This window comes from Niveispirillum fermenti, from assembly GCF_052474395.1.
The window spans coordinates 568554-624263 of sequence record NZ_CP156681.1 but is presented as its reverse complement, the minus strand read 5'-3'; the positions used below and the strand labels follow the sequence as shown (position 1 = coordinate 624263).

Annotated in this window: 54 protein-coding genes and 1 tRNA gene (2 of these 55 running past the window's edge); 24 read left to right on the top strand and 31 right to left on the bottom strand. The window is 66.9% G+C overall.

The window, feature by feature from the left end; translation table 11 throughout:
• A protein-coding gene (locus tag ABC728_RS14360) for an FAD-dependent oxidoreductase (RefSeq protein ID WP_416619023.1) crosses the window boundary here: on the top strand, positions 1 to 1331 show its 3' portion. Its footprint begins 481 nt before the window's first position; only the last 1331 of its 1812 coding nucleotides appear in the window; its start codon lies beyond the left edge, outside the window; it ends in the stop codon at positions 1329 to 1331.
• A gap of 103 nt (positions 1332 to 1434) precedes the next feature.
• Here ABC728_RS14360 and ABC728_RS14355 read toward each other — a convergent pair whose 3' ends face one another.
• From ABC728_RS14355 to ABC728_RS14340, 4 genes are all read right to left on the bottom strand, one after another.
• Positions 1435 to 2487 carry a serine hydrolase domain-containing protein gene (locus ABC728_RS14355; protein WP_416619022.1) on the bottom strand — a complete coding sequence of 351 codons (1053 nt, stop codon included), beginning with the start codon at positions 2485 to 2487 and terminating at the stop codon, positions 1435 to 1437.
• A 164-nt stretch (positions 2488 to 2651) separates the two neighbouring features.
• Positions 2652 to 4775, bottom strand: a complete 2124-nt coding sequence (pnp, locus tag ABC728_RS14350) for a polyribonucleotide nucleotidyltransferase (protein WP_416619021.1) — start codon at positions 4773 to 4775, stop codon at positions 2652 to 2654.
• Between the two features lie 375 nt (positions 4776 to 5150).
• Complete coding sequence (rpsO, locus tag ABC728_RS14345) at positions 5151 to 5420, bottom strand: 30S ribosomal protein S15 (protein WP_102112206.1); 270 nt, start codon at positions 5418 to 5420, stop codon at positions 5151 to 5153.
• 367 nt (positions 5421 to 5787) lie between these two features.
• Positions 5788 to 6279 (bottom strand): DUF1178 family protein, encoded by a 492-nt coding sequence (locus tag ABC728_RS14340; protein ID WP_416619020.1) that lies wholly within the window; start codon positions 6277 to 6279, stop codon positions 5788 to 5790.
• A gap of 254 nt (positions 6280 to 6533) precedes the next feature.
• Here ABC728_RS14340 and ABC728_RS14335 point away from each other — a divergent pair, with 254 nt between their 5' ends.
• A complete protein-coding gene (locus ABC728_RS14335) occupies positions 6534 to 7661 on the top strand; it encodes a hypothetical protein (RefSeq protein WP_416619019.1) in 1128 nt (375 codons plus the stop codon).
• Between the two features lie 63 nt (positions 7662 to 7724).
• Positions 7725 to 8312, top strand: a complete 588-nt coding sequence (locus tag ABC728_RS14330; RefSeq protein WP_416619018.1) for a class I SAM-dependent methyltransferase — start codon at positions 7725 to 7727, stop codon at positions 8310 to 8312.
• A 17-nt stretch (positions 8313 to 8329) separates the two neighbouring features.
• Here ABC728_RS14330 and ABC728_RS14325 read toward each other — a convergent pair whose 3' ends face one another.
• From ABC728_RS14325 to apaG, 4 genes are all read right to left on the bottom strand, one after another.
• Positions 8330 to 9298, bottom strand: a complete 969-nt coding sequence (locus ABC728_RS14325) for an alpha/beta hydrolase (RefSeq protein ID WP_416619017.1) — start codon at positions 9296 to 9298, stop codon at positions 8330 to 8332.
• Positions 9299 to 9438: 140 nt separating this feature from the next.
• Positions 9439 to 10422 carry a glycoside hydrolase family 43 protein gene (locus ABC728_RS14320; protein WP_416619016.1) on the bottom strand — a complete coding sequence of 328 codons (984 nt, stop codon included), beginning with the start codon at positions 10420 to 10422 and terminating at the stop codon, positions 9439 to 9441.
• 474 nt (positions 10423 to 10896) lie between these two features.
• Positions 10897 to 11487: a GTP cyclohydrolase I FolE gene (gene folE / locus ABC728_RS14315; RefSeq protein ID WP_416619061.1), complete on the bottom strand. Its 591-nt coding sequence runs from the start codon at positions 11485 to 11487 to the stop codon at positions 10897 to 10899.
• Between the two features lie 255 nt (positions 11488 to 11742).
• Positions 11743 to 12135, bottom strand: a complete 393-nt coding sequence (apaG, locus tag ABC728_RS14310; RefSeq protein WP_416619015.1) for a Co2+/Mg2+ efflux protein ApaG — start codon at positions 12133 to 12135, stop codon at positions 11743 to 11745.
• A 401-nt stretch (positions 12136 to 12536) separates the two neighbouring features.
• On the opposite strand from apaG, the gene ABC728_RS14305 reads away from it, so the two are divergent.
• A complete protein-coding gene (locus ABC728_RS14305) occupies positions 12537 to 13202 on the top strand; it encodes a GNAT family N-acetyltransferase (RefSeq protein WP_416619014.1) in 666 nt (221 codons plus the stop codon).
• 73 nt (positions 13203 to 13275) lie between these two features.
• Positions 13276 to 13349 (top strand) — tRNA-Gly (locus ABC728_RS14300).
• 210 nt (positions 13350 to 13559) lie between these two features.
• On the opposite strand, the gene maoP is transcribed toward ABC728_RS14300, so the two are convergent.
• The 4 genes from maoP to ABC728_RS14280 form a co-directional block, all read right to left on the bottom strand.
• Complete coding sequence (maoP, locus tag ABC728_RS14295; RefSeq protein WP_416619013.1) at positions 13560 to 13910, bottom strand: DUF413 domain-containing protein; 351 nt, start codon at positions 13908 to 13910, stop codon at positions 13560 to 13562.
• A 186-nt stretch (positions 13911 to 14096) separates the two neighbouring features.
• The gene (gene hslU / locus ABC728_RS14290) at positions 14097 to 15425 is read right to left on the bottom strand and encodes an ATP-dependent protease ATPase subunit HslU (RefSeq protein ID WP_416619012.1); all 1329 of its coding nucleotides are present in this window, start codon (positions 15423 to 15425) and stop codon (positions 14097 to 14099) included.
• Entirely contained in the window at positions 15425 to 15985 is a 561-nt protein-coding gene (gene hslV / locus ABC728_RS14285) for an ATP-dependent protease subunit HslV (protein ID WP_416619011.1), read from the bottom strand. The genes hslU and hslV overlap by 1 nt, the downstream gene beginning before the upstream one ends.
• Positions 15986 to 16061: 76 nt before the next feature.
• Positions 16062 to 17462 carry a hypothetical protein gene (locus ABC728_RS14280; RefSeq protein ID WP_416619010.1) on the bottom strand — a complete coding sequence of 467 codons (1401 nt, stop codon included), beginning with the start codon at positions 17460 to 17462 and terminating at the stop codon, positions 16062 to 16064.
• A gap of 142 nt (positions 17463 to 17604) precedes the next feature.
• Between ABC728_RS14280 and hisB the strand changes: the two genes are divergently transcribed.
• From hisB to ABC728_RS14245, 7 genes are all read left to right on the top strand, one after another.
• Entirely contained in the window at positions 17605 to 18237 is a 633-nt protein-coding gene (hisB, locus tag ABC728_RS14275; RefSeq protein WP_416619009.1) for an imidazoleglycerol-phosphate dehydratase HisB, read from the top strand.
• Between the two features lie 56 nt (positions 18238 to 18293).
• Positions 18294 to 18944, top strand: a complete 651-nt coding sequence (gene hisH, locus ABC728_RS14270; protein WP_416619008.1) for an imidazole glycerol phosphate synthase subunit HisH — start codon at positions 18294 to 18296, stop codon at positions 18942 to 18944.
• Positions 18941 to 19543, top strand: coding sequence for a GNAT family N-acetyltransferase (locus tag ABC728_RS14265; protein ID WP_416619007.1), 603 nt, complete (start codon positions 18941 to 18943; stop codon positions 19541 to 19543). Before hisH ends, ABC728_RS14265 begins: the two co-directional genes overlap by 4 nt.
• Positions 19540 to 20274, top strand: coding sequence for a 1-(5-phosphoribosyl)-5-[(5-phosphoribosylamino)methylideneamino]imidazole-4-carboxamide isomerase (hisA, locus tag ABC728_RS14260; protein WP_416619006.1), 735 nt, complete (start codon positions 19540 to 19542; stop codon positions 20272 to 20274). The genes ABC728_RS14265 and hisA overlap by 4 nt, the downstream gene beginning before the upstream one ends.
• Positions 20274 to 21047, top strand: a complete 774-nt coding sequence (gene hisF / locus ABC728_RS14255; protein WP_416619005.1) for an imidazole glycerol phosphate synthase subunit HisF — start codon at positions 20274 to 20276, stop codon at positions 21045 to 21047. The genes hisA and hisF overlap by 1 nt, the downstream gene beginning before the upstream one ends.
• A 68-nt stretch (positions 21048 to 21115) precedes the next feature.
• Complete coding sequence (locus ABC728_RS14250; RefSeq protein WP_416619004.1) at positions 21116 to 21442, top strand: phosphoribosyl-ATP diphosphatase; 327 nt, start codon at positions 21116 to 21118, stop codon at positions 21440 to 21442.
• A 38-nt stretch (positions 21443 to 21480) separates the two neighbouring features.
• On the top strand, positions 21481 to 21837 hold the full coding sequence (locus tag ABC728_RS14245; RefSeq protein WP_416619003.1) for a histidine triad nucleotide-binding protein: 357 nt from the start codon (positions 21481 to 21483) through the stop codon (positions 21835 to 21837).
• A 94-nt stretch (positions 21838 to 21931) separates the two neighbouring features.
• Here the strand turns inward: ABC728_RS14245 and ABC728_RS14240 are convergent, their stop codons facing one another.
• From ABC728_RS14240 to ABC728_RS14185, 12 genes are all read right to left on the bottom strand, one after another.
• Entirely contained in the window at positions 21932 to 22504 is a 573-nt protein-coding gene (locus tag ABC728_RS14240) for a GNAT family N-acetyltransferase (protein ID WP_416619002.1), read from the bottom strand.
• A complete protein-coding gene (locus tag ABC728_RS14235) occupies positions 22497 to 22919 on the bottom strand; it encodes a c-type cytochrome (protein WP_416619001.1) in 423 nt (140 codons plus the stop codon). The genes ABC728_RS14240 and ABC728_RS14235 overlap by 8 nt, the downstream gene beginning before the upstream one ends.
• Before the next feature lie 20 nt (positions 22920 to 22939).
• A complete protein-coding gene (locus tag ABC728_RS14230; protein WP_416619000.1) occupies positions 22940 to 24535 on the bottom strand; it encodes a flavin monoamine oxidase family protein in 1596 nt (531 codons plus the stop codon).
• Positions 24536 to 24628: 93 nt separating this feature from the next.
• Positions 24629 to 27079: a TonB-dependent receptor plug domain-containing protein gene (locus ABC728_RS14225; protein ID WP_416618999.1), complete on the bottom strand. Its 2451-nt coding sequence runs from the start codon at positions 27077 to 27079 to the stop codon at positions 24629 to 24631.
• Between the two features lie 351 nt (positions 27080 to 27430).
• Positions 27431 to 27928, bottom strand: a complete 498-nt coding sequence (locus tag ABC728_RS14220) for a RidA family protein (protein WP_416618998.1) — start codon at positions 27926 to 27928, stop codon at positions 27431 to 27433.
• Between the two features lie 592 nt (positions 27929 to 28520).
• Positions 28521 to 29216 (bottom strand): transglutaminase-like cysteine peptidase, encoded by a 696-nt coding sequence (locus ABC728_RS14215; protein WP_416618997.1) that lies wholly within the window; start codon positions 29214 to 29216, stop codon positions 28521 to 28523.
• 381 nt (positions 29217 to 29597) lie between these two features.
• Positions 29598 to 29819, bottom strand: coding sequence for an envelope stress response membrane protein PspB (locus ABC728_RS14210; RefSeq protein WP_416618996.1), 222 nt, complete (start codon positions 29817 to 29819; stop codon positions 29598 to 29600).
• A 33-nt stretch (positions 29820 to 29852) separates the two neighbouring features.
• Entirely contained in the window at positions 29853 to 30095 is a 243-nt protein-coding gene (locus ABC728_RS14205) for a hypothetical protein (protein ID WP_416618995.1), read from the bottom strand.
• A 54-nt stretch (positions 30096 to 30149) separates the two neighbouring features.
• Positions 30150 to 30785, bottom strand: a complete 636-nt coding sequence (gene pspC, locus ABC728_RS14200) for an envelope stress response membrane protein PspC (RefSeq protein ID WP_445376578.1) — start codon at positions 30783 to 30785, stop codon at positions 30150 to 30152.
• Complete coding sequence (gene pspB, locus ABC728_RS14195; RefSeq protein WP_416618993.1) at positions 30782 to 31009, bottom strand: envelope stress response membrane protein PspB; 228 nt, start codon at positions 31007 to 31009, stop codon at positions 30782 to 30784. The genes pspC and pspB overlap by 4 nt, the downstream gene beginning before the upstream one ends.
• An 81-nt stretch (positions 31010 to 31090) precedes the next feature.
• Positions 31091 to 31768: a phage shock protein PspA gene (pspA, locus tag ABC728_RS14190; protein ID WP_416618992.1), complete on the bottom strand. Its 678-nt coding sequence runs from the start codon at positions 31766 to 31768 to the stop codon at positions 31091 to 31093.
• 13 nt (positions 31769 to 31781) lie between these two features.
• Entirely contained in the window at positions 31782 to 31982 is a 201-nt protein-coding gene (locus ABC728_RS14185) for a hypothetical protein (protein WP_416618991.1), read from the bottom strand.
• Positions 31983 to 32232: 250 nt separating this feature from the next.
• Between ABC728_RS14185 and pspF the strand changes: the two genes are divergently transcribed.
• The 3 genes from pspF to ABC728_RS14170 all read left to right on the top strand — a co-directional run bounded on the left by pspF (position 32233) and on the right by ABC728_RS14170 (position 34733).
• The gene (pspF, locus tag ABC728_RS14180) at positions 32233 to 33384 is read left to right on the top strand and encodes a phage shock protein operon transcriptional activator (RefSeq protein ID WP_416618990.1); all 1152 of its coding nucleotides are present in this window, start codon (positions 32233 to 32235) and stop codon (positions 33382 to 33384) included.
• Positions 33384 to 33776, top strand: a complete 393-nt coding sequence (locus tag ABC728_RS14175; RefSeq protein WP_416618989.1) for a DUF1801 domain-containing protein — start codon at positions 33384 to 33386, stop codon at positions 33774 to 33776. The genes pspF and ABC728_RS14175 overlap by 1 nt, the downstream gene beginning before the upstream one ends.
• Before the next feature lie 120 nt (positions 33777 to 33896).
• Positions 33897 to 34733 carry a DUF2306 domain-containing protein gene (locus tag ABC728_RS14170; protein WP_416618988.1) on the top strand — a complete coding sequence of 279 codons (837 nt, stop codon included), beginning with the start codon at positions 33897 to 33899 and terminating at the stop codon, positions 34731 to 34733.
• A 16-nt stretch (positions 34734 to 34749) separates the two neighbouring features.
• On the opposite strand, the gene addA is transcribed toward ABC728_RS14170, so the two are convergent.
• On the bottom strand, positions 34750 to 38301 hold the full coding sequence (gene addA / locus ABC728_RS14165) for a double-strand break repair helicase AddA (RefSeq protein ID WP_416618987.1): 3552 nt from the start codon (positions 38299 to 38301) through the stop codon (positions 34750 to 34752).
• Between the two features lie 152 nt (positions 38302 to 38453).
• Here addA and ABC728_RS14160 point away from each other — a divergent pair, with 152 nt between their 5' ends.
• Positions 38454 to 39455, top strand: coding sequence for a sensor histidine kinase (locus ABC728_RS14160; protein WP_416618986.1), 1002 nt, complete (start codon positions 38454 to 38456; stop codon positions 39453 to 39455).
• Between the two features lie 17 nt (positions 39456 to 39472).
• Here ABC728_RS14160 and ABC728_RS14155 read toward each other — a convergent pair whose 3' ends face one another.
• The 4 genes from ABC728_RS14155 to ABC728_RS14140 all read right to left on the bottom strand — a co-directional run bounded on the left by ABC728_RS14155 (position 39473) and on the right by ABC728_RS14140 (position 42153).
• Positions 39473 to 40729, bottom strand: a complete 1257-nt coding sequence (locus tag ABC728_RS14155) for an MFS transporter (RefSeq protein WP_416618985.1) — start codon at positions 40727 to 40729, stop codon at positions 39473 to 39475.
• Positions 40730 to 40909: 180 nt separating this feature from the next.
• Positions 40910 to 41071: a hypothetical protein gene (locus tag ABC728_RS14150; protein WP_416618984.1), complete on the bottom strand. Its 162-nt coding sequence runs from the start codon at positions 41069 to 41071 to the stop codon at positions 40910 to 40912.
• A 105-nt stretch (positions 41072 to 41176) separates the two neighbouring features.
• Positions 41177 to 41635: a hypothetical protein gene (locus ABC728_RS14145; RefSeq protein WP_416618983.1), complete on the bottom strand. Its 459-nt coding sequence runs from the start codon at positions 41633 to 41635 to the stop codon at positions 41177 to 41179.
• A gap of 98 nt (positions 41636 to 41733) precedes the next feature.
• Positions 41734 to 42153, bottom strand: coding sequence for a group III truncated hemoglobin (locus ABC728_RS14140; protein WP_416618982.1), 420 nt, complete (start codon positions 42151 to 42153; stop codon positions 41734 to 41736).
• Between the two features lie 99 nt (positions 42154 to 42252).
• Here ABC728_RS14140 and pip point away from each other — a divergent pair, with 99 nt between their 5' ends.
• The 4 genes from pip (at position 42253) to ABC728_RS14120 (ending at position 49338) form a co-directional block, all read left to right on the top strand.
• Entirely contained in the window at positions 42253 to 43203 is a 951-nt protein-coding gene (gene pip, locus ABC728_RS14135; RefSeq protein ID WP_416618981.1) for a prolyl aminopeptidase, read from the top strand.
• A gap of 458 nt (positions 43204 to 43661) precedes the next feature.
• Positions 43662 to 45350: a methyl-accepting chemotaxis protein gene (locus ABC728_RS14130; protein ID WP_416618980.1), complete on the top strand. Its 1689-nt coding sequence runs from the start codon at positions 43662 to 43664 to the stop codon at positions 45348 to 45350.
• A 142-nt stretch (positions 45351 to 45492) separates the two neighbouring features.
• Complete coding sequence (locus tag ABC728_RS14125; protein WP_416618979.1) at positions 45493 to 46365, top strand: SGNH/GDSL hydrolase family protein; 873 nt, start codon at positions 45493 to 45495, stop codon at positions 46363 to 46365.
• A gap of 102 nt (positions 46366 to 46467) precedes the next feature.
• Positions 46468 to 49338: an ATP-dependent DNA helicase gene (locus ABC728_RS14120; RefSeq protein ID WP_416618978.1), complete on the top strand. Its 2871-nt coding sequence runs from the start codon at positions 46468 to 46470 to the stop codon at positions 49336 to 49338.
• 23 nt (positions 49339 to 49361) lie between these two features.
• Here the strand turns inward: ABC728_RS14120 and ABC728_RS14115 are convergent, their stop codons facing one another.
• Positions 49362 to 49523, bottom strand: coding sequence for a hypothetical protein (locus ABC728_RS14115; RefSeq protein ID WP_416618977.1), 162 nt, complete (start codon positions 49521 to 49523; stop codon positions 49362 to 49364).
• A 290-nt stretch (positions 49524 to 49813) separates the two neighbouring features.
• Here ABC728_RS14115 and ahcY point away from each other — a divergent pair, with 290 nt between their 5' ends.
• Positions 49814 to 51109 (top strand): adenosylhomocysteinase, encoded by a 1296-nt coding sequence (gene ahcY, locus ABC728_RS14110; protein ID WP_416618976.1) that lies wholly within the window; start codon positions 49814 to 49816, stop codon positions 51107 to 51109.
• 120 nt (positions 51110 to 51229) lie between these two features.
• Positions 51230 to 53668 carry a PAS domain-containing sensor histidine kinase gene (locus ABC728_RS14105; RefSeq protein ID WP_416618975.1) on the top strand — a complete coding sequence of 813 codons (2439 nt, stop codon included), beginning with the start codon at positions 51230 to 51232 and terminating at the stop codon, positions 53666 to 53668.
• Here the strand turns inward: ABC728_RS14105 and ABC728_RS14100 are convergent, their stop codons facing one another.
• Positions 53669 to 54565, bottom strand: a complete 897-nt coding sequence (locus tag ABC728_RS14100; RefSeq protein ID WP_416618974.1) for an NAD(P)/FAD-dependent oxidoreductase — start codon at positions 54563 to 54565, stop codon at positions 53669 to 53671.
• Between the two features lie 103 nt (positions 54566 to 54668).
• On the opposite strand from ABC728_RS14100, the gene ABC728_RS14095 reads away from it, so the two are divergent.
• Both ABC728_RS14095 and ABC728_RS14090 read left to right on the top strand, forming a co-directional pair.
• Positions 54669 to 55127: an Rrf2 family transcriptional regulator gene (locus ABC728_RS14095; RefSeq protein ID WP_416618973.1), complete on the top strand. Its 459-nt coding sequence runs from the start codon at positions 54669 to 54671 to the stop codon at positions 55125 to 55127.
• A gap of 199 nt (positions 55128 to 55326) precedes the next feature.
• On the top strand, positions 55327 to 55710 hold the 5' portion of the coding sequence (locus ABC728_RS14090; RefSeq protein WP_416618972.1) for a Smr/MutS family protein. The gene runs 240 nt beyond the window's last position; only the first 384 of its 624 coding nucleotides appear in the window; its start codon is at positions 55327 to 55329; its stop codon lies off the right edge, out of view.

Sequence of the window (55710 nt, the reverse complement as noted above, 5' to 3'; positions counted from 1 at the left end):
TGAAATCCATGACGGCCTATGGCATGCAGATCGGCAACGAGGACCTGTCGACCTTCATCACGGCGGGCCGGAAATTCTCCTCGATGCTGCGGGTCATCCGGCTGCTGGCCGGCAATACCCTGGACAGGCTGCGGGCGGGACAGCCCACGCGGCTGACCAGCGGACGGGCGCTGATCGGCGGTCTGGCCGTCGCGGCGCTTGCCAAGGGCGTCCATCTGTGGACCGAAACGCCGGTCAGGCGCCTGATCATGGAGCAGGGGCGCGTCACCGGCGCGCTGGTGGAACGCGGTGGCCGCGATGTCGAAATCTGGGCCCGGCGCGGCGTCGTGCTGGCCACCGGGGGGTTCCCCCATGACACAGCACTGCGCAACCGCCTGTTGGGTGCCGACATGGGTGACGTGGCGACGAACAGTATCGCCTGGGGCTTGCTGCCCTACGGCAACACGGGCGATGGCATCCGCATGGGCGAGGCTGCGGGCGGGCGGTTCGACGACCGGGTGCTGGCGCCGATCGCCTATTCCCCGGTCACCAGGGCGGCCCATGACGAGGGCGACCTGTCGCCATTCCCCGTGTTCATCCAGCGCGCGGTGCCGGGGCAGATCTGCGTCACCCGCCGCGGCCGCCGCTTCATCAGTGAGGGCGCCTCCTACCACGACTGGGGTGCGGCCCTCCTGCGCGCGACCCGCGACGAGCCCGAGACGGCGGCCTGGTTCATTTGCGACAGGCGCTCGCTGCAGCGCTACGGGCTGTGCGAGGTGCCGCCGTCGCCAATGTCCCACCGCAGCTTTATCAGCTCGGGCTATCTGAAAACGGCCGGCACGATAGAAGAACTGGCCGCCGCCGCCGGCATCGACCCGGACGGACTGAAGGACACGGTCGATCGTTTCAACATCCATGCGCGCGAAGGGTGCGACCCCGAATTCGGCAGGGGTGAGAGCGTCTACGACATCGTGAACGGCGACCCGGACCACAAGCCGCACCCCTGTCTCGGGCCACTGGACCAGGGACCCTTCTTCGCGGTGAAGGCCACGGCGGGTTGCGGCGGCACGCATGCCGGTCTGGCGACCAACCACCATGCCCAGGTGCTCTCCATGGACGGTTCCGTGGTGCCGGGCCTGTACGCGGTCGGCAACGACGCGGCGGCCGTGACGGGCGGCAATATCGTCGCCGGCGGCATCACCATCGGGCCGGCCATGACCTTCGGCTATCTGGCCGCCCACCATGCGCATCATTTGGGTGGGGAGCGGCCGGGTTCACCAGGCTCGGCTGCGGGATCCCCCATGCCGAAATCATGCGCGACGTCACTGCGGCCCGGTTCCGGCAGGCCGTAATCTCGAAGGTCGTGTCATGACCGGCATCGGCAGGCGGGTCCTTGTCACGGCGGTGGCATCGGGCATTGGTGCCGTCATCGCGCGCCGCTCGTGCAAAATAGTATCAGCCCCCGTCGGCCGCGCGCACCAGGGCGGCCGTGACGGCCCGCCAGTCCGATGCCACACGTGGCAGGCGCGACCGGACCATCAGCAGGATGGCCAGGTCGCGTGACCTGTCCAGCCGGGGATAGGTGCCGAAGGCGCCGGGGCTGGAAATGACAGGGCACGACCCGTCGGCTGCCTGTGCCTCGCACCACAGGCCGATGCCATAGCCTTTCATGGCCGCCGCCGTTTCGGGTTGTCCGCGCCGGTCGGCGGTGCCGATCCGGTCGCGTTCCATCATGGGGAAGATGTCGGCCGGCAGGATACGCCGTCCGTCGCCGGCCAGCCCCTGGCGGGCGATCAGCAGAAGCAGGCGCTCATAATCGTCCGGGCTGGCGACCAGCCCACCCGCAACCCCCCATTTGTCGCCCCACCGGCAGGCGGGCGACAGACCCAGCGGGTCGGCGATCAGGCGCCGGAACAGACTGTTCCAATCGGCTCCGCCCGCCTGTTCGGCCATGAAGGCGGCCACCTGCATCGACACACCGGCATAGGCGAAGACCGTGCCCGGCTGCCCGATCATATCCATATCGGCCAGCTTCCGTGCCGCCGCACGCGGCGTGGGATAGCGGCGCTGCTGCATGACGGGTCCCGTGGCGGGCAGGGCGGAGGTATGGCTCATCAATTGCGCCAGTGTGATTCCGGCCTTAGGCCCTTCCCCGGCCAATCCGGCCTCGGCCAAACTGGTGTCCAGCCGCAACCGGCCCTGGGCCACCAGCGCCATGATGACGAGCCCCGCGATCCATTTGCTGGCCGATGCGACCTCCAGGGGCGTGGCGGGACCGATATCGCCGAAATAGCCGCGATACAGGACCCTGTTCCCGTGATGGGCGATGGCGGCCACCCCATTCAGCCCGTGCCGGCGGATGGCGGCCTGAATCTGTTCGGTGACCTGCGGCAGGTCGGGTGACAGCGGATCGGCCGGCATGGCCTGCGCCGGTGCGGCAGATACCGGGATGATCAGGGGCAGCAGACCGGCGGCAAGGCCGGTCAGGAACAGGCGGCGGCTGGGCATGGCTCTGGCTCCGGTGGTGGCACGGGATCGCGCTCCCGCCAACCTTCTACGCGGCCACCCCTATCCGCCCTGCACCGCGTCTGTGCATGAGAAAAGGCCGCCGGGTTGCCCCGACGGCCTTTCCACAGCTCAAATCCCTGAAAAGGGAAGCGGTCCGTAGGGCCTCAGCCCTCGGCCTCTTCCTTCTTCTTGGACATGTCCTCGCCGGTCGCCTGATCGACGACCTTCATGGACAGCTTGACCTTGCCGCGATCATCGAAGCCCAGGACCTTGACCTTGACGGCGTCGCCCTGCTTCACGACATCGGTGACCTTCGCCACGCGCTCGTTCTTCAGCTCGGAGATGTGGACCAGACCGTCGCGCGAACCCAGGAAGTTCACGAACGCACCGAAATCCATCACCTTGACGACCTTGCCGTCATAGACCTCGCCGACTTCCGGCTCGGCCACGATGCCCTTGATCCACTTGATGGCGGCGTCGGAGCACTTGCTGTCGACGGCCGACACCTTGACGGTGCCGTCATCCTCGATATCGATCTTGGCGCCGGTCTGCTCCACGATCTCGCGGATGACCTTGCCGCCCGAACCGATCACGTCCCGGATCTTGTCCTTGGGGATATTGATGACGGTGATGCGCGGGGCGTTGCCCGACACTTCCCCGCGCGCGGTGTTCAGCGCCTTGTTCATCTCGCCCAGGATATGGATGCGGCCTTTCTGGGCCTGCGCCAGGGCGACCTTCATGATCTCTTCCGTGATGGAAGTGATCTTGATGTCCATCTGCAGCGCGGTGACACCCTTCTCCGTGCCGGCGACCTTGAAGTCCATGTCGCCCAGGTGATCTTCGTCACCCAGGATGTCGGACAGGACGGCGTACTTCTCGCCTTCCTTGATCAGGCCCATGGCGATGCCGGCGATGGGGCGGGCCAGCGGGGCGCCGGCATCCATCAGCGACAGGGACGTGCCGCACACCGTGGCCATGGAGGAGGAGCCGTTGCTCTCCGTGATCTCCGACACGACGCGCAGCGTGTAGGGGAATTCCTCCTTGGTCGGCAGCAGCGGGTGGATGGCGCGCCAGGCCAGCTTGCCATGCCCGATCTCACGACGGCCCGGAGACCCCATGCGGCCGGCTTCACCCACGCTGTACGGGGGGAAGTTGTAATGCAGCATGAAGTTTTCGCGGTATTCGCCTTCCAGCGCGTCGATGATCTGCTCATCCTGGTTGGTGCCCAGGGTGGCGACCACGAGGGCCTGCGTCTCGCCGCGGGTGAACAGGGCCGAACCATGGGCCCGGGGCAGGATGCCCACTTCGGCCACGATGGGGCGGATATCGACTGTGGTGCGGCCGTCGATACGCTTGCCGGTGTCCAGCACCGCGCCGCGCAGCACGTCGGCTTCCACTTCCTTGAACATCTCGGAAATGGCTTCCGGCGCGAACTCTTCCTTCAGTTCGGTCTTCGCCTTGTCCTTGGCGGCGCCCACGGCGGCATACCGGTCCTGCTTCACCAGGATCGAATAGGCGGCCTTCACGTCGGCGCCGGCCACTTCCAGGATGCGGGCCTTGACGGCTTCCTTGTCGAAGGCCGGCGGGGCGATGTCGCGCGGTTCCTTGGCGCAGTCTTCGGCCAGGCTGATGATCAGGTCGATCACCGGCTGGAACTGGGCATGGCCGAACATGACGGCGCCCAGCATGATCTCTTCCGACAGCTCCTTGGCCTCGGACTCGACCATCAGCACGCCTTCCTGCGTACCGGCGACCACCAGATCCAGGGTGGCGTTTTCCACCTGATCGGCCGTCGGGTTCAGGATGAACTGGCCGTTTTCATAGCCGACGCGGGCCGCACCGATGGGGCCCAGGAAGGGCAGGCCGGAGATGGTCAGCGCGGCGGACGCGCCGATCATGGCGACGATGTCGGGATCGTTCTCCAGATCATGGCTCAGCACGGTGCAGACGACCTGCGTCTCGCAGCGATAGCCATCGACGAACAGCGGACGGATCGGACGGTCGATCAGGCGGCTGACCAGCACTTCCTTTTCCGTCGGCCGGCCTTCACGCTTGAAGAAGCCGCCGGGGATCTTGCCCGCGGCAAAGGCCTTCTCCTGGTAATTCACCGTCAGCGGGAAGAAATCCACGCCCGGCTTCGGCGACTTGGCGCCGACGGCGGTGCAGAGAACCACCGTGTCGCCATAGCTGACCATGACGGCGCCGTCGGCCTGGCGGGCGATCTTGCCCGTCTCGATGACCAGCTTGCGCCCACCCCAATCCAATTCCTTGCGGAACACCTTGAACATTGTATCGATCCTTCCATCCGAAACCCGTGACACCCCGGATTGGGCGCCGGGCCGGGGCCCGTTCGGACGGCCCCGCCTGTTTCTTGCCCCTTCGGCACTTCATGGGAGCGCTCCCCGGCGTGGGGTGCGCATGGGAAAACGGCCAGCCGGAAGGGGTCCCGGCTGGCCGTCCTCACCTTAATACTCTTCGCGGACCCTGACGGGTCATCCCCCTTACCCTGCCACCATCGGCGCCGCCATCGCCGCCAACACGCCGCCCCGGGCCGCGGTGACGGCCCTGTTCGCAGGTGGTTGCGGCGGTTGCGCGGACGCTCACGTAAATCATCACCTTCGTGCAAGCGGGTCGGGGAACGAACCGGTCCGGCCGGCCCTGCCTCAGCGGCGCAGGCCCAGGCGCTGGATCAGGCTGTCATAGCGAGCCTTTTCCTTGCCCTTCACGTAATCCAGCAGACGGCGGCGCTGACCGACCATCACCAGCAGGCCACGGCGGGAATGGAAATCCTTCGCGTGGGTCTTCAGGTGTTCGGTCAGGTTGTTGATGCGCTCGGTCAGGATGGCAACCTGCACTTCCGGCGAACCGGTATCGCCTTCCTTGGTCTTGTACTCTTCGATCAGCGCGGTCTTGCGCTCAGCCGTGATCGACATCGCATGTCTCCACTTGGATGATGTTGAGGATGAACGTACCCGGCACCGCAGGGGCGCCCTATCGACCGGGTTCCGGGCATCCGGAACGGGTACGCGCCCACGATCGTCGCGGGGCCGGGCCGGGATGTCGTCCAGCACGGTCCCGCACGGGCGGGCGTCGATATGTCGGGCAGGAATGCGCCATCCGTGCCGCGCGGTCAAGCCTTTCGGGCGGTATTTGCCCGCCGGCGCGGCATGGCTGACCTTAATTGCCGCTCAAATGGCGCGGGGCCACCCCTTTTGCGCTGCTTTCGGCTGACCGCAAGCAGCGCCGGCGCGTGATGAGGTGACAAGCCAGAGCCGCGTTCCCGGTCAACGGCAACATGTTCTAATTGCTGGTCGGCACCCAGGGGATACTGGCGAAGGCGACCCCCTCCTCCCGCAGGGCGTCCGCCTGCTCCTTGGAGGTCTCACCATAGATGGCCCGGCCTTCCACCTCGCCATAATGGATCTTGCGCGCCTCCTCGGCGAATTGCGTGCCGACATAATCGGCGTTCTTCTCCACCTGGGCGCGCAGTTCACGCAGGTGGCGCAGGATTTCCCCCTGCGCTTCCCTGACGGCATCGGGTACGGCAGGGGGCACGACACGGGGCATGGGCTGGTCCGGAACGGGCGTATCGGCCAGCGGTGCCGGATCGCGGTCGCGCGACCGCCCGCCCCTGGCGATGGCCGGGGCCATGGGGGCCTTGATCACCTTGTCGTCCCCGCAGACCGGGCAGGTGATGGCGTGTGCCGCCGCCTGGGCGTCATAAGCGGCACCGTTGCGGAACCAGCCTTCGAACCGGTGGTCCTGGCTGCATTTCAGGTCGAACAGGATCATGGGGCGATTGATGGTCCGTGTGATGACAGATACATGGCCCGTCCCGGCCCCGCGGGCAAGCCCATTGCCGCGCGGGGTGCCATGTCTGCTTGGTCTGGCGTGTGAAAACAGGTAGAAATGCACGATAGGCGCGCACAATCGCTACATGCCCCCTTTTATTAAGGGTTTGTCTTATTAAGGGTTTGTCCGTTTCCGGTCTGCCATCATCTGATGACGCGCGCGGCTACCATCCCCCTTCTGCCGTTGGAGGTACCATGATCCGCCCTGTCCCCATGCTGCTGGCCCTGCCATTGCTGCTGGCCGCCTGCCAGTCCACCAAACCTGTCGGGATGGCCGACCCCGTCCAGCCGGCCAAGCCCACCAAAACGGTTGCGCTGTCCCGGGATGGTGGCGCGTCGTCACGCACCGGGCCTGAAACGGCACTCGGTTGGGTCGACCGGGCGGATGCGGCGGGCCTGCGCTATGGTGATGCGCCGTTCCTGGTCCCGCGTCAGGTGGCGGGCCTGGACGTGTCGGGACGGCGGCAAAGCCCGGGGCGCGATATTGATGGTCTGGTGCAGTATGGCATCCCCAGCCAGGGAACCTGGGCGACCTTCTTCGTGTACAAGGCCAGCGCCTTCGATGCCGATCTGACGGTGATGACCAGCACCCAGGCGGCGGCCATCATGTCCGCCCCCGGCCGGCGACTGGTCGCGGACACCGCTATGCCCTTGCCGGGAGGGGATGGCACACCCGTGGTGAGACAGCTTCTATGGCAGGAGGAGGTGGGGCGGGCCAGTACGCTGGTGGCGCTCAGCGGTGGCGGCTGGGTCGTGAAGCTGCGCGTCAGCGGCCCCGACCGTGCCGCTGTGGAACAGGTGACCCAGGCGGCGCTGGCCGGCCTTCGTGTCGATCCTGGCACCAAACCCTCCCCTGTCCTGGCGGACGCAGCGCGGCCCAAGGCCTGCACCAGCGCCCAACAGGGGCCGGAAGCGTCCAATGTTGCTCTCGATATAGGGTCCACCATCATCGAGGGGACCATGCTGGGTTCTGGCGAACTTATCTCGACATGGCCGCCCGACCAGGAGGGCGACACCTGTATCGAGGTGGAGGGCAGGGAGGAGCGCCGGCCGTTCATTCTCCTGCGCCGACAGGATGCAGCGGGCAAGGCAACGGGGTGGCTGGCCCCGCTGGGTGATGCCGGCATAGCGCTTGAATGCGCGCCCGGCCTGGCCGGTGGCCTGGGGCTGGAGAATGTGCAGGCCCGGTATGTGATGCGCCTGCACGCGCCCGGTCGCGGCGAGATCGTGGCCGGTTTCGACGCCTTGCCCAACCGGGAGCAGATATTGAAGATAATCCGTCAGATGCTGGGCCCCCCCATTCCGCCCTCACCGGAGGCGTGAACCGCCAGGCGCGCGATGACAGGGCGGTTCAGATCGGGCCCGGTTTGCAGTAGCATCCGCCGCATGAGCCATGCCCTTCCCTTCGCCCCGCCTTCACCCTGGATCGTCCGTTTCGCGCCGCTGCTGCGGCCGGGGGGGCGCATGCTGGACGTGGCCTGCGGCGGCGGGCGGCACATGCGCCATTTCCTGGACAGGGGCCTGTCGGTCACGGGCGTCGATATCGACCTGCGCGGTGTCGCCGACCTGAAGGGGCCGGAAAGGGTGACCCTTGTGCAGGCCGATCTGGAGGGGCCGGATGGCTGGCCCCCCGCCCTGTCGGGCTTTGACGTGATCGTTGTGACCCATTATCTACACCGCCCCTTGCTGCCTGCCCTTGTCGCGGCTCTGGAACCCGGCGGCCTGCTGCTGTACGAGACTTTTGCCAATGGCAACCAGCGCCACGGTCGACCCTCCAGCCCCGCCTTCCTGCTGCGCGAGGGGGAATTGCTGCGCTTCGCCCTGGATCACGGCCTCCAGGTCGTGGCATTCGAACAGGGGGAGGTATCCAGCCCCAAGGCCGCCATCGTGCAGAGAATGGCTGCGATGAAGCCATCGGGGCCGGCCCCGGACCTGGACGGTGATCCGGAGCCGGTGGCATTGCCGGCGGGGTGACGGCACCACCAGCAGGATCATCCCCGCGGCTTCAGAAAGCCGCGCATGCCGATCCAGCGTGTGAAGGCCTCGAACCAGCCGGTGCTGGTCGTTTCCTTGCTGTACATGCCGAAGCCGTGCCCGCCCTGTTCATAGAGATGGAATTCGACCGGGCGCCCGGCCGCGCGCCAGCCTTCGACCAGCCCGAAGCCGGTATCGCCGAACAGCGGATCGTCGGCCGCCAGCGCCACAAACAGGGGCGGTGCGTCGGCCGGCACCGCGACGGGGGACAGGGGACCATAGATGTTCGCGATGAAGGCGGGCTTCGCCTCCGGTCCCGCCAGCATGGTCGCCATGGTCAGCATGGCGCCCGCGGAAAAGCCGATCATGCCGATACGGTCGGCATCGACACGCCATTCCGTCGCCCGCCGGCGGACCAGGGCGAAGGCGGCATTGGCGTCGGCGATCTGCGGCGCGATGCCGGCCGCCATCTCTGCCGGTGCCGGCCGGGTCGGCCGGGCCGCGCCCGCGAACATCTCCCGCATCGATTGTTCGAACGCCGCCATGTCGCGCGGTGTCTGGACCAGCCGGTATTTCAGCACGAAGGCGGCCACACCCTTGTCGGCAAGGGCCTGTGCGACGTCCCAGCCCTCGTTGCTCATCGACAGGCTGCGGAAGCCGCCGCCGGGCGCCACGATGACCGCAGCGCCGGTGGCCTCTGCGGGGTCCGGCAGAAAGGGGGTGAGGGTGGCGACCGTGACATTGCGGGCGAAGACGCTGCCATACTGGCTGTGCCAGCTTTCCGGTACCGTGGATCCCGGCAGGGGGCCGGTTCCCAGCGTGATCGCGTTCGGTTGGGCCGGGACCGCAATGGGTGTCGTCCTGTCGTCCTGCGCCTGTGCAGGGGCCGTCAGGACCCAGGCTGCGGCTGCCGCGACAGCGGCCATGTGCCGGATGATCCGCCCCGCCGGGGGCATGGTGTTTGTGATGAAGGCGCTTCGCCCCATGGTGTTTCCTCCGGTTGATGTTTCGTGGGTCCAGGCTTTACGGGAACTGGCAGGGCGGCGACCGTCGTCATGCGCGCTTGGCGCATGGCCCGAGCCACGGATGCGGGCTCTGCCGTCATGTCCGGCGGCTTCCATCCATGTCAATCTTGTGTCCGGGTGGTGTCCTGGCGGGCCGGTGGTGCCGTCACGCCGGCTTCGGTCTGGATCACCGGCTTCATCGTGCCGTCGGCGTTGTATTGCAGATGCTCCACGGTGACGGCGCGCCGGCCCAGGGCGCCGCCCAGATCGCCGATGGTCAGCGTGGCATTGTGCAGGAACAGGTACCAGTCGCCCTTGAACTGCACGATGCCCGGATGGATCGTGAAACTGTTCCGGGCCGATCCCGTCAGTTCCCCGCGATAGGTCCAGGGGCCGCTGATCGACGGTGCCGTGGCATAGGACACTTTCTCATCCGTATGCGTCGCCCGGTCCAGGGAGGCATAGGTCAGATAATAAAGGTCCCCGCGCTTGTGCAGCCAGGGCCCCTCCTCGAAATGCGGCGGCGTGATCTCGGTGATCGGGCCGTCGATCCCGATCATGTCGGGTTTCAGGCGCGCGATGTAGCAATGGCGGTTGCCCCAGGCGATCCAGGTCGTGCCGTCATCATCGGTGAAGACCGTGGGGTCGATATCCTCCCAACTATGCGTGCCCTTCGGCGTCATGCCGCTGGTGACCAGTGCCGATCCCCTGGCATCGACAAAGGGACCCGTCGGGCTGTCGGCCACGGCGACCGCGATGGCCTTGCCCGGATGCGTGTCGTCATGTTCGACCGCGGCGTAGAACCAGAATTTCCCGTTCTTCTCGATCGTCTGTGACGCCCAGGCGTCCTGCTTGGCCCATTTGAAGTCGGCGACATTCATGATGGGGCCATGGCCGGTCCAGCGCCGCATGTCGGTGGTGGAATAGACCAGCCATTCGCGCATGTTGAACATCTCATCCGGTTGCGCCTCGTCATGCCCGACATAAAGATAAAGCCGGTCGCCTACCACCAGCGGCGCCGGGTCCGCTGTGAACTTCTCCCGAATGATGGGGTTGGCGCCAGGCACCGCATCCGCCGCCGCCCCGCCCGACGCAGTCAAAGGCATTGTTAGCGCTAACAAAAACGCACGTAAAGGGCCCAAGCTGATTGTCATGGTTCTGATCCTCCCCGGGAATTTTCCTTGAAATTACAGAATGCGAAAACAACCGTCAATTGACAGGGCCGGCAGGAAGGCGGGCTTGTGCCGGGGGCGGCCCATGCCTCTCGTTCTCACCGCTTCTTCCGGCTCATTTGCGTCATTGCCCGGAGTGAGGGGATGCTATCTGGTACCAGCGTCAAGCAAATGGGCGTCAAGGCAATGAAAAAAGGGCGGCCCGGTCGGGACCGCCCCTTTCCTTCACATATACTATTTTGCGGTGATCAGAACCTATTGGTTCTGATCACCGCCCTCGATCGCCGGCGCCAACATTCATTGGCTTGGCGACGCCGGACGAGCGGTGCTGTGGCGGTCGCCGCCGGACCAACGTGCGATGAGTTCTACATCATCGCACGTTGGTACTAGGTGGGCTCCAGGCCGCGATCAGCCTTCCGCCCCGCTGACGGGGTTGCCGATCATGGCCAGGAATTCCCGCCGGGTCTTCTCATCCTCCCGGAAGGCGCCCAGCATGCGGCTGGTCACCATGGTGACACCGGGTTTGTGGATGCCGCGCGTCGTCATGCACTGGTGCGTCGCCTCGATCACCACGGCCACGCCCAGGGGTTCCAGCACCTCCTCGATCGTGTTGGCGATCTGCGCGGTCATCTTTTCCTGGATCTGCAGGCGCTTGGCATAGACCTCCGCCACCCGGGCCAGCTTGGAAATGCCGACCACGCGGTTGCGCGGCAGATAGGCGATATGGACCTTGCCGATGATGGGCACCATATGGTGTTCGCAATAACTTTCCAGCCGGATGTTGCGCAGCACCACCATCTCGTCATAGCCGTCCGTCTCCTCGAACGTCCGGGCCAGCAGATCGACGGGATCGACCTCATACCCCGCGAAGAATTCCTGATAGGAACGGACGACGCGGTCGGGCGTGCCCACCAGACCTTCACGATCGGGATCGTCACCGGCCCAGCGGATCAGCGTGCGGACGGCGGCTTCCGCCTCCGCCTTGCTGGGGCGGGCCAGGGCGGGGTTGGTGGCGGCCGGACCGGCGCGGCGACCATGGCGGGGGCCGGGAACGACCTTGTCGGCATTGCTCTTGGATACGGGCACGGGGACGCACTCCTCTCGTCAGTTCTTGGTCTTGGCAGGCCATCCGGGCGTTGGCCGGCTCCTCCCCCGATCCGGCCGGCCGGGTTACCCCCTTCGGAGGGTCGGATATCCCGGTCCCTGAAGCAGATGGCTTGCCCGGCCGATCTTTCAAGCATGGGGATGAGGATATCAGTTCAGCATCCGTTCCTGTTGGGGAATATCCAGCGAAAAAGCCGGGATGGCGATATCGAACATCTCGCCATCCGTCGTTTCCATGCCATAGCTGCCCACCATGAAGCCCGATTGCGTGGTCAGCGGGCAGCCGCTGGTATAGGCGAAATGCTCGCCTGGGCGCAGCAGCGGCTGCTCGCCGACCACGCCGGGGCCGCGCACCTCCTGCTGACGGCCCAACGCATCGGTGATCGTCCAGTGCCGCGTGCGCAGGCGTACCGTCTCCCGCCCCAGATTCTCGATGCGGATATGATAGGCCCAGACATAATGACTCTCGTCGGGCTGTGACTGGTCGGGCAGATAGCGGGGCTCCACCGTCACCCGGATCTGGCGTGTCGTGTCACTGTACAAGGCCCGTACTCCCATTTGCCATGCGCCGGCCTGATCCCGGTTTTCGTCATGGCGCCAGACGGCAGGCACGCCGCAATCCCTCATTATAGGCCGCCACAGGCGCCCGGCAATGGTGCCGCCCGCGGCAGGGGGGCCACGCCCCCGTTGCGCACCATCCGGCCGGTCACAAAAACGCCGCTTGCGTCGCGGGGCCGATGGCCTCATATAGCGAATGGTGTTCAACTGCTTATGAGCCGCGCGATGTTGCGCTTCACCCCCTTGCGACGACGAAAGACCTCGGTCCCCCCCCAGGGGCGGCCGGTTCTTGCGCACGGGACCTGACGCGATTGCGCGTGGGGGCCCGGCCAGACGCTTCTTCAAGTGTCCCCCCACCTTCAGATTTGCCGGGATACCCCAACAGGATGAACATCTCGCTTGAGCAGCCGGCTCACGCCGCCGCCATCGAACAGCTTCTCGACACCTCCTTCGGCCCCAAGCGCCACACGAAGACCGTTTACCGCCTGCGCCGCAACATCGCCCCCGTGGCCGATTTGTGCTTTGTGGCGACGGAGACGGACGCCGACGGGCAGGAAGTGCTGCTGGGCACGATCCGCTATTGGCCCGTCATGCTGGGGGGCAAGGTGCATGCCCTGATGCTGGGCCCCATTGCCATCTCGCCCGACCGGCGCAGCGACGGTCTGGGTGGCAAGCTGATCCGGCACAGCCTGGAACAGGCCCGTGCCCTGGGTCATCGCATTGTCATCCTGGTGGGTGACGCGCCCTATTACGTGCGCTTCGGCTTTTCCCGCGCGGTCGTGGCCGGCCTGTCCCTGCCGGGTCCCGTCGATCCGGCCCGTTTCCAGGGGCTGGAACTGGTTCCCGGCGCGCTGGATGGCGTCACGGGCATGGTCGGCCGTGCCGCACCGGCCCGCACCCGCACCCCCGCCCTGCGCACGGCCTCTCCCGCGGTCCGGCCCGCTGCCAAGATCACCACCCTGCCGCTGCCGGCAGCGGACCCCGTTTCGCCCAATCCGGTCCCCCTGGACCTGCCGGTGTCCCGACGTCGCCTGCGGCGTGCGGCACGCTGAACCGGGATCGCCGTACAGGGACGATTAGCCCCTTGATCCGGCACCCGGAACCCAATATAAGAACGGTCCCGGCGCGGGTGTAGCTCAATGGTAGAGCAGAAGCTTCCCAAGCTTACGACGAGGGTTCGATTCCCTTCACCCGCTCCAAATATCAAAGCCATCGGAAATTGCCGGCCCTTTTCGGCCTTGTCAGGCTGGAACCGTTCGGTTTCACGGATGGGTTTGCCGGGTTATCGGGAAATGTGTTGAAGGCTGGTCATGCCGCACGTCCGCGGGCAGATGATCTGCGCCTTGCCTCCCTGCGCAGATGATCTGCGCCTTGCCTCCCTGTCTGGCTGAAATATCCGCATACCGGGTTCAGAATGCGCTTTCGGGCGGGAAATACTCAATGTCGAACTTGTCGGAGACGTGGGACGGGTAGGTATAGGTTCCCGGCTCGTTGGGGATGTCCTGTCCTGCCGTTTCCTGGGCTGCGCGCATGTTCAGGTCTTCTGCCGCAGCCAACTGCCTTGCCTTGATGAAGGCGCGTTCATGCGGCGTCTCCGCTACGGTCAGACCGCGGCAGGCGGCGATGAAGTGGCGCTGCGCCGCCGTCGTGGGCGGGCGCGCGCCGGACACCAATCCTTGATAGAAGCTGCGGTAACGGCGCAGCAGGGCCTCTTCCTGCGGTGTGAGCTCTCCCTGCGGTGGGAGTATGGGGGCATCCATTCCTGTTTCCCAGGCTGTTTCACCCCCTCATTGTGGCCGAACGCGGAAATGGTTGCAACCGGGTGGCCTCATGCGCGCATCTGGTCAGTCCGGTCAGCGGACCCGATCCGCAAGGCCCTGATCAGCGGCGAACCGGTTCCCGGCGGGCACAACCCATGGGGAACCGGTGACGGCCCGGCGATCCGCCTACAAGATGAACTTGGACAGGTCCGTGTTCTGCGACAGCCCGTCCAGTTGGCTGCGGACATAGGCGGCATCGACGGTGATCATCTCCCCGCCCTTTTCCGTGGCGGCGAAGCTGATTTCCTCCAGCAGCCGCTCCATCACGGTATGCAGGCGCCGCGCGCCGATATTCTCCACGGTGCGGTTGATCTCGGCCGCCAGGCGTGCCAGCTCGTCGATGGCGTCGTCGGTGAAGACCAGTTCCACCTCCTCCGTCTTCAGCAGGGCGATATACTGCTTGATCAGGCTGCATTCCGGTTCCGTCAGGATGCGGCGGAAATCGGCCTGGGTCAGGGCCGCCAGGTTGACGCGGATGGGCAGGCGGCCCTGCAGCTCCGGCAGCAGGTCGCTGGGCTTGGACACATGGAACGCGCCCGACGCGATAAACAGGATATGGTCGGTCTTCACCGCGCCATGCTTGGTGGAAACCGTCGTGCCCTCGATCAGGGGCAGCAGGTCGCGCTGCACGCCTTCGCGGCTGACATCGCCGCCGCCGCGCTGTTCGCTGCGGGCGCAGATCTTGTCGATCTCGTCCAGGAACACGATGCCGTTCTGCTCCACGGCGTGGATGGCCTCGGCCACCACCTTCTCATTGTCGAGAAGCTTGTCGCTTTCCTCCGCCATCAGGAATTCATAGCTTTCCGACACGCTCATCTTGCGGGTCTTGGTGCGGCCGCCGCCGAACGCCTTGCCGAAAATGTCGCCCAGATTGACCATGCCCATCTGGGCTCCGGGCATGCCCGGCACGTCAAAGGCCGGCATGCCGGGGATGGCGTTGTCGGCCACCTGGATCTCGATCTCCTTGTCGTTCAGCGTGCCTTCGCGCAGCATCTTGCGGAACTTGGCGCGCGTGTCGGCGCCGGCCCCTTCGCCCACCAGGGCGGTCAGCACCCGTTCCTCGGCATGCAGTTCGGCCTTGGCCGCCACTTCCTGGCGCAGCCGGGTGCGGGTCATGACGATGGCGGCTTCCACCAGGTCGCGGATGATCTGTTCCACGTCGCGGCCGACATAGCCCACTTCCGTGAACTTGGTGGCCTCCACCTTCACGAAGGGGGCCTGGGCCAGCTTGGCCAGGCGGCGCGCGATCTCCGTCTTGCCGACGCCGGTGGGGCCGATCATCAGGATGTTCTTGGGATAGACCTCCTCGCGCATCTGTCCCGTCAGTTGCTGGCGGCGCCAGCGGTTGCGCAGCGCGATGGCGACGGCGCGCTTGGCCTCATTCTGGCCGACGATGAAGCGGTCGAGCTCCGAAACGATCTCACGGGGGGAGAAGGCGGTGGCGGCACTGGTCATCACATCTTCTCCAGCGTGACGGAATGGTTGGTATAGACGCAGATATCGCCCGCGACCTTCATGGCGCGGCGCGCGATGGTCTCCGCATCCAGCCCGTCGATATCGATCAGCGCACGGGCCGCGGCCAGCGCATAGGAACCGCCGGACCCGATGCCGATGATGCCGTCCTCTGGCTCCAGCACGTCGCCATTGCCGGTGATGACCAGCGACACATCCTTGTCGGCCACGGCCATCAGCGCTTCCAGCCGGCGCAGATAGCGGTCGGTGCGCCAGTCCTTGGCCATTTCCACGGCGGCCCGCGTCAACTGGCCCGGATGCTGCTCCAGCTTGGCCTCCAGCCGTTCGAACAGGGCGAAGGCGTCGGCCGTGGCGCCTGCGAAGCCGGCCATGACCGAACCCCCGGCCAGGCGCCGCACCTTGCGGGCATTGGATTTCATCACCGTCTGCCCCATCGATACCTGGCCGTCGCCGGCGATGACCACCTGTCCGCCCTTGCGGACGGAGATGATGGTGGTGCCATGCCACTGGATGGGATCATGGGGATTGGAATTGCCGTTCATCGGATACTGCCCAAAAGGGGGATCAAGGTCCCTTGCTATGTGGGCAGGCGGTCCCGTCAGTCAAGCCGGCCCCGGGTCACATCCCCTGTGCCCCATCATCCGTTCCGGCAGTCGCGTCCTGATCCGCGCCCTGATCCGCGTCCTGACCCGCGCCATCATCCGCCGGTTCCAGCAGCGCCCGGAAACGGGCCAGCACCCCGGCCGGGGCCAGATAGGGCACGGGATCGCCCGGCAGCGCCAGCCCCGCCCGCACGGCGGCCAGCCGTCCCTCTCCATCCACCAGCAGCCACGGCGGGTCGCGTGCCAGGGCGGGGTCGATATCCAGCAGCAGCGACGGCATGCCCGTTCCCCGGCTGCGCGCGGGGCCGGTATGGGCGGCAACCATGCCGGCGGCCCCGTCGCGGCCCGGCCGGTACAGGTCGCGGCTGACCGCCGGCCGCTGTCGCCGCGCCGGGGCGTGCGGCCAGTCCCCGGCGGGCAGGACCAGAAGGTGCAGCCCGAACGCACGGCCCGCCACGCGCGCCGCCGCGACCCTGCCATCGGCCAGGACCAGCGGCACGGGTGCCGGCAGTGGGCCACCCGTGTCGGGCAGCAGTACCAGCCCCGCCGCATCGACGATGATCCCGGTCGTGGCGACATGGGTCACCAGCGCGGCCCCGGCGGCTCGTGGCGATCCCGGCGGCGGAACGGGGTCCGCGGCCTCGCCCTCCGGCTCCGCTTCCGCATCTGGCGCCGCCCCTGCTGCCGGCTCCCCCTCCGCCCCGCCGGTTCCCGGCACGGCGGAGGGGGAAGGGGAGCCCGCCGCGGCCATCATTGCCATGTCGGTGATGGGGAAGGGCAGCGGGCGGGCCGTTGCCGTCGCCTGCCGGAAGTCCGGCAGGGCTGCCAGTGCGCCCGCCGCGTCCATCATGGCCTGGCGCAGCAGGATATCGTACCGCCGGTTGAGCGCCGGGGCATCGGCCTGCCCCTTTCCTTCCGTGACCCAATGGCGCGGGGCTGTCGTGGGGCTGGTCAGCACCCATTCCACCCGCACCCGTGCGTCGCCCGTGATGCCGACGCTGCGGCCGAACCAGAAATCCACCCGCCGGCACAGGTCCAGCCGCACATCCACGACCCGTGCCATCAGAACCCGCGTGGCCATCGGTGCCATGCGCAGTCCGGCGGATGACAGCCCGTCCCGCACGGCCGCGTTCAGCACGCCCGGCACCCGCGTCTCGGTGACCCACAGCACGTCATTGTATGGCGGCTGGCAGAGCAGCCCGAAATTGAACGAGCCGGCGACATGGCCGGCCGGCAAGGCCATATCGACCCGGCCCAGCGTCAGATCGATGGACATGGCCCCGGAGGGGCCGGCGGACATAACCCCGGAAGCGGCGGCGGGGCGGTCGGTCAGGCGTCCGGCCGGCGGCCCCCCTTCCCCGACGCATCCGGTCAGCAGCAGAAGGACGACAATGATCGAACCGGTGAAGGGCCGCATGCGACACAATCGGAAAGCGTAACGGATGAGATAATTTACAATTATAATCAGGGCCCCGTCCAGCCCGCGCGCGCCTGCGCCGTTCCTGCCTTGCAATCAGGTCGGGTGGACAGGAAACGGCTTGGTTGATACGAACAGTACCATGTCGAACGAGCCCGCATCCCCCGCCCGCTCCCCGCGCCGTGCCGTTGTGGAACGCACGACGAAGGAGACCCGCATCCGTGTCGTCGTCGATCTGGACGGCACCGGCACGTACAAGGTGTCCACCGGCATCGGTTTTCTGGACCATATGCTGGAGCAGCTTTCGCGCCATTCGCTGATCGACCTGGAGGTCGAGGCGGTGGGGGACCTGCATATCGATTTCCACCACACGACCGAGGATACGGGCATCGCCATCGGCGAGGCCGTGGCCAGGGCGCTGGGGGATCGCAAGGGCATCCAGCGCTATGGCGATGCGCTGATCCCGATGGACGAGACGCTGACCCGCGTGGCCATCGACCTGTCGAACCGGCCCTATCTGGTCTGGAAGGTGCATTTCACCCGCGACAAGCTGGGCGACATGGATACCGAACTGTTCAAGGAATGGTTCCAGGCCTTCGCCCAGGCGGCCGGGGCCACCCTGCATGTCGAAAACCTGTATGGTGAGAACAATCACCATATCGTGGAAAGCAGCTACAAGGCCCTGGCCCGCGCCTTTCGCGCCGCGATCGAGATCGATCCGCGCAAGGCCGATGCCGTGCCGTCCACAAAGGGTGTGCTGGGCGGGTCGTTGTAAGCCGCAGACGCCCGCCCGCCGCCCCTCGTTTTCGTCCTGTACCGGACCCTTGCGCCATGACCGACACCGTCGCCCTGATCGATTACGGTTCCGGCAACCTGCGTTCCGCCGCCAAGGCGCTGGAACGCGCGGTCGCCGATGGCGGGCTGGATGCCCGTATCCTGGTCACCAATGACCCGGATGTCGTCCGTGGTGCCGGCCGGGTGGTGCTGCCCGGTGTCGGCGCCTTCGCCGATTGCAAGGCGGGCCTGGAAGGGGTGGAGGGCATGGTCGATGCCCTGACCGACCGGGTGGTCCGCCAGGGCGCCCCGTTCCTGGGCATCTGCGTCGGCATGCAACTGATGGCCGGCGTCGGGGTGGAACATGGGGTGCATGCGGGCCTTGGCTGGCTGGATGCGCGGGTGGAGGCGCTGACCCCCGCCGACCCCGCCCTGAAGATCCCGCATATGGGCTGGAACGAACTGATCGTGAAGGCGCCGTCCCATCCGCTGCTGGCCGGTGTGGCAGCGGGCACGCACGCCTATTTCGTGCATTCCTATGCCATGAAGGTTGGCGATCCCGCGCTGGTGCTGGCCGCCTGCGACTATGGCGGGGAATTTCCGGCCATCGTCGGCCGCGACAATCTGGCGGGCATGCAGTTCCATCCGGAGAAAAGCCAGGCGGCCGGCCTGGCCATCATCGGCAATTTCCTGCGGTGGCGGCCATGAACGATCAACACCGCAACCCGCTGGCCGGGTCCGACAGCACGGTGACCGTGGAGAAGGTGGCGGAGCTGCGCCGTTCCGACCTTTACGACCTGTGCGATGCCACGGAGGCGGCGATCATCGATGGTGGCGGCTTCGGCTGGGTCAACCCGCCCGACCGCGACGTGCTGGAACGGTACTGGAACGGCGTGATGGCCGTGCCCGAGCGCATCTTGTTCGTGGGCCGGCTGGACGGGATCATCGCCGGCTCGGCCCAACTCGTCCGGCCGACGCGCAACAACGAGGCGCAGGCCTTCACCTGCAACCTGACCACCAGCTTCGTGGCGCCCTGGGCGCGCGGTCATGGCATGGCCCGCATGCTGACCCAGGCGGTGATCGATGCGGCCACCGACCTTGGCTTCGGCATCCTGAACCTGGATGTCCGCGAGACGCAGCGCGCCGCCATCATCCTTTACGACCATATGGGCTTCACGCGCTGGGGCACGCACCCGCACTATGCCCGCGCCAAGGGCCGGACCATCGCCGGCCATTTCTATTTCAAGGTGCTGGAACGGCCGGACGAAAAGGCCGGTGACCCCGCCGTGACGGAGCAAGCGACATGATCCTGTACCCCGCCATCGACCTGAAGGACGGCAAGGCCGTCCGCCTGCTGCGTGGGGAGATGGAGAAGGCGACCATCTTCAACCCCGACCCCGCCGCCCAGGCCGAAAGCTTCGCGGCCCAGGGCTATGAATGGCTGCATCTGGTCGACCTGAACGGCGCCTTCGCGGGCAAGCCCGTGAACGGGGCCGCCGTGGAGGCCATCCTGTCGCGCGTTTCCCTGCCGACCCAGCTGGGCGGCGGCATCCGCGACATGGCGACCATCGGCTTCTGGCTGGAACGCGGCATCACCCGTGTCATCCTGGGCACCGTCGCCGTCAAGAACCCGGCCCTGGTGAAGCAGGCATGCAAGGAATTTCCCGGCCATATCGCGGTCGGCATCGATGCCCGCGACGGCCATGTCGCCGTCGAAGGCTGGGCGGAGACCAGCGAGGTCAAGGCCCTGGACCTGGCCCTGAAGTTCGAGGATTGCGGCGTTTCGGCCATTATCTATACCGATATCGAGCGTGACGGGGCCATGGGTGGGGTGAATGTGGACGGCACGGCCGTGCTGGCCAGCCACCTGACCACCCCGGTCATCGCATCGGGCGGCGTGTCATCGCTGGCCGACCTGCGCGCCCTGAAGGATGTGGAGCATACCGGCATCGACGGTGTGATCTCCGGCCGGGCGCTCTATGACGGCCGCATCGACCCCAAGGCGGCCCTGGCGCTGCTGCGCGGTGAGGCCGCCTGATGCTGAAGGCCCGCATCATCCCCTGTCTGGACGTGAAGGACGGCCGTGTCGTCAAGGGCGTGAACTTTGTCGATCTGGTCGATGCCGGCGACCCGGTGGAACAGGCCCGGCTCTATGACGCGGCGGGCGCCGACGAGTTGACCTTCCTGGACATCACGGCCAGCAGCGACAATCGCGACACGATCTACGACGTGGTCCGCCGCACGGCCGAGCAGGTCTTCATGCCGCTGACGGTGGGCGGCGGCGTGCGGGTGGTGGAGGATATCCGCCGGCTGCTGCTGGCCGGGGCCGACAAGGTGTCGATCAATACCGCCGCCGTCCACCGGCCGGAATTCGTGCGTGAAGGCGCGCAGAAATTCGGCTCGCAATGCATCGTGGTCGCCATCGATGCCAAGGAGGTGGAGCGCGGGCCCGACGGCGAACAGCGCTGGGAGGTCTTCACCCATGGCGGGCGCAACCGCACCGGGATCGATGCCGTGGCATGGGCCCGGCGCATGGCCGGGTACGGGGCGGGGGAAATCCTGCTGACCTCCATGGACCGTGACGGGACCAGGCAGGGGTTCAACCTGGAACTGACCCGCGCCGTGGCCGATGCGGTGACCATTCCCGTCATCGCATCGGGGGGCGTGGGCACCCTGGACCATCTGGTCGATGGTGTGAAGACGGGCCACGCCTCCGCCGTGCTGGCCGCCAGCATCTTTCATTTCGGCACCTACACCATCGCGCAGGCCAAGGAGCACATGGCCAGGGCAGGGATACCGGTGCGGCTTTGACGGGCGGGGCGGGCCGCCCATCCCGCCCGTCCCCTCAACCGCGCACGGGCCAGCAGGGAGTTGACCCCATGACCACCCAGGCTATCCTGGACGACATCTACGCCACCATCCTGTCCCGCAAGGGCGGGGACCCGGAGGCGTCGCACACGGCCCGGCTGTTCCATCGCGGCCGGGCGAAGATCGCCCAGAAGGTGGGGGAAGAGGCCGTGGAGACGGTCATCGAGGCCATGGCTGGCACCCCCGAAAAGCTGGCATCGGAATCGGCCGATCTGCTTTACCATCTTCTGGTGCTGTGGGCCGACGCCGGGGTGGCCCCGGCCGACGTCTATGCCATCCTGGCAGCGCGCCAGGGCACCAGCGGGATCGAAGAAAAGAAGAGCCGCAAGCCCGCCTGACGGGACGCGCCGGACAATGAAGCGGAAGGAACGGTGCCTTGATCTATGATCGCAACAACATCTTCGCCCGTATCCTGCGCGGCGAAATCCCCTGCAAGAAGGTCTATGAGGACCGCTACGCCCTGGCCTTCCACGATATCAACCCCCAGGCCCCGACCCATATCCTGGTGATCCCCAAGGGGCCGTTCACCAGCTTTGCCGATTTCAGCGCCCAGGCCACGGTGGAGGAGATCGCCGGCTTCGTGCGCGCTGCGGGGCTGATCGCCCGGCAGGCGGGGCTGGATGACAGCGGTTATCGCCTGCTGGCCAATCACGGCCCCGACAGCCATCAGGAAGTGCCGCATTTCCACATCCATATCGTGGGCGGCCGGCCGCTGGGCAAGCTTCTGGCCTGATGCCAGATCCCGGCGAGTGACACTCAATCGTAAGCTGGTAGAATACCATGTGTGGTCGGTGGTCGGAGAATCGGCCCCGGGACAAGGGCCGGGTCTACCCGGTCGCGTTGCCGATCCGCTTGCGCATGGGGACGAAGGCGATCGTGTCGCCGCCGGGCAATGTCTCCTCATGCCTGCCGGTGGCCGTGAAGCCCATGGCCGTATAGAGCGGCACGCCCGGCAGCGTGGCCATCAGTTCCAGCCAGGTGAAGCCTTCTGCCCGGGCTGCCTGTTCGGACGCCCGCATCAGCAGGCGGCCGATTCCCCGCCGGGCAAAGGCGGGATCGACGAAGAAAGCCCGGATGCGGGCGGCATCGATGGCCGGGTCCAGCCGGTCGGGCGAACGGCCCGCCGCCTGATCCCCGCCGAACAGGGTGCGCCGCCGGCTCCAGCCGCCGCAGGCAGCATAGGCACCGCCCATGGTGACCACGAAATAGGTTCCGTCTGCGATCAGGGTACCGTCGATGCCGAAGATGGTCTTCAACGACCCGTCGATCTGGCCGGGTGCATAATGGTCGCGGCTGAGACCGCGGACCGACCGTTCCATCAGCGCCGCCAGCGCCGGCCGGTCCGCCATCACGGCCGGGCGCAGGACGGGCGTGTGCCCTGGCGCCGCCGCGTCAATCATGGGCCGGCCGCATCTCCTTAACGTCGGCCGGGGTCACGGCGTCCTTGTAATCATTTCCGAAATGGGTGCGCACATAGTTCACGATGGCTGCCACCTGCTCGTCCGACAGGTAGTGGAAAGACGGCATGGCCTTCTGTCCGTTGACGATCAGGTGGATGGGATAGGCGCCGGCCTCCAGGTTGGGGTTGGATGCCAGGGCGGGATAGGCCCCGGCACCCACGGCACCCTGACCGGCCGGCATGTGGCAGCCCTGGCAGATGGCGCGATAAAGCTGCCCGCCATCCTGATAGGGGAAGCGGCGGGCATCGGCGAAATCGCTGGTCTGGGCATCGGTCGACTGGGCCAGGACGGACCCGGCCGAAGGCCCCAGCAGGGCCAGCGACAGGGCAAAGGCGGAAAGGATGCGATGACACATCGTCTTGTTTCCCTGATGGATCATTTGGCGATCACGCGCTGGTGCAGCCGCGTGATGGCGTCCAGCGACGAGGCGATGGCCCCTTCCTGCCAGGCCGGCAGGTAGGAGGCATGTTCGCCGGCCAGCAGCAGGCGGCCATCGATCTGGCACAGGTTCTGGTAATGCTCCGCCCGGCTCTGCTCGGTCCACACGCCGAAGCAGCCCAGCGTCCATGGCACCCGGTGCCAGGCCACCGCCACGCCGGTGTCGAACTCCTTGGGATATTGCGGGTGGATTTTGGCGCCATATTCCACCGCCTTGCGCACCCGTTCCTCCGGCGTCATGGCGGCAAACTCGTAGGCGAAGGGCCCCCAGGGATAGGCCCCCAGCAGCACGCCCTTGCCCTTGGAGCCGTAAAGGCTGTTCGGATAGCCGATGACGGAGATGGGCAGGTCGGTATAGGTGATGCCGCCATAAATCTCCTCATCCTGTTCCCAGAACCGGCGTTTGAACTGCAGGCCGATCTTCAGGGCCGCCTCATAGGGGACGGCATTGATGGCGGCGTCCATTTCCGCCGACACATTCTTGGGGATCTGCGACAGGATCGACAGCGGAATGGTACACAGGCACCAGTCGGCCCTGTCCGTGCGCACGGCCCCGCCCTTCTGCGCATCGACATGGGACACGGTGACGCCGCCGCCATCCTGAGCGATCTCCGTCACCTTGGCATTGTAGGTGATCTTGTCCTTCACCTGCGCGGCCAGGGCACGGGGGATCTGGTCCATGCCGCCCACGGGCTGGAACAGGGCGGTCTGGAATTCGTAACCTGATCCCGTGCCAATGGCCCGCCACAGGCCCGATTGCAGAAGCTGGGAAAAATCGATGGGCTTGGATGGGACGGGCTCGCCCGACAGGCCGCCGCCGGGGTCCTTCTCGAAACCGCGGCGGTTGCTGGTCAGCGGGCTGGCCTTGTAGGCGTAGTTCTCGTCCAGCGCCCCCCAATCCTGCATCGCCTCGATCAGTTTTTCCTTGTCCTCCCGGCTGACCTCCGCGTCCAGGCCGCCCTTGTGGCCCAGCTTGGCCAGCAGTTCGGCGACATGGCCATGGAAATCGGCCATGACGTGGCGATAACGCTGCGGCTTGCCGCCGAACGCATCCCGGGAATGGACATAGGCGTTGTAGTTGACCTGGAAGAAGGGCTCCAGCGTCACGCCCAGTTCGTGGCAATAATGCAGGACGGCGCGATGGTGATAGGGAATGCGCCAGGGACCGGGGTTCAGGTAATGCCCCTGGTCGAACCCGACCTTCTGGGTATAACCGCCCAGTTCGGTATATTCATCGCCGCCGCGCAGCGTCCAGGCCCGGCCGCCGGGCCGGTCGCGATATTCCAGCACCTGCACCTTGTACCCGGCCCTGCCCAGTTCATAGGCCGCGACCAGCCCCGCCACGCCGGCCCCCAGGATCAGGACCGACGTGCCCTTGGGCGCGCCGGACAGGCCGGGCGGGCCCTTGAAACCGGATTCCGCCGCATATCCCAGCGACGTCGCCGCCTGGTACATGACGGAACCGCCGGCAGCCGTGCCGATCATGGCCAGCAGATCACGCCGCGTCATGCGCTGGCGCGACGGCATGTTCATCTTTGCTACCATCATGGCCTCAAGCAAGAAGCATCGGACGCCCGGCATCCGGCCCGCAGCACTGTGCCTGCGGGCCGGACCGGGTCATGAAGCTTAGAAGGTCACGCCAAGACGGACGTAATAGACGCCGCCATTGTAACCCATGGGCGAGGTGTCGGGATAAACCTGACCCACGGCGTAACCGCCGCCGGCCAGCGCGTCCACCTTGTCGGGATAATTGTCGAACAGGTTCTGCACACCGACGGTCAGCGTGAGCTGGTCGTAGAAGGTGTAGCTCATCTCCGCGTCGAACAGCCATTCCGACCCGAAGGTCTTGCCGTAATTGCCGGTATCCGTGAACTTGCCGTAATAGCTGGCGCGGCCCAGAATGGAGAAGGCATCCAGCGAATAGATGGCCGTGAAATTGCCCCGGTAGCGCGGCAATTGCCGTTCCAGATCGGCCATGCGGTCATCACCGATGACCGTGGGGTCGCGGTCGGTGACCTTGGTCTTGTTGTAGTTGAGGGCCGCGGTCAGATCGACCTTGCCATCACCAACGGGCACCGTGCTGCTGGCCACCAGATCGATGCCCTGCGTCCTTGTGTCGAAGGCGTTGGTAAAGTAGTTGACGGCGCCCAGCGTGTTGGCACCCGGCACGCCCAGGGCGGCCAGGGCCGCGCGGTCGGCGGCGGTCGGGAACTTCTCCTCCGACAGGGCGATGCGGTCCTTCACCTTGATGTTGTAGTAATCGACCGTCAGCAGCACGAAATCCAGGTTGGCCACGAAGCCGCCGGCGAAGTTCGTGCTTTCCTCCTCCTTCAGCGGGGTGGCGCCGAAATATTGCGCCACGACGCTGCCGGCCGGATAGGTGCCGCGCGCCACGGGGCTGGAACTGCCGGCCGGGAAGTAGGTCTGCACCGAAGAGGTCTGCGACTGGCCCGGCGTGGGCGCGCGGAAGCCGGTATTCACCGACCCGCGGATGGCCAGTTCCTCGGTCAGTTCCAGGCGGCTGGAGATCTTCCAGTTGAAGGTGGAACCGAAATAATCGAAATCCTCGTACCGGGCGGCGGCCCCGATGGAGAAGCTGTCCGTCACGTCGGCTTCGGTATCGATGTAGAAGGCGATGTTGTCGCGCTTGAACTCGCCGCTATCCTCCGGCCGGAAACCCGGATAGCCGTTGGAACCGATGGGCATGCCCATCAGCGCGCCCGTGGCCGGGTCGGTATAGGAGGCGTAGGGCCCGACCGTGTAGGAGGCCGTCTCGCCCGGCGAAATCTCGTAAAGCTCCCGCCGGTATTCCGTGCCCACGGCCACGTTCAGCGGGCTGGCCCAGCCCACCTCAACGGGATAGGACAGGTCGATATTGACGTTCTGCTCCTCCTGGACCAGGCGGCCGACATAGAATTCCGTCGGGCTGTCCGGCCCCATGGAGGGGTTGACGGTGTTCTTCAGGTGGTAGTCGATCTGGCTGCGCCCGAAGGAACCGCTGACATTGTAGATCAGGCCGCTGTCCAGCTCATGCTTGAAGCCGCCGACGATGGAGGCGTCCTTCACATCGCCGAAGAAGCGGGGTGTGAAGCCCTCCGGGAACCATTCGACGAAGGAGAAGCCGTTGGGGTCGCCGGGAACCGGCAGGATCGGGCCGTTCACGGCATGGGTGGGGTCGGGCGGACGGTAGTAGAAGCTGCCATTGGCGCTGCTGTCGCCGTAATTGCCGAACAGGTAGATGCTCTGCGTGTCCGTCAGATCGATGCCGGCATTCACGAAGATGCGCGTCGCCTCGGCATCGGGGTCGCCCCAGTTCATGGCCAGCCGGCTCATGCCGGCAGGCGCGCGCGGGTCCTGCACGCCGCGGTCGGTCGGGTCGCTCTGGCTGTATTCGGCGGACAGGTTGAAGAAGCCGCTTGGCCCCAGGGGCAGGCCGACATTGGCGGCCGCCTTCACATTGTCGCCATCGCCCTCATAGGTGGAGCCGTACTGGATCTGGGCGCTGCCCCCTTCCGACGCATCCTTGAGCTGGAAATTCATCACGCCGGCAATGGCATCCGACCCGTACTGGGCGGCGGCACCGTCGCGCAGCACTTCCACCTGCTTGATGGCGATGGCGGGGATCTGCGACAGGTCGGGCGCCTGCGCGCCGGCCGCCAGCGCACCGCCGGAAAGCTGGACCAGGGCCGAGCGGTGGCGGCGCTTGCCGTTCACCAGCACCAGCGTCTGGTCGGGCGGCAGGCCGCGCAGGGTCGGCGGACGGACGAAGGTGGAACCGTCGGAAATGCCGTTGCGGCTGACATTGAAGGACGGCACCAGGGTGCGCAGAATGTCGTTGGTATCGGTGAAGGCCTGCTTTTCCAGATCGCCCGCCCCCAGCACATCGATGGGTGCCAGGCTTTCCGTGGCGGTGCGGTTGGCAACGCGCGTGCCGGTGACGATGATTTCTTCCAGTTCCAATGACTGGGCCACGGCCGGCAATGCGGTCAGCGGCAGCAGGCTGGTCGTGCATAGGATGCCGAGTGCGGCCTTGCGCACGATGGCGCGGCTGGCCGGCTTGGTGTTGTTCACCTGCATTTGAGAGGTCCCCTGTTCAACTCGGTTGTTTGGTCCTCCTTCTCGGTTGCGTCTCGTCCCGAAGCGGCCCCGGTTCGCCCGGGGCTCCATGAGGGTCGGGGCGGGTCCGCGCCGGTTTTCCGGTCATCGTGCCCGTGTGCCTTCCCGCTGGTCCGCCGTCCGTCCCCTACCCAAGGGCCGGAAGCGGTTGATCCCGGCACCGCACCGATCCGATGATGACGGTATCGGATGGGTGCCGGCTTTCGTTGCGCCGCGATCCGCGCTTCAGGGGGTTGTGCCTGAAGCGCCGCAGCCTGAACCGATAAGGGCCGGCCGGTGGCTTTCCCATGCCCCCGGACCGGCCCTTTCCGATCACTTCCCGGCCTTGGCGGCCACCACCTCGATCTCCACCAGCATTCCCGGCACGACAAGGCCGGCGATCTGCACCGTGGAGCGGGCGGGCTTGTTCGGCTGCTCCGCCGTTCCGAAGAACTGCGTATAGCCGGCCATCATGCCGGCGAAATCCATCATCCCGTCCTTGGCCGGGTCCCCCACCAGATAGACATGCATCAGCACCACGTCGCCCATGGTCAGCCCCTGGGCCTTCAGCGTCTCCTGAATGCGGGTCAGCACATTGACGGTCTGGGTCTGTGTGTCGCCATACACCTCGATACTGCCCTGGGGCGCATCCTTGTTGACGACGGGCGGCACCGTGCCGCTGAGGAAGACAAGGTCGGACCCTGCCGGCACCAGGACCGAGGATGCGATGGGAAAATTCGGCACATCCGTGCGCTTGATCTCCCCCACCTCTTCCTTGCAGGCCGTCAACGCCGCGCAGAGCATGAGAAGGCTACCCAACCGCTTCAACATTCTTCCTCCTTTGTTGGACACCCCGGTGGTGCGGCCCCTAGCCGCGGGCCGGAGCGGATGCGGGACGTACCAGCCACACCCGACGGCCGGCATCCCAGGAAACACCGGATAAAAGCTCCGGCTGCGGCTGGGTGCGGGCCATCGCGGCAGTCTCGATCTCTGCCTTCCTGCCACCCGCACCGGTTACATGCGGTGGCGCCGTGACCACCTTGACGACATTTCTGACAGCAACCCTCACGGCATGCTTTGCCATATCATCCTTCATATCCGACAAGCCGGCCGGGGCTGGAAAGGGGCCCGACCCGACTGATATGAAACGGAATTACAGCAACAAGCGTGCCACCTTGCCGCATGTGCGAAATCAAGGAAGGGGGAGGATGGCAGGCGAGGCCGAGATGCTCAATTCAAGGGCAGGCTGCCGAAGGTTTTATACATTTGCTCAATAAACAATCAGAAAAGCCTTCCTAATTAATCGGAGGCGAAGGTTTTTTTACTGGAATTTGCAAATAAGCTCAAAAGCGTTGGAAAAGGACGGCAGCCTCTCGACTTTGGTCGGGGTGTATCGAACAAATAGGATGCGGGTTACGTAACGTCAACCCGCTGTTTGCAGATCGGTCGAGGGTTGCCGGGCGGCCCAGCGCCAATATTGTTCCCCCGGCACTTCCTGTGCCACGAAATGATAGCCCTGGGCGACAAGCTGGTCGGCCCGCATGGGCCGGCGATGCCGGTCATCCAGGTACATTTCCGCTTTCGGGTCGGCTTTCGGGTCCGCTTTCGGGCCGGCCTTTCCCATGCGAACGGCCAGGATCAGGTGATGACCGCCATCGCCGGGCAATTTCACAATGGTGGCGCGCAAGGCGGCCCGCGGAAAGCCGCGGCGCACCAGCCGGGCGATGGTGGTCATCACCACATCGTCGCAATCGCCTTCCATGCCCGTGCCGACACTGCCCAGTATCTGCCATACATCCTCGGCTTCCGTGCGGTAGATCAGGTCGCCGACCACCTGGCGATGAACCAGCGCCGCCATGCCCAGCGTTGTGCGACCACCGCCGCCGATCCGGTCCGGTCCTGCCAGCCTGTCGGTCTGCCCGCCCAGGCTGATATGGCAGCCGGGATCGCGCGCGCCATAGGTCTGGCAATAGGTACGGTACTGGGGCAGGGGGTCCATCCGGCCTTCCCAAGCCACCGCCAGCGCGGGCGCATTGGCGAAGAAAACCAGTCCCATCAGCAGGCCCAGCGCCATGAGCGGCGGCAGCCGGCGGCGCCAGCCGATTGCCGGTACCGGCAAGGACAAGGCTGCCACACGCCAGTGTGATATCGTGCTCAGTACAATAGTTAAAAATATTGTAACCATAACAAAGCGGGCAATGCGCCTGCTTTTCACATCAAACTGGCGTTTGACATGGTGACGGCAAGTTGTTTGTGCGATGCAATATTCCTGCATCGGACTTGAAAACTGAACGGTTGCGGCCATGTTGTCGGCCCTATTGGCGTTTCCTCTTCCTGTCAATCTAGGACCGGGATCGATATTTGCCACCCGCAAAATTGCCATCGTGACAAAGAATGTGCCCGACGGGCATCCCGTGGACGTGAAAAGGGCTTTTCAAGACGCCTGCCGGCGGCCTGAAAGGCCCTTTTGCCTTGGTGCTATGATTGGGGGGAGGACCGGTCAGGCCCGGGAGCGCCAGCCCGGCGCCTCGGCGTCCAGGATCTTCTCAAGCTGCAGAACCCGGTCTTCCAGGCGGGATGCACGGTCCGACAGTTCGGCTGCGGCCCCCTCGGACAGGCCGCCAACGCGCATGGCGCGCATCTGGGTCAGGTACTTCATGACAATGGCCACGATGGGGATCATCAGGGCCACGACCGGCACGATAAAGGGTGAATTGAACATGGGCGCGTGCCTCTGCGGGGCTGGAGGATGGCCTCAGGGGGACGGGCGTTCCAGGTCGCGGAACTGCCGGTTCAGGTGGAATTCCGGACTGGTGACATAGCGCTCGATGCCGGCCACCCGGCGATCGATATCATCCAGCATCCGGAAGCGGCGGCGCAGGTCCACATCGGCCTGCGCTGTCTCGATATCGATCTCATGCCAGCGCCGGACACCACGGGCGATGATGGCTACGATGGGGATCAGCAGCGCCAGGACGGGGATCATGAAAGGGGTCATCGCATTTCACCCGACGAAGAGGGAGGAAGGGGGTGCTGGCCGGGACCCCCGCCGCTACTTGCGTTCCAGGTCGCGGAATTGCCGGTGCAGGTCATATTCGCGCGATGCCACGAAGCCTTCCAGCTTGCCGATCTCACGATCCAGGTCGCGGAACTTGGTCCGCAGGCTGGACAAGGTCTGATCGGGTTTGGTGGCGACGGAATGCCAGAACACCTCTTCCTCCCGGCTTTCATAAAGGCCGGCCGGCCGTTCCTTCAGCAGCCACCACAGGATCAGGTAGCCGAACAGCACGACGGGCGTAAAGAAGAAGAAGCCGATGATGAAGCCGACCCGGACGATCCAGGCATCGACATTGGCATATTCGGCGATGCCGCCGCATACGCCGGCGATCTTCGAATTGGTACGGCTGCGCCAGAGCCTGTAGGGGGTGGCGGTGTTGCCCATGTTGTCCTCCCCTTCCCGCATCGTTCCCATTTCGCCGGCCCAGCCCTCATGGCTGGCACGCCGGCCGTCGGGCCCCATGCGGAAGCTGCCGGGACCCAGGCCGAAATAGTCGGCCCAGCTCTGGTCCGGACGTTTGCCGAAATACTCCTGCTGCCAGTCGGATCCCCCCCGGCCCCGGCGCGACCGGATCTGGTCACGGCCGGGAAAGGGGGGCGGCACCCCCGGGTCACGACGCTTGCAGGTCATGCCTTCGTCCTCCAGCCCGGGGCCTCGGCATCCAGGATCTTCTCCAGTTGCCGGATGCGGTCTTCCATCTTGTTGGCGCTGTGCCACAGGTCAGCCAGCATCTGCTCATCGTCCGACGACAGGGTCTTGGCGATGCGCCAGCGGGTGACATAGTGGAAGATGATCCAGACGGGCGCCACGATCACCATGAAGATGATGGCGACGACAAACACTCCATCAGGCATAGTTGCCCCCTTCTCCCAAGGCCCAGCCCTCCTTCAAGGGGGACCCCCTGCATTCCCACGCGGGGGACCCCCGGTCAAGGGTTACCCCTGCTGCTGATCCTTGGCCGCGAGCTTGGCCTTGAGCGCCGCCAGTTCCGATTCCACCTTGGACTCGGCTTCCAGTTCGGCGATCTCCTCGTCCAGGCTCTTCGACCGGCCCATGCCCAGCACTTCGGACTTGCCTTCCAGGACATCCAGGTTGCGCTCGACCTGCTCGAAGCGGGAGAACGCATCCGTGATCCGGTCGTCATAGAGCTGGGTGCGGACCTTCAGGCGGTTGGTGGCGGTTTTATGCCGCGCAATCAAGGCCTTTTCGCGGGTCTTGGCATCGGCCAGCTTCTGTTGCAGCGCACCGATATCCTCGTTGGTCTTGGCCAGCGCGCTGTCCAGGCGGCCCAGTTCGGTCGCCATCTGCTCGGCGGCTTCGGCCAGCTTGGCCTTGGCCACCAGCGCACCCTTGGCCAGATCCTCGCGGTCCTTGGAAAGGGCGAACTCGGCCTTGCGCTGCCAATCCTCCGACTCGCGGCGGATCTCGGTCAGGCGGCGTTCGATCTCCTTCTTCTCCGCCACCGTCTTCACGGCGGAGGACCGCACCTCGACAAGGGTGTCCTCCATTTCCTGGATGATCAGGCGGACCAGCTTTTCCGGGTCCTCAGCACGATCCAGGATGGCGTTGATGTTCGAATTGACGATGTCGCCGAGGCGGGAAAAAATGCCCATGTCGGGGTCTCCTTCAGGCAAGGGCAATGAAAAGGTTGCTCAAACCGGTCGCGACCGCAAGGATGATCCAGGCCTCCACCGGCACCGCCCGGAAATCCTCGTAGAGATCCCGGAACATGCCACCCGTGTGACGGGCGAAGAACCCGTCGGCGGGCTTGGTGTAGCTGGTTGCCGGCTGATCGGCCATACCGTTGTCAAAGGTGAAGTCGGTCATCGCAGGCTTCCTTGTGGTCTTTGGTGTTCCCCGGTGTCGTGGAAGTAAAAGCAAGGGGTGTGCCAACTGCTGTAGGGGTCAGTAAAATCATTTAATTTCAATGAGTTGTTGATTTTCTGTCCTTATGGCGACAAGCACCTTTCTGGTAAATGGGCTATCGATTGGTGATTTTCACCACTCCCTCGCCAATTCCCCCACTTTGCCTTATGATCGCGTCCCGGATCGTGATTTACACCGGCCGAGAGAGTTTATGTCCCCCCCCAGCAATCCCCCGTCGCTCATCGGTCAGGCGCCCGCCTTCCTGGGTCTGATGGAACATGTGTCGCAGGCGGCCCCCCTGAACCGGCCCACCCTGGTGATCGGGGAACGCGGCACCGGCAAGGAACTGGTGGCTGCCCGCCTGCACTACCTGTCCACGCGCTGGGACAAGCCCTTTGTGAAGCTGAACTGTGCCGCCCTGTCCGACACGCTGCTGGAAACGGAACTGTTCGGGCACGAGGCCGGTTCCTTCACGGGGGCGGCCAAGCGGCATGTCGGCCGGTTCGAGCTGGCCGATGGCGGCACGCTGTTCCTGGACGAGATCGCGACGGCCACGCTGCGGGTGCAGGAGAAGATCCTGCGCGTCATCGAATATGGGGAATTCGAGCGCGTGGGCGGCAACACGACGATCCAGATCGATGTGCGCGTGGTGGGGGCGACCAATGCCGACCTGCCCCGCCTGGCCGACCAGGGCAAGTTCCGCGCCGACCTGTTGGACCGCCTGTCCTTCGATGTGGTCACCATTCCGCCCATGCGCGCCCGGCCGGAGGATATCCCCATCCTGGCCGAACATTTCGGTGTGTCCATGGCGCGTGAACTGGGCCGCCCCTTCTTCGCGGGCTTCAGCAGCGACGCGATGCAGCAGATGCTGGCCTATGACTGGCCCGGCAATGTGCGCGAGTTGAAGAATGTCGTGGAGCGTGCGGTCTATCGTGCCGCCGACCCGGAATCGGCCATCACCGACATCCATTTCGATCCGTTCCAGTCCCCCTGGCGGCCCAAGCAGATGGCCATCTACGAGGATGCGCCCGCGCCGCCGGCACCTGCGGGGGCCCCGGCCGCACGGGTCCCACCACCGGCCCCGCCGCCCGGTGCCGGGCCTGTTGCCCCGCCCTCCGCGGCCGCCGCGCCCGCGCTGCCGGCGGGCCCCTGCGATTTCCAGGGGCTGGTTGCCGATTTCGAGAAGGCCCTGCTGCGCAGCGCCATGGAACGCAACCAGTTCCATCAGAAGCGCGCCGCCGCCGACCTGGGCCTGAACTACCATCAGTTCCGCGGCTATCTGCGCAAGTACAATCTGCTGGAAAAGCGCAACGGGTCCCGCGGGCCGGAAGAGGCGGAAGAGGATGAGGGGGAGGAAGCCTGATGCCACCTAAGGCCTATGATCATGTCGATGCCTATCTGGCGGACCTGCCGGCGGGGGCGCTGACCATTACGCAGGGGTTGCGTGCCCTGATCCGGGCGTGCCACCCCGGCCTGACGGAAACCATCAAGTGGAACGCCCCCAGCTTTTCCCTGGATGGCATGCACATGATGACCCTGGGGCTGGAGCGCAATGGCGCCGTCCGGCTCGTCCTGCACCGCGGGGCGAAGGCGAAGGATCTGACGGGCTTCCATTTTGATGACCCGGCCGGCCTGGCCCGATGGCCCGCCATCGACCGTGGGGTGGTGGTGATCCGGGAGGTGGCCCACCTGGAAGCGCATTCGGCAGCCCTTGGCGATCTTGTCACCCGCTGGATCGCTGTAGCCCGCGGATGAAGGGCACAGCACTGGCATGCCGGCGCCTTCCCCTGGATGACGAGGCACGCCGCGCACCGCTTGTGTGAATTGAAAGATCCGTGTTAAACGATCGTTCATCAAGGGGGCGAGGGGTGGGGGATGATGTCGTCGATCGCGGGTGATCCGCTGAGGCGGGGTGCCGGCACCTTGCTGCTCGGCCTGTCCGGCCGGCTGCTGGTGGCGGTTGCCTGGACCAGTGCCGCGCTGTTCGGGGCCTATGTGCTGGCCTTCTATGTGGCGGCCATCGGGGATGGCGACATGCAGCGCTGGAACCAGACCCTGCCGGGTCTGTACGCACCGGAAACGCCGCTGGCCCTGATCGGGATGGGGGCCCATTTCCTGACGGGGGCCCTGCTGCTGCTGGCCGGTCCCGTCCAGTTGATGGCCGGCATCCGCCGGCGCTTTCCCGCCTTCCACCGCTGGACGGGCCGCGCCTATGTGCTGGCGGCCTTCGTCACCGGTATCGGCGGTCTGGCATTCATCCTGGTCAGGGGGACGGTCGGCGGATGGCCGATGGATGTCGGCTTCGGCCTTTATGGCGTGCTGGTGACGCTGGCCGCGGTGGAAACCTTCCGCCATGCAAGGACCCGCCGGCTGGACCGGCACCGCGCCTGGGCCATCCGGCTGTTCGCCCTGGTCGTCGGGTCCTGGCTCTACCGCATGGATTACGGGATCTGGCTGATGCTGATGGGCCGGCTGGGGCACAGCAACGATTTCACGGGGCCTTTCGACATCGTGATGGCCTTCTTCTTCTATCTGCCCAACCTGATGGTGGCGGAGGTCTTCATCCGGGCCCGCGGCCTGATGGTGCCGGGCGGGGTCAGGCTGCTGGCCGCTGCCGGGCTGGCCGCGACGGCGGCCCTGCTGACCATCGGCACCTACTATTTCACCAAGTTCTACTGGGGTCCGCCCATCCTGGCGACGCTGGGCCTTTGACCTGGACGCGCGGTGCCTATCCCGGCGCGTGCAGGTCCAGAAGCCCGTCGGGCAGTTCCATGGCGAAAGGCCCGTCGGTCCAGAGCAGCACGCAGCGCACGGCCCGGCCCGGATAGATGCGCGACAGGGCCGCCCGGTAGGCGGCCATCTGCTGCAGGTAGATCGCCGCCACGTCGGCGGCAAGGCGCGGTGGCGGCCGGTTGGTCTTGTAATCCACGATCCAGACGGCGTCGTCGGTTACGCACAGCCGGTCGATTCGGCCCGACAGGGCGCGGTCACCCACCAGCCCGACCAGCGGCACCTCGGCCCGGCTGCCCGGCGCGAACAGCGGGGCGAAGGCCGGGTCGGTCAGCACGCGCAACGCCTCTGTCGCGATTTCCCCCTGCTGGGCGGGCGTCAGGCTGTGGGCCGGCCGTGCCAGCCAGGCCGCCGCCATGTCGGCCCAGCGGGCGGGGTCGGTTTCCGGCAGGACCTGCAACAGCGTGTGGATCAGGTTGCCGCGCTTGAAACGCAGGCCGTCATCCGCCCCCAGCGGGGACCGCAGGGCCGGTTCTGGCGCATCGGGCTGCGACGGGGCCAGCGGCCGGGACGGCGTCGGGTCCCTTGGCGCTGTCGCCAGTGCCCAGGCGGGCAGGTCGATCCCCGCCGTCTCCACCGGTGTGGTGGCCGGGGCGGGCGGCACGGGGGCCGTCTGTGTCTCATGCAGGACCATGCCCGGCCCGGCCCATCCGGCGGGTGACAGGCCCGTGAAATCGAACGGCCGAACCTCGGCCAGCCCCTCCAGCGCGCCTTCGACCAGCCGGTACCAGGACCCCGGCCCGCCCGTCTTGCGCAATTGCTCCCAGCCGCAGACGATCAGCCGGTCTTCGGCCCGTGTCAGGGCGACATAGAGCAGCCGCCGGTATTCCTGGTCACGCCGCCGGTTGGCGATGGCCCGGCGGGCCCCCGCCGTCGCATCCTCCATCCCCCGCCGGGGGGCGTAAAGCGGCAGGGCCGGCCCCGGATCGTGCCCCTGATCGCGGGGGTTCCCCCCTGGCAAGGGGCGTTCGGGCCACAATATCTTGGGGCTCTTGTCCGGCTCGCGCATCGTGTCGGGCAGGAAGACGACGGGGGCCTGCAGGCCCTTGGACCCGTGGACCGTCATGATGCGCACCTGGCCCGGCCCGTCGCCGACGCCGGTATCCAGTTCGCGCTTGACCTCTGCCTGCGATGCCTCCAGCCAATGCAGGAAACCCTGCAGGGACGCGACATGCTCGCGCTCGAACAGCAGGCAGGCCGTCAGGAACTCCTCCAGCGGGTCCTGCGCCTCCGCCCCCAGCCGGGCCAGGATGGCCCGCCGGCCCGATCCGCCCTCATCCGGGTCGGCCGGGCAGGGGCGCGACAGCAGGCCGGCGAACAATTCATAAGGGGCGCGGTAATCGGTGTCGGCCAGCAGGTCGCGCAGATAGGCATGCGCTGCTGCCAGCGCCGCATCCTGTCCCGCCCGCTGCGACAGGGCCGCCCACAGCCGGCCCGGCCGCCCGTGCGCAGCCAGGAAAAGCTGGTCCTCGGTCAATCCGACCAGGGGCGATTTCAGCAGAACGGCCAGGTTCAGGTCGTCTTCCGGCAGCACCAGGAAGCGGGCCAGCGCCATCAGGTCCATGACGGCCATCTGTTCCGTCAGGACCATGCGGTCCACGCCGGCCACGGGCACGTCCCGGTCCTTCAGCGCACGCACCAGATGGCCCACGAACTGGTCGCGGCTGCGCACCAGCACCATGATGTCGCCCGGACGCAGGGGGCGCCCGCGGGAAACCAGCATCTCGCCATCGGCCAGCCAGCGGGCGATCTGGTCGGCCATGGTCCGGGCCAGCCGCGCCACGGGCTTGTCGGCCTGTTCGGGGGTCAGGGGCAGCGACCAGGGGTCGGGGTCGGCCGCGTCGGCGGGGCTGACCAGCGGCCAGACCTCCACCCGCCCTTCCATGCCGCGCCGGAAGGGGATGTGCTGCACCTCCACCCCGTCGGCCGCCACGCCGTCGCGCGCCGTGCCGGCCGCGAACACCCTGTCCACGGCCTTCAGCACGGCACCCACCGACCGGAAGCTGGTGGTCAGGTTCACCGGGTCCCAGATACGCCCGGCCTGGCGGACGCGGGTGCCGAAATGGTCGCGCATGCGGGCGAATTCGGCCGGATCGGCGCGCTGGAAGCTGAAGATCGACTGTTTGTCATCCCCCACCACGAACAGGGTACGCACCCGGTCGTCGCGGGCGCCCAGGCCGGCGAAGAATTCCTCCACGATGGCCGAGACGACGGCCCATTGCTCCGGGTTGGTGTCCTGCGCCTCGTCGATCAGCACGTGGTCCAGGCCGCCATCCAGCTTGAACAGCACCCAGGCACAGGCATCCGCCGCCGCCCCGCCCTGAAGAAGCCGGGAGGCCGACAGGATCAGATCGTCGAAATCCAGCAGGCCGCGCGCATCCTTCAGCCGCTGGTAACGGTCCAGCAACGCCTCGCCCAGGCACAGCAGGGCCGCCGTGTGCGATGCCACGGCGACGCGGCGGCGCTCCTCCGCCACCGCCACCAGCCGGGCGGCCTCGCGCAGCAGGATCTCCAGCGCCATCGGATCGGCTTCCGACGGCTTCTTGGTCATCAGGCTCTTGCGGGGTTCCCCCTCCGCCGTCAGGTAGAGCGGCTGGTAGTCAACCCAACCCCTCGCCCGTTGGGACGCCTCGCCATCCAGCCAGCGCTGGATGCCCAGCCCCCGTTCGACATCGGTCTTGGTGCCCGTGGCCAGTGCCGCACAGGCCCGGCGCAGGCCCGGCTCGTCCATGGCCCCGGCGGCGCAGGCCCGCGCCAGCACGGTCATATCCGTTTCCCCCGCCGGCACGTCCAGTCCGGCCCGCAGCGCCGCGATGGCGGCCGCCAGTCCGCCCCCCTCGTCCAGGATGCGCTTCAGCCGCCCGCGCTCGGCCGTCAGGACGGCGAGCAGGTCGTTGAATTCATCCTCCGATACCGAACCGGTCAGCAACGACACCGCCCCGGCCAGCGCCCCCTCGGGATCGAAACGGCCGGCCAGCAGCACCTCCTGCTTGGCCTCGGCCAGCAACTCCTCTGCCGTGCGGTCGTCCATGACCTCGAAATTGGGCGCCAGGCCCGCCTCCAGCGGAAAGCGGCGCAGCAGCGACTGGCAGAAGGCGTGGATGGTCTGGATCTTCATGCCCCCGGCCGTGTCCAGCACGCGGGCGAACAGGCGGCGGGCCGCCACCACCTCCGCCCGCGTCGGCTGCCGGTTGGTCAGTTCCACCAGATTGGCATGCAGCCGGTCCTCGTCCGCCACGGCCCAGACGGACAGGCGGTCGGCGATGCGGTTGGCCATTTCGGCCGCCGCCGCCTTGGTGAAGGTCAGGCACAGGATGCGGGACGGGTCGGTGCCGGCCAGCATCAGCCGCAGCACCCGGTCGGTCAGCACCTTGGTCTTGCCCGTGCCGGCCGACGCCCCCACCCAGACGGAATTTTCCGGGTCGGAGGCCCGCCGTTGCAGGGCATTGGGGTCGGGCGGGCGGATATCGGCGGGGGGCGGCTGGTTCATGGCGGCAGATTACCCGGCCGGCCGGGCCGCGGTCCAGCGGCCTGGCCGGCGCACTATCCCAGGATCGCGGGCAACGACGGGGCTTTCATCCACAAAGCATTGTGCCTTATGCTTGATCCGGACGGATCGGGCCCCTGACGCGGGGAGGCACCATGGACACGTTACGCTGGCTGGCTTCGGCGCCCAACCGCGCGGCGTTCCGCGTTGCGCTCGTCTTCGTCGTGCTGTCCACCGCATGGATCGTGTTTTCCGACCGCGTGGCGGAAGCCATGTTCGGGGACACGACGGGGCTGACCGCGTTCCAGACGGGCAAGGGGCTGTTCTATGTCGCCGTGACGGGCATGATCCTGTTCCTGCTGGTCCGCCGGCTGGTGCGTGATCTGGCCGACCGCAGTGCCGAGGTGCTGCGCGCCCGCGAGGCGGCGGCCGACGCGCTGCGGCAAAGCGGGTTGGAAAGCCGGGCCCTGGAACGCGCCAAGAGCCAGTTCCTCTCGTCCGTCAGCCATGAGCTGCGCACGCCGCTGAATGCCGTCATCGGCTTTGCCGACATGATGCGCGACCCGTCGCTGCCCATGCCGCCGGACAAGGTGCGCGACTATGCGGCGGAGATCGCACAGGCCGGTTACAATCTGCTGGACCTGGTGGAAGGCATCGTCGCCTGCGCGGAGGCCGAAGCGGGGCAGTCACTGGCGCCCGAACCCCTGAACCTGCGGGAGGAGGTAGCGCGCGTGGCCGGCCAGGCGCGGGTTCGGGCGCAGCAGCATTGCACGTCGGTGGAGAACCAGGTGCCGGCGGACCTGCTGGTGCGCGCCGATCCGCTGGCCCTGCAGCAGATCCTGTTCGCGCTGCTGGACAATGCCGTCAGCCACACACCCGACCGCAGCCATGTGCGCATCGAAGGCGCGCGCAACGATCAGGGTTCCGTCCTGCTGACCGTCGCGGATGACGGACCGGGACTGCCGGCCGAAGTGCTGGCCGGCATCGGAAAGCCCTTCCTGCGCGGGGGGGACCCGCTGACGGCCAGTGTCGGCGGGCTCGGCCTGGGGATCTATCTGGCCGCGTTGCTGGCGGCCCGGCATGGTGGGCGGCTGTGGGCGCAAAGGGATATGGCGGGTCCGGGCACCCGCATCCATGTGGCCCTGCCGGCGGCCTGACGGCCCCGGCCATGACATCAATCGTCGTACCGGCGGCTTTTCCGCAGGTACAGCCCCACCCCCACGCCGACCGCGCTGAACAGCAGCACGTAATAGGCCGGGGCCAGCACACTGGCCTGCAGCATCATGGTGACGGCGATGGGCGTCATGCCGCCGAACACGGCATAGGCCAGATTGTAGGAGGCGGAAAGCCCGCTGAAGCGCACGGAGGCCGGAAAGGCACGCACCATGGCGTGCGGCACGGCCCCGATCACCCCGACCGACAGGCCGACCAGCGCCGAGAGGGGATAAAGCCAGGACGGCTCGGTCCGCAGCACCAGGAACATGACCAGGGCCATGATGCCCAGCAGCGGGCTGAATAGGGTGAAGAAGCGGGCGGACCCCAGCCGGTCCACCGTCCAGCCCGCCAGGATGCAGCCGAAGGACAGGAACAGCGTCGCCAGGCTGTTGGCCTGCAGGGCCGTCGCCGCGTCGAACCCGTAGAATTTCTGCAGAATGGACGGCGTCATCAGGATCAGCACGATGATGCCGGCCGACAACAGGCCCGTGAGGGCCATCGAAATGGCCACCCCCTGGCCATGCTCGCGGATCACGACGCGCAACGGCAGTTCGTCGGACAGGGCCTTGCGCTGCTGCAACGCCTTGAAGACGGGTGTCTCCTCCAGCCAGCGGCGCAGATAGACGGCCACCAGCCCGAAGACCCCGCCCAGCAGGAAGGGCAGGCGCCAGGCCCGCTCCAGAATCTCCGCCTCCGTGAAAAGCAGGTTCAGGCCTGTGGCGGCCAGGGAGCCCAGCAGGATGCCCACGGTCAGGCCGCAGGTCACGAAGCCGCAGGCCAGGCCCACCCGGTCGGGCGGCACATGCTCGGACACGAAGACCCAGGCCCCCGGCACCTCCCCGCCGATGGCGGCCCCCTGGCACAGGCGCAGGAACAGCAGCGCCACGGGTGCCATCAGCCCGATATCGGCATAGGTGGGCAGCAGGCCCATGCCCAGCGTCGATATGGCCATCATCAGGATGGACAGGGTGAACATGCGCTTGCGGCCCAGCCGGTCGCCGAAATGCGCCATGATGATGCCGCCCAGCGGCCGGGCCAGATACCCGGCCGCGAACACCCCGAAGGTCTGGATCTGCTTCATCCAGTCCGGCAGTTCGGGCGGGAAGAAAAGCTGGCCGATGACCGTCGCGAAATAGACGAAGATGATGAAGTCGTAGAATTCCAGGGCACCCCCCAGGGCCGCCAGGCCCAAGGTGCGCGTGTCCTGGCGGGACATCCTCCGGGTCGTGCCCATGTGCCGCTTCTTCCCCTTGATCCCGCCTCCCGCTTCCGGGCAGGCCATTCCCATCCATGGGGGCACGGATACCTCTTTGATATCAGGCCGGCAAGGGTGAAGCCCTGAGGGGACATGCCAGCCGGCCCGCCCCCTCCACAGACACCGGTCATGGGGCTGGTGTCACACCTCCCGTCCTGTGTTGCCGGTGCTGGCAAATACGGAATGCAGGAACCAGAAGATGAAGGTTGCCAGCAGCATGAAGCCGCCCCACTGGCGGCTGGCGGTCATCAGGCCGCCGGCGGCGGCCAGGGCGACGGCGTAAAAGATCAGGGATTTCTTCATGGGTCGGACTTTCCAACGGGGCACGCCGAAAGCGGCGGCCGGTGCGCATCACGCACGGCCGGCCACCCGCGTGCCGGAGATCTTTTCAGGGGAGGTGAAAACGGATCAGAGGGAAAGCCGCCGGGGCGGGCCCGTCGTCATGCGCGTGTCATGGCCCGCGCGGGCCGGTGCGCGCACCGGCACCTCGGCCCGGGCCAGGATGACGGGCCGTATGCAGGGCGCCGGAAACGCCTGTTCCGCGGCGGCCAGCGCCCGGGGCGGTGCATCACCGTCGCCACCACCATCCGTGCCGGCCGATTGCCGGTCCGGTGCGGGTGCCGTGACCAGCGCCGGCATGTCGGGCAGCGGAGAGGGGCGGAGGCTGGGCCCGCCGGCCGACAGCCCCTCACGCAGCCGCTCCGCATCCGTGCCCGACCCGCCAAGGCCGGCCAGCCCCCCGGCCATGGCCAGCATGACCAGCAGCAGGGCGGCCTTGACCCGGTCCGACCAAAGCCCCAGCCGCCCGCGCGGGCGGGGCGGCGGCTTTTCGTGCGGGGCGGGCGGCGGGCAGGTCATGGGTGCCAAGATGATACCGGATGCGCCGGGGCGCAAGGGGCGGTGGAAGCGCAACGGGATGGCCTGTACCCGCTCCCGGTGAGTATACACCCAACCGGGAAACGGTATCAGCCGGCCGCCCGCGCCATGGCGATGCCCTGCTGCAGGGCCTGGGCCATGCGCTCTGCCTTGTCGCGCAGAAAGGCGGCGGCCGGGGGGATGAACAGCCTGTCCGCGGTTTGCGTGAACAGGTCCAGCCAGCGTTCGAAATGGGCGGGTGCCAATCCGGGGATGCCGGCATGGACCTGCATCGGCCGGCCGCCATAGCGGCCGGTGCCCATGGTCACCGATGACCAGAAATCATGCACGCGGCGCAGATGGGCGGCCCAATGGGCGTCATCCTCCCCCACCATGGCTTGGAAGACGGGCCCCAGCAGCGGGTCCAGCCGCGCGGCAGCATAGAATTCGACGATCAGCGCGGCCAGGCTGCCATCGTCGATGCGGGGATAGGGCGGTCGGGGGTCGGTATCCATGATGGCGGACATCATACGCCCCGATCCGGTTCCGCAGCTTTGCCACCCCGGACGGTTTGCGTTGCGCCGGCCGCTTGCCTACAATCGGTCGCAATAAACAAATTGGAAGCATCCATGCCCCGCGGCGACCTGTTCTCCCCCCTTGATCCCTATCAGACCGGCCGGCTGAAGGTCGATGACGTCCATACCCTGTATTGGGAGCAGTGCGGAAACCCGAACGGGCTTCCCGTCCTGTTCCTGCATGGCGGGCCGGGGGCCGGGGCCTCGCCCACCCATCGCCGTTTCTTCGATCCCGCCTTCTACCGGATCATCATCCTGGACCAGCGCGGGGCGGGCCGGTCCACGCCGCTGGGCGACCTGCGCAACAATGATATTCCGCATCTTGTCGCGGACCTGGAATTGCTGCGGGCGCTTCTGGGGATCGACCGCTGGATGGTGTTCGGCGGTTCCTGGGGCTCCACCTTGTCCATCGCCTATGCCCAGGCGCATCCGGACCGGGTGGTCGGGCTGATCCTGCGCGGCATCTTCCTGATGCGCCGGTCGGAGATCGACTGGTTCCTTTACGGGATGAAGCAGATATTTCCTGAGGCGTGGCACCATTTCAACAGCTACATCCCCGAAGAGGAACGCGGCGACCTGCTTGAAGCCTACTGGAAGCGGCTGACCCATCCCGACCGGTCCGTCCACATGCCGGCCGCACGGGTCTGGAGCATGTATGAGGGGGCCTGTTCGACCCTGATGCCCAGCCCGGAGCTTATTTCCGCCTCCGGGGAGGACAACCACGCGCTGGGGCTGGCCCGGATCGAGGCGCATTTCTTCCGCAATAACGGCCTGGACCCGGAAGACAGGCTGCTGCGCGACGTGCGCAACATCCGCCATGTGCCGGCGGTCATCATTCAGGGCCGGTACGATATCGTCTGTCCCATCCGCACGGCCGATGAACTGCATCGCGCCTGGCCGGAAGCCGATTACATCATCGTGCCGGACGCCGGTCACAGCGCGATGGAACCCGGCGTGCGCACGGCGCTGGTCCAGGCGACGGAGCGTTTCAAGACGCTGCGCTGATCCGGGGCCTCCTTTCGCAAAATCGCCACCGCATCCCTGACCGCCGTCTGCGGGGCCGTGGGGTTCTGCGCGCCTGCGCCGCATCGGCCTGACCGGTGAAAGATCTGTCATCCTCACTGGTGTTATGCCTTTCGGGGTAGGGTGTGCCCTACCCTGAAAGTTACAGTTGGCCCGACACTTCGACGGGTTGAAGCCCTTCATCATCGGTATAATTCTAAATTAGACAAAAGAAATGATACCGACGAGGCAAATCGGCAGGTGAAGACAGGAGAAAGTTGAATTGATTTAGGTCAGCGAACCCTGATCTGTGGTGATTATCTAAATTTTTATCTTTCTTCGTCAAGAAAGATCCGCCCGAAATCGCGCTAATACTCGTCCATGAATGATATTCATTCTGGAAACGGGGAAACTTGCCTTTTCGCCCAAGCCGGCCCCTGTGTGGCAGGAAGGAGACGAGTATGATTGAGAAGCTGCGGAACCTGTCGATCGTCCGCAAATTGCTGATTGCCTTCGGCGCGCTTGTCCTGACGTCGCTGGTCGTCGGCACCATCAACCGCACCCAGTTGCTCTTCATCGAGAACGGAAATGCAGAGACCGTCCACACCTATGAGGTGATGCGCACGGTCCGGCTGCTGGCCACGGCAAAGGTCGATCAGGAAACGGGCCTGCGTGGCTTTCTGCTGACGGGCGACAAGGCCTTCCTGGACCCCTATTACGAGGGCCAGCGGGCGTTCGAGCAGGGGTACAACCAGGCCATGGAACTGGTGGCCGACAACCCGGCCCAGCGGGAACGGCTGCGCGCGGTGAAGCAGGCATCGGATGCCTGGAACCGGGACATGGCCGAACCGCAGATCACGGGTTTCCAGGATCCGGCCCGGCGTGACGACATCCTGGCCGATGTGGCGGCCGGAACCGGCAAGGACCGGATGGATCAGATCCGCGCCGACGTGCAGGCCATCCAGGATATCGAGCGCGACCTGCTGGAAAGCCGGCGCGAAGGGCTGGAGAACGCCTTCGCCATGGCCAATACTGCCACAATGGCCGGTGCCGTGGCTTCCCTGCTGATCGCCGTGGCTGCGGGGCTGGCCCTGGCCGGGGCCATTGCCCGTCCCATCAAGGCCATGACGGACCAGATGGGCCTGCTGGCTGGTGGCGACAAGTCGATCCGGATCGCCGGGCTGCATCGCAAGGACGAGATCGGGGGCATGGCCCGCGCGCTGGAAGTGTTCCGGCAGAACGCCGTCCGGGCTGATGAACTGGCCGGCGAGCAGGCCCGCGAGCAGGAGGCCAAGACCCGCCGCGCCGCCGCCATCGAAGGACTGATCGCCCGGTTCGACAGCGACGTTTCCTCCGTCCTGGGCAGTGTGGCCAGCGCCACGGGGCAGCTTGACGCTACGGCGCAGGGCATGACGGCGATTGCCGAGCAGACCCGGACCCAGGCGACGGCGTCGGCCAGTGCTGCCGATCAGACGGCTGCCAATGTCCAGACCGTGGCCTCCGCGGCGGAAGAGATGGCCAGTTCCATCCAGGAAATCTCCCGCCAGGTGGTGCATTCGACCCGGATCGCCGATCAGGCCACCGAGCAGGCCGGCCGCACCAACGAGACGGTGCAGACCCTGGCCGAGGCCGCGCACCGGATCGGCACGGTGGTGCAGTTGATCAGCGAGATCGCCAGCCAGACCAACCTGCTGGCCTTGAACGCGACCATCGAGGCGGCACGCGCCGGCGAAGCCGGCAAGGGCTTCGCCGTCGTGGCCAGCGAGGTGAAGTCCCTGGCCAACCAGACGGCCAAGGCGACGGAGGAAATCGGCCAGCAGATCCAGGGCATGCAGAGCGTCACCGATCAGGCGGTCGGGGCCATCCAATCCATCACGGGCACCATCGGCCAGATCAACGAGGCGATGGCGAACATCTCCGCCGCGGTGGAACAGCAGAACGCCACGACGCTGGAAATCAGCCGCAATGTGCAGCAGGCGGCGGTCGGGACGCGGGAAGTGTCCAGCAACATCGCCCATGTCACGCAGGCGGCGGGAGAGACGGGGGCTTCGGCCACCCAGGTCCTGGGTGCGGCCCGCGACCTCGGCGAACAGGCCGATGTGCTGAAAAGCCAGGTGGAACAGTTCCTGACCGGTATCCGCGCGGCCTGATGGCAAAGTGGTAATCTTTGGGTGGTAGGCTTCGCATCGCTTGAGGTGTGTTTGTCACACTGATTATACCGGATGGTGGAAAGACGGAGACCGGACAGCCCGATATCGTGGCTGTCCGGTCTCCACTGTTCAGGATCCCTGCATGCGCCTGCCGTTTCTTCCTGTTCTGCTGGGGGGGCTTTTCGCCCTTTGCCTGGCGGCCGCCCTGTCAACCGATGCCTCCGCCCAGCGGCGCCCCGCCTTGCCGGCGGGTGCCAAATATGTCGCCATGGGCAGTTCATTCGCGGCCGGTCCCGGTCTTCTGCCCTATGTGCCCGATGCCCCGGTCCGTTGCGGCCGTTCCTCGCGCAATTACGCCCATCTGCTGGCGGCCCGCCGGGGGCTTTCGCTGGTGGATGTCACCTGTTCCGGCGCCACCACGGCGGCGGTGCTGACGGGGTGGCGGGAACTGCCGCCGCAGGTCGAGGCGGTGGATGCCGACACAAGGCTGGTCACTGTGACCATCGGCGGCAATGATCTGGGCTATATCGGCAACCTCATGTCCCTGTCCTGTGCCCAACTGGCGGCGCGGCTGGGTGATCCCACCGGCCGGTGCCGGCCGGCGGCTGATCCGGGGGCCGGCGCCTTCGATGCCCTGCCGCGGGCCATGGCCGATGTGGCCGCCGCCGTGCGGGCGCGGGCGCCCGATGCCCTGTTGGTCTTTGTCGATTATCCCGTCGTGCTGCCGCCGCGCGACCTGTGCGACGGCACGCCGCTGACGCGCGAACAGGCCGAGGCCGCGCGTGCCGTGGCGGCCCGGCTGGCCGCCATCACCGAGGCCGCGGCCAGCGATGCCGGCGCCCTGCTGCTGAAGGCGTCGGAGCTTTCCCTGGGGCACGATGCCTGCGCGGCCGACCCCTGGATGACGGGCTATCCCGCGCCGACCGGGGCCGTCGCCTATCATGTGACCCCGCCCGGCATGGAAGCCGTGGCCCAGGCGCTGGACCGGATGCTGGACCAGGTGCCGGCGCGCTGATCGCTTCCTGCCTCTCCCGGACCGGTGCCGGCGGCCGGGTGAAGGGGTGATGTTCCTGTTTTGTTGATGCAAGCGGCCCGGCTTCGCCTATACTCCGCCGCCATGAGCGAGATCGTTCCCTTCCGCCGGCCGGGTGCCGCCACGGTGCCCGATGCGGCCGGGGCCCTGCGCACGGCACCGCCGAGCCTGCTGCTGCCCGATGCGCCCGCCATCGTGGTGGGGGCCCGTGGCGTCACCTGGGTGACGCCGGACGGGGAGGTTGACCTGCTGCCCCATGACGAGGCGGCCTGGCGTCTGCGGCACCAGAACGTGATCCTGGCGCACGCCCGTGCCGTGGGCCGCCGGCTGCGGACCGACCGGATGGCCGACCCGTTCGACCTGCTGGAACTGTATGCCTTTGTCCGGCCGGCCCGGTTCTGCCTGCCCACGCCCAAGGGGCTGGCGGATGCGCTGGGCCTGCCTGCACCCGGCGATCCGGAGGCCGAAGCCCTGTCCCTGATCGACAGCGCCCGCGCGCTTCTGTCCGAACTGGCCGGCAACAACCAGCCGGAAGACGGGGCGGGGCGCGGGCGGCAGCCGCATGAACGGTCCGACCCGGCCGGCATCGGCTGGTTCATGGGACAGGCCGGCTGGCCGTGGACGCCATCGGTGATGGCCGCGCTGGGCCTGCCGCACGGGCCGGGCGACGGGCGTGCCCGTCGCGGGCCGATGGTGTGGAACCACCTGAAGGAATGGCAGGCCGAGGCGCCCGAGCCGCCGCCCGGCCATGTGCCCGTTGAACCGGCGGAAGCGCGCTGGCGGCTGGCCGAACTGGTCGGCAGCGGACACGGGGTGGAACCCCGGCCGCAGCAGGCCGACTATGCCAGCGCCGTTTCCACCGCGTTTACCCCGCGTGACGAGCAGGGCGTGCCCAATATCGTGCTGGCGGAGGCCGGCACGGGTGTGGGCAAGACGCTGGGCTATCTGGCCCCGGCCACCCTGTGGGCGGAGAAGAACAACGGTCCCGTCTGGATTTCCACCTATACCCGCCAGCTTCAGCAGCAGATCGACAAGGAACTGGACCGGCTGCATCCCGACCCGTCGGTGAAGGCACGGCGCGTCGTGGTCCGCAAGGGGCGGGAAAACTACCTGTGCCTGCTGAACCTGGAGGAAGCGGCCAACATCGCCCATACCCAGCCGGCCTATGCCACCGCCATCGGGCTGATGGCACGCTGGGCCGCGGCCACGCGCGACGGCGACATGGCGGGCGGGGATTTCCCCGGCTGGCTGGTCGATGTGCTGGGCAAGGGCCGCACGCTGGGCCTGGCCGACCGCCGGGGGGAATGCGTCTACAATGCCTGTTCCCACTATACCCGCTGCTTCATCGAGAAATCGGTCCGCCGCGCGCGCAAGGCCGACATCGTGGTGGCCAACCATGCCCTGGTCATGGTGCAGGCGGCCCTGGGCGGCGGGGACGATGCCTATATCCCCACCCGCTATGTCTTCGACGAGGGGCACCACGTCTTCGATGCTGCCGACAGCGCTTTTGCCGGCCATCTGACGGCGGCGGAGGCGGCGGAGCTGCGCCGCTGGCTGCTGGGCGCGGAGGTGTCGGGCCGCAGCCGGGCCCGCGGCCTGCAGCGGCGGGTGGAGGATCTGGTCGGGGGCGACAAGGTCGCGCTGGAACAGTTGCAGGAGATCAGGCAGGCGGCCCAGATCCTGCCGGGGGAGGCCTGGGCGCAGCGCATCCATGGCGGGGAGGTGAAGGGCCCGCTGGAGGCGTTCCTGGCCGGCGTGCGGGCGCAGGTGCTGGCCCGCGCCCCGGGCGTGGACAATCCCTACAGCCTGGAGACCGAGTGCAGGCCCGTGGCGGAAGGGCTGGTTGACCTGGCCCTGGATCTGGATGCCGCCCTGTTGAAGCTGGCCATGCCGCTGGAGAAGCTGGCCGACCGGCTGAAGGAGATGCTGGAGGAGGAGGCGGACGAGCTTGAGGCCGAGACGCGCCGCCGCATGGACAGCATCGCACGCGCCCTGAAACGCCGCGCCCAGAACGAGGTGACGGGCTGGCGGCTGATGCTGCAAAGCCTGAAGGACGAGACACCGCGCAAGTTCGTGGACTGGTTCGGGATCGAGCGGATCGACGGCCGCGACTTCGACACGGGCATGTATCGCCATTGGGTCGATCCGACCATCCCGTTTGCCGACACGGTGGGCACGGCGGCCCACGGGCTGGTGCTGACCAGCGCCACGCTGACCGATGGCACGGGCGATGTGGAGCAGGACTGGCGGGCCGCACACCTGCGCACCGGCACGGTGCATATGGGCGGGGCGGCGTTGCGCGCCGCCGTGCCCAGCCCCTTCGATTATGCCAGTCAGACCCGCGTGCTGATCGTGAACGATGTGCGCAAGGATGATCTGGGGCAGGTGGCCTCGGCCTATCGCGAACTGTTCCTGGCGGCGGGCGGCGGCGGGCTGGGCCTTTTCACGGCCATCCAGCGGCTGCGCGGCGTGCATGAACGCATCGCCGAACCACTGGAGGAAGCGGGCATCCCGCTTCTGGCCCAGCATCTGGACGGCATGGATGTGCCCACCCTGGTGGATATCTTCCGCGGCGAGGAGGATGCCTGCCTGCTGGGTACCGATGCGGTACGCGACGGGGTGGATGTGCCGGGCCGTTCCCTGCGCCTGATCGTGTTCGACCGCGTGCCCTGGCCCCGGCCCGACATATTGCACAAGGCGCGACGCAACTATTTCGACAAGGTGGCGGGGCGCAAAGGGTTCGACGACATGATCACCCGCCTGCGCCTGCGCCAGGCCTTCGGCCGTCTGGTGCGACGCGCGGATGACCAGGGCGTGTTCGTGCTGCTGGACCCGATGATGCCATCCCGCCTGCTGGGTGCCTTCCCCGAGGGGGTGGAGGTGCGCAAGGTCGGGCTGGCGGAAGCCGTGAAGGTGACCAGGGGGTTCCTGGCGCCGGATGATACGGCGCGCTGATCCGTGGCGCGCCGGAACTCCCCCTATTCCGTCCCGCGGCGTGAAAAGGCGGCGGCCCCGCGCATCAGCCGTTCCAGGTCACGGATACGCTCGGCCTGCCTGGCCTGACGGCGCTGTTCGTCCGTCTGGCCCTCTGTCGTCACCGCCGGCCGGCCATTGCCCGCATCGTCATCACCCGATTCCATTGCCTGTCCCACCCCGCCTTCAGCCCCCGCCGCCGCATACGATAGTCGGGCAGCCTGTCCGGGGTGGCAATCCGCCTCCTGCACATGGCAGGCGTCAAAAGGTCGCGGGGGAACGCGATCGGGAGCATGATCCGGCATGGGCACAGATGCACACATAAAGATATCTTTATGCTTGCCTGCGACCGCTCCGCCTGATACATGCTGCACCAGACGCGGCGGCCGGATCGGACCGCCGCTTGTGCTGTTTATCAAACCCACGACCCGCGCCTGCCGCGCGACAGGGAGCCAACATGACCGCCTTCACCGACTACAAGGTCGCCGACATCTCGCTGGCCGGCTGGGGCCGCAAGGAAATCACCATCGCCGAGACCGAGATGCCCGGCCTGATGGCGCTGCGCGCCGAATATGGCGCGTCCAAGCCGCTGGCCGGTGCGCGCATCGTCGGCTGCCTGCACATGACGATCCAGACCGCCGTGCTGATCGAGACGCTGACGGCGCTGGGCGCCACCGTCCGCTGGTCGTCCTGCAACATCTTCTCCACCCAGGATCAGGCCGCCGCCGCCATCGCCGCCGCCGGCATCCCCGTCTTCGCCTGGAAGGGTGAGACGGAAGAGGAATTCTGGTGGTGCATCGAGCAGACGCTGCACGGGCCGGACGGCTGGGTGCCGAACATGATCCTGGATGATGGCGGCGACGTCACCCAGATCATGCACGACAAGTATCCGGAAATGCTGGCCGAGGTGAAGGGCCTGTCGGAAGAGACCACGACCGGCGTGCATCGCCTGTACGAGATGGTGAAGGCCGGCACCCTGAAGGTCCCCGCCATCAATGTGAATGACAGCGTCACCAAGTCGAAGTTCGACAACCTGTATGGCTGCCGCGAATCGCTGGTGGACGGCATCAAGCGCGCCACCGACGTGATGATCGCCGGCAAGGTTGCCGTCGTCGCCGGCTATGGCGATGTGGGCAAGGGCTCCGCCGCTTCGCTCCGCACTCAGGGTGCGCGCGTGCTGGTGACGGAGATCGATCCGATCAACGCGCTCCAGGCCGCCATGGAAGGCTATCAGGTCGTCACCATGGAAGACGCCGCCCCGCACGGCGACATCTTCGTGACCTGCACCGGCAATGTCGATGTGATCACGCTGGACCATATGCGCGCCATGAAGGACCGCGCCATCGTCTGCAACATCGGCCATTTCGACAGCGAGATTCAGATCGCCGCCCTGTCGAACTATGTCTGGGACGAGGTGAAGCCGCAGGTCGACGAGGTGGTGTTCCCCGACGGCAAGCGCCTGATCGTGCTGGCCAAGGGCCGCCTGGTCAACCTGGGCTGCGCCACCGGCCACCCCAGCTTCGTGATGTCCGCCAGCTTCACCAACCAGGTGCTGGCCCAGATCGAGCTGTGGCAGAACCATGCCAAGTACGAGAACAAGGTCTATGTGCTGCCCAAGCACCTGGATGAGAAGGTGGCCCGTCTGCACCTGGACAAGATCGGCGCCAAGCTGACCGTCCTGTCCCAGGCCCAGGCCGACTACATCGCCGTGCCGGTCCAGGGTCCGTTCAAGCCGGATCACTACCGTTATTGATCCTTATCCCCGTTCCGGGCAAGGTGACAGACCCCCGCCGGCAGCGACCGGCGGGGGTTTTCTTTTGGGTGGCTGGCCGGGCCTTGCTTTTCAAGGAATCCCCCTTCTAAACTGCCGCCCGTGAAGCCGGCTGTTGTCCATCTTGTCGCCGTTGCCGGTGCCGCCCTGGTGGGGTTGGCCGGAATCGGCTGGATGCTGCGCCCCCTGTGGGAAGCGCAATCCCCCGTGCTTGCCCTGCTGGCGCTGGCCCTGCTGCTGACCGTGGCGGCCCTGATGATCCGGCTGCTGACCTGGGCGCGGGGCCGGGAACTGGACCTGATCGAGGCCAGGGTCGAGATGGCCCGCCTGACGGCACTGGCCGATGGCGTGCCGGAACCCTGGCTGGCGCTGGGCGCTGCGGGGGATTTGTCGGTTGCACCGGGTTTCGCCGCCCTGCTGGGCGTGGAACAGGTGCGGCGCCTGGATGATGTCGAACAGGCGCTGGCCCCCAGCGACGCGGCCGCCTTGCACGGGTCCTTCCGCCACCTGACCGACAGCGGCAAGCCATTCCGCATCAATGTGCGGCTGGCCGACGGATCGCGATTCTTCCAGGCCAGCGGCCGGCGTGGGGAGGGGCCGGACGGCGCCTTCCTGCATCTTCTCTGGCTGCGTGACATCACCCCGGAAGGGCTGGAACAGGTCCGGCGGGTGGAAACGGCGCAGGCGCAGGCGGTGGAGCTGGAACGGCTGCGCGCGCTTCTGGCCGACCTGCCGCTGCCGCTGTGGCGGCGCACGCCCGCGCTGGAGATCGACTGGTGCAACCGGGCCTATGCAAGGCTTCTGGACAGCACGCCGGACCAGGTGCTGACCCAGGGCGCGGAACTGCCCGGCGGCCTGCTGGGCAGCCCGCGCGACCTGGCGCAGCGTGCCCTGGCGGCGGGTGCGGCGCAGGAGGAGGAACGGTTCCTGGTCGTGGATGGCGACCGCCGCCTGTTCCAGTTCACGGAAACGCCGCTGCCGTCCGGCGGTCTGGCCGGGTTGGCCATCGACCGGACCATTGAACGTTCCCTGCGCGATGAACTGGCCCGCCATATCGACGCGCATGCCGAGGTGCTGCACCAGTTGGGGTCGGCCATCGCCATCTATGGCCCGGACATGCGCATCAAGTTCCACAACCATGCCTATGCGAGGCTGTGGGACATGGATACGGGCTGGCTGGCCGACGAACCAACCTATGGCGAGGTGCTGGAGGATCTGCGCGCCCGGCGCAAGCTGACGGAGGAAGCGGATTTCCCACGCTGGAAGAAGCAGCAACTGGCGCTGTTCACCTCGCTGATCGAACCGATGGAGCAGTTGCTGCACCTGCCCGATGGGCGGACGCTGCGGTCATTGTCGGTGCCGCATCCGTTCGGCGGGCTGATGTTCGTGGCCGAGGATGTGACCCATACGCTGGCGCTGGAATCCTCCTACAACACACTGATGGCCGTGCAGCAGGAGACGCTGGACAATCTGGCCGAGGGCGTGGCCGTGTTCGGCGGTGACGGAAGGCTGAAGCTGTACAACCCCGCCTTCCTGCGCGTCTGGTCCCTGAATGACGGGCTGACGCGGGGGGAACCGCATCTGGCCCGGCTGGTCGATATCGTCCGTCCGCTGCTGGACGAAGGGGGCGACTGGGACCGCGAGCGGGAGAAGCTGGTCGGCCACCTGCTGCAGCGCCGTGCCGATGCCGGCATCCTGCGCCGTGCCGACGGGTCGGTCCTGCGCTATGCCGTGGTGCCGCTGCCCGACGGGGCCGTGCTGTTCTCCTGTCTGGACGTGACGGACAGCGACCGGGTGGAAATGGCCCTGCGCGCCAGCAACGAGGCGCTGGAGGCCGCCGACCGGCTGAAGGCGGAGTTCATCGCCAACGTGTCCTACCAGCTCCGCACCCCGCTGAACGCCATCATGGGTTTTGCCGAGATACTGCATAACCAGTATTTCGGACCGCTGAACGCCCGCCAGCAGGAATATGCCAAGGGCGTTCTGGAGGCCAGCCGGCGGCTTCTGTCGCTGGTCAACGACATCCTGGACCTGGCCACGATCGAGGCCGGGTTCATGGTGCTGGAACATGACAGGGTGGATATCGCCCAGCTTCTGCATTCCGTCGCCGGCCTGACCCGCGACTGGGCCCGCAAGCAGAGCCTGGACCTGCGCGTCGACATGCCCGACCAGATCGGCGCCATGGAAGGGGACGAGAAGCGGTTGAAACAGGCCCTGTTCAACCTGGTCAGCAACGCCATCAAGTTCACGCCCCCCGGCGGACGCATCACCCTTTCCGCCGCCAGGGTGGGGGAGGAGATCGTGCTGTCCGTCGCCGATACGGGCGTGGGCATCGCCAGCGATGAACATCAGCGCGTCTTCGAGCGGTTCGAGCGGGGCACGACCGGCCAGGGTGGCCCGGCCGGTGCCGGCCTGGGCCTGTCGCTGGTGAAAAGCTTCATCGAACTGCATGGCGGCAGCGTGGAGATCAGCAGCGACGGCCAGTCCGGTGCCATCATCCGTTGCCGCCTGCCGGCCGTGCAGGCCGGCCGGACGGCCTGATCAATCCATCAGCATCGACTGGTGCGTGCCCGCCCCGGCCCGTACACCGGAAGCCGCCGCCAGGGTGGCATTGTGCATGGCCATGATGGCGTCGCCCGCGGCATAGACCCCGGGGACGCTGGTCGCCCCCCAATCATCGACGGTCAGATAGGGGCCGCTGTGACCCTCGGTGAAGGTGCAGCCCAACTGTGACGCCAGGGGGCTGGCCATATGGGTCCGCGGCCCCACGAACAGCGCGGATACCGGCACGGTGCTGCCGTCGCGCAGGCGGGCGGCCTCCAGTGCGGGGGCGGCACCCAGCAGCTCGACCACCGGTTCCTCCACCAGCGTCACCCCCCGGGCGGCCAGCCGCGCTGTCATATCGGGCGCCACCAGCATCGCCTCCTGCGTGAACAACACCGACGGGCCCCAGTCGGCGATCAGCAGCGCCTTCATGTCGGCGCCGGGCTGTGTGGCCAGCACGCCCATCGGCCGGCCGCCGATCTCGTACCCGTGGCAATAGGGACAATGCAGCACGCTGTGGCCCCAGCGCTCGGCCAGGCCGGGCAGGGAAGGCAATTCATCGCGCACGCCGGTGGCCAGGATCAGGCGCCGGCCCGTCAGGGTCCGTCCGTCCCCCAGCGCGACCGTGAACCGGCCCCGGCCGCCCGTCGCGATCTCCGCCGATCCGTCGACCCAATCCAGGGTGGGATAGGCCGTCAATTGGGCGCGGGCCTGGGCCATGATACGGGCGGGCGGCACGCCATCCTGGCCCAGAAACCCGTGGGCCGTGGCCGCAAACCGGTTGCGCGGCCGGCCGGCATCCACCAGCGCCACCCGGCGCCGGGCCCGGACCAGTTGCATGGCCGCCGACTGGCCCGCGAAGCTGCCGCCGATGACGATCACGTCGTAGAGCATGGATATCCCCATATCTTGAATCTTCATAAGTTACATGATGGCTGCACCCCCCTTATTTTGCAACTACTCTTGTTACGAAAGAAGGAAAGGGTTAGAACGGGGCATGCGAACCGACAGCCGCCTTTCCCGCATGCTGCATGCGCTGATCCATATGGATCGGCTGGACGGGGCCGCGACCTCCGACATCCTGGCCAGCATGCTGAACACCAATCCCGTCGTGGTCCGGCGGACCATGGCCGGGCTGCGCGATCAGGGGCTGGTGACGTCGGAAAAGGGGCATGGCGGCGGCTGGGCGCTGGCCCGGCCGCTGTCGGCGATCACGCTGCTGGATATCTATCGCGCGCTGGGCGAACCGCAGCTTTTCGCCATCGGGCCCTCGGCGGACAATCCGGCCTGCCTGGTGGAGCAGGCCGTCAACGAGACGATGGGCGCGGCCCTGGCAGAGGCACGGACCACCCTTCTGGCGCGGCTGGGCCAGGTCACGCTGGGCGAAATCGCCCGGCAGTTCGATGAGAAATGGCGCATGGTGGGGGGGCGGTTGCCGCCGGACCGGCCAGCCTGAGCCTGCGCGTCGAGAATACCGGCTGCGCGCTGGGTGGATCGGCATTGCCGTTGGGGGAATGGCGGCTTATCTCCCGCTATACGGGGGTCGCCCGCCATATTCTCCCTCATCCCTTAGAGACCAAGGCCGCCCGGATTGCATCCCGCCCCCCGCCCTTCCGCCTGTGATCACGCGCATGGATGCGGCGCCAGGGGGTGTCATGTCTGATCGCAAGCCAAAGCTGCCCACGCCTGCCGAACTGGATCTGTGGCGCACCGTGATGCGCGATGCCACGCCCCTGGCCGGGCGCCGGCGCAGCGCGCCCAAGCCGAAGCCCGTCCCGGTGCCGGCCCCATCATCCGCGCCGCCGGCGGCAGCGGCCCCCGTGTCCCCGCCCACTCGTCCCGGCACGGTGGCAGCGGAAAAGCTGGCCGAGCTTTTGCGTGGCATGCCGGTGCGGGAGAAGGTGCGGGTCGATGTGAACCTGGCCCCGTCGCCGTTGGGCCGCGTGGCCGGTGTGGACAAGCGCACCGACGACAAGCTGCGCCGGGGCCGCCTGGGGATCGACGGCCGTATCGACCTGCACGGCCTGACCCAGAGCGAG

What these genes read in the sequence shown, in the direction of transcription:
- ABC728_RS14355 (WP_416619022.1), bottom strand. Translation starts at nt 2,487, where the DNA reads ATGCCCAGCCGCCGCCTGTTCCTGACCGGCCTTGCCGCCGGTCTGCTG.
- pnp (WP_416619021.1), bottom strand. Translation starts at nt 4,775, where the DNA reads ATGTTCAAGGTGTTCCGCAAGGAATTGGATTGGGGTGGGCGCAAGCTG.
- rpsO (WP_102112206.1), bottom strand. Translation starts at nt 5,420, where the DNA reads ATGTCGATCACGGCTGAGCGCAAGACCGCGCTGATCGAAGAGTACAAG.
- ABC728_RS14340 (WP_416619020.1), bottom strand. Translation starts at nt 6,279, where the DNA reads ATGATCCTGTTCGACCTGAAATGCAGCCAGGACCACCGGTTCGAAGGC.
- ABC728_RS14335 (WP_416619019.1), top strand. Translation starts at nt 6,534, where the DNA reads ATGATCCGCCCTGTCCCCATGCTGCTGGCCCTGCCATTGCTGCTGGCC.
- ABC728_RS14330 (WP_416619018.1), top strand. Translation starts at nt 7,725, where the DNA reads ATGAGCCATGCCCTTCCCTTCGCCCCGCCTTCACCCTGGATCGTCCGT.
- ABC728_RS14325 (WP_416619017.1), bottom strand. Translation starts at nt 9,298, where the DNA reads ATGGGGCGAAGCGCCTTCATCACAAACACCATGCCCCCGGCGGGGCGG.
- ABC728_RS14320 (WP_416619016.1), bottom strand. Translation starts at nt 10,422, where the DNA reads ATGCCTTTGACTGCGTCGGGCGGGGCGGCGGCGGATGCGGTGCCTGGC.
- ABC728_RS14305 (WP_416619014.1), top strand. Translation starts at nt 12,537, where the DNA reads ATGAACATCTCGCTTGAGCAGCCGGCTCACGCCGCCGCCATCGAACAG.
- maoP (WP_416619013.1), bottom strand. Translation starts at nt 13,910, where the DNA reads ATGGATGCCCCCATACTCCCACCGCAGGGAGAGCTCACACCGCAGGAA.
- hslU (WP_416619012.1), bottom strand. Translation starts at nt 15,425, where the DNA reads ATGACCAGTGCCGCCACCGCCTTCTCCCCCCGTGAGATCGTTTCGGAG.
- hslV (WP_416619011.1), bottom strand. Translation starts at nt 15,985, where the DNA reads ATGAACGGCAATTCCAATCCCCATGATCCCATCCAGTGGCATGGCACC.
- ABC728_RS14280 (WP_416619010.1), bottom strand. Translation starts at nt 17,462, where the DNA reads ATGCGGCCCTTCACCGGTTCGATCATTGTCGTCCTTCTGCTGCTGACC.
- hisB (WP_416619009.1), top strand. Translation starts at nt 17,605, where the DNA reads ATGTCGAACGAGCCCGCATCCCCCGCCCGCTCCCCGCGCCGTGCCGTT.
- hisH (WP_416619008.1), top strand. Translation starts at nt 18,294, where the DNA reads ATGACCGACACCGTCGCCCTGATCGATTACGGTTCCGGCAACCTGCGT.
- ABC728_RS14265 (WP_416619007.1), top strand. Translation starts at nt 18,941, where the DNA reads ATGAACGATCAACACCGCAACCCGCTGGCCGGGTCCGACAGCACGGTG.
- hisA (WP_416619006.1), top strand. Translation starts at nt 19,540, where the DNA reads ATGATCCTGTACCCCGCCATCGACCTGAAGGACGGCAAGGCCGTCCGC.
- hisF (WP_416619005.1), top strand. Translation starts at nt 20,274, where the DNA reads ATGCTGAAGGCCCGCATCATCCCCTGTCTGGACGTGAAGGACGGCCGT.
- ABC728_RS14250 (WP_416619004.1), top strand. Translation starts at nt 21,116, where the DNA reads ATGACCACCCAGGCTATCCTGGACGACATCTACGCCACCATCCTGTCC.
- ABC728_RS14240 (WP_416619002.1), bottom strand. Translation starts at nt 22,504, where the DNA reads ATGATTGACGCGGCGGCGCCAGGGCACACGCCCGTCCTGCGCCCGGCC.
- ABC728_RS14235 (WP_416619001.1), bottom strand. Translation starts at nt 22,919, where the DNA reads ATGTGTCATCGCATCCTTTCCGCCTTTGCCCTGTCGCTGGCCCTGCTG.
- ABC728_RS14230 (WP_416619000.1), bottom strand. Translation starts at nt 24,535, where the DNA reads ATGAACATGCCGTCGCGCCAGCGCATGACGCGGCGTGATCTGCTGGCC.
- ABC728_RS14225 (WP_416618999.1), bottom strand. Translation starts at nt 27,079, where the DNA reads ATGCAGGTGAACAACACCAAGCCGGCCAGCCGCGCCATCGTGCGCAAG.
- ABC728_RS14220 (WP_416618998.1), bottom strand. Translation starts at nt 27,928, where the DNA reads ATGTTGAAGCGGTTGGGTAGCCTTCTCATGCTCTGCGCGGCGTTGACG.
- ABC728_RS14210 (WP_416618996.1), bottom strand. Translation starts at nt 29,819, where the DNA reads ATGTTCAATTCACCCTTTATCGTGCCGGTCGTGGCCCTGATGATCCCC.
- ABC728_RS14205 (WP_416618995.1), bottom strand. Translation starts at nt 30,095, where the DNA reads ATGACCCCTTTCATGATCCCCGTCCTGGCGCTGCTGATCCCCATCGTA.
- pspC (WP_445376578.1), bottom strand. Translation starts at nt 30,785, where the DNA reads ATGACCTGCAAGCGTCGTGACCCGGGGGTGCCGCCCCCCTTTCCCGGC.
- pspB (WP_416618993.1), bottom strand. Translation starts at nt 31,009, where the DNA reads ATGCCTGATGGAGTGTTTGTCGTCGCCATCATCTTCATGGTGATCGTG.
- pspA (WP_416618992.1), bottom strand. Translation starts at nt 31,768, where the DNA reads ATGGGCATTTTTTCCCGCCTCGGCGACATCGTCAATTCGAACATCAAC.
- ABC728_RS14185 (WP_416618991.1), bottom strand. Translation starts at nt 31,982, where the DNA reads ATGACCGACTTCACCTTTGACAACGGTATGGCCGATCAGCCGGCAACC.
- pspF (WP_416618990.1), top strand. Translation starts at nt 32,233, where the DNA reads ATGTCCCCCCCCAGCAATCCCCCGTCGCTCATCGGTCAGGCGCCCGCC.
- ABC728_RS14175 (WP_416618989.1), top strand. Translation starts at nt 33,384, where the DNA reads ATGCCACCTAAGGCCTATGATCATGTCGATGCCTATCTGGCGGACCTG.
- ABC728_RS14170 (WP_416618988.1), top strand. Translation starts at nt 33,897, where the DNA reads ATGATGTCGTCGATCGCGGGTGATCCGCTGAGGCGGGGTGCCGGCACC.
- addA (WP_416618987.1), bottom strand. Translation starts at nt 38,301, where the DNA reads ATGAACCAGCCGCCCCCCGCCGATATCCGCCCGCCCGACCCCAATGCC.
- ABC728_RS14160 (WP_416618986.1), top strand. Translation starts at nt 38,454, where the DNA reads ATGGACACGTTACGCTGGCTGGCTTCGGCGCCCAACCGCGCGGCGTTC.
- ABC728_RS14155 (WP_416618985.1), bottom strand. Translation starts at nt 40,729, where the DNA reads ATGTCCCGCCAGGACACGCGCACCTTGGGCCTGGCGGCCCTGGGGGGT.
- ABC728_RS14150 (WP_416618984.1), bottom strand. Translation starts at nt 41,071, where the DNA reads ATGAAGAAATCCCTGATCTTTTACGCCGTCGCCCTGGCCGCCGCCGGC.
- ABC728_RS14140 (WP_416618982.1), bottom strand. Translation starts at nt 42,153, where the DNA reads ATGATGTCCGCCATCATGGATACCGACCCCCGACCGCCCTATCCCCGC.
- pip (WP_416618981.1), top strand. Translation starts at nt 42,253, where the DNA reads ATGCCCCGCGGCGACCTGTTCTCCCCCCTTGATCCCTATCAGACCGGC.
- ABC728_RS14130 (WP_416618980.1), top strand. Translation starts at nt 43,662, where the DNA reads ATGATTGAGAAGCTGCGGAACCTGTCGATCGTCCGCAAATTGCTGATT.
- ABC728_RS14125 (WP_416618979.1), top strand. Translation starts at nt 45,493, where the DNA reads ATGCGCCTGCCGTTTCTTCCTGTTCTGCTGGGGGGGCTTTTCGCCCTT.
- ABC728_RS14120 (WP_416618978.1), top strand. Translation starts at nt 46,468, where the DNA reads ATGAGCGAGATCGTTCCCTTCCGCCGGCCGGGTGCCGCCACGGTGCCC.
- ABC728_RS14115 (WP_416618977.1), bottom strand. Translation starts at nt 49,523, where the DNA reads ATGGAATCGGGTGATGACGATGCGGGCAATGGCCGGCCGGCGGTGACG.
- ahcY (WP_416618976.1), top strand. Translation starts at nt 49,814, where the DNA reads ATGACCGCCTTCACCGACTACAAGGTCGCCGACATCTCGCTGGCCGGC.
- ABC728_RS14100 (WP_416618974.1), bottom strand. Translation starts at nt 54,565, where the DNA reads ATGCTCTACGACGTGATCGTCATCGGCGGCAGCTTCGCGGGCCAGTCG.
- ABC728_RS14095 (WP_416618973.1), top strand. Translation starts at nt 54,669, where the DNA reads ATGCGAACCGACAGCCGCCTTTCCCGCATGCTGCATGCGCTGATCCAT.